The following is a 57,671-nucleotide window of genomic DNA, read 5'->3' as shown; positions in this document are numbered from 1 at the left end:
ATCAATATAATCCTCTTTTTAAATTTTAGACAAAAAAATACCTCAGACAAGGCTGAGGTATTGTATAACAATTTTAACAATCAGTTATTTATTTACTAAACAATTAACTGATTAAAGCTAAATTATTTTCCCGATGTATCACAATTGTGGCTTAACAACATAAGTTCACGAAGTGCAACCGAGAACTTAGCAAAGTCGTGACTTTGTGATGTTTTAAACTCAGCCAGCATTTGTTTCCAGCGTTGCAGTAATAAATCTTGGCTATCCATCCACTCGTCTATTTGACTATCAACATCGCTCTCATCACCTTCAAAGCTATTTAATACAACTTCAGATAACGTACGTTGCTGCCAATCAAGCTCTTCTCGATAAGACGAGCGAGCAAGTGCTTGCCAATGATTTGCTACTGGTTGCTTAGTTATTTGCTCTAAGAACCAATGCAGACCCATTCTTGCACCTAGTTTAAAGTAAGTATTGGACACCATCGAAATACTCTTACCTGAACTATTCGCAACTTCTGCTAAATCCATCACAGAGAATAAGCTTGATAAAGAAACAATACGATTAGCTATATCTGTTGGAACGCCCGCGTCGATTAACTTATTGGCCTCAATTACAATACGATCATTTTCTTTTTCAATCATATACGTATTTAAGTTATCGCTTAAATCTTTAAAGGTTGGCGCAAAGAATTCAATTCCTTGTTCAATCGTTTGTGACTTATTACGATGACGTAAGAACCAACGCGTTGCTCGGCGCACAGTACGACGAAGTTGGTAAAGCATTTCAGTTTGAACTGCTGCTGGTATTTTATTATCAAGTGCACTAATAGAAGACCATGTTTCACGCATTTCAAATATTTCGCTAGCAATTGAGTAACACATTGCTATCTCAGCTTCATTAGCACCGGTTTCTTCATGCATACGTACCATGAAGTTTAAACCCATATCGTTAACGATACTGTTAGCAAGTTTAGTTGCAATAATTTCTTTACGAAGTGGGTGGTTGTTCATCGCATCGTTAAACTTCTCACGCAATGGACGTGGGAATGACTTAACAAGCAATTGGCGATAGTAAGGGTTTTCAGTAATTTCATCACTTACTAAAGACTCTTTTAATACCATTTTTGCGTAAGACACTAGCACTGAAAGCTCAGGACGAGTTAAGTCTTTACCTGCAGCGGCGCGTTCTGCCAATTCTTCATCACTTGGAATAAATTCGATAGCACGGTTTAACTTGCCTTCTTTTTCAAGCGCATGAATAAAGCGAATCTTTTCTTTGAGCGTTGAAGTTCCTTTAGACTGCGTAATTGAAATAGTATGTGTTTGACGGTAACAGTCTTTTAATACTAATTCAGAAACTTCATCTGTCATTGAGTAAAGTAGCTCATCACGTTGTTTACGTGTTAGGTCACCTTCAGCGACTAAGCCATTAAGTAAAATCTTAATGTTAACTTCGTTATCTGAACAGGCAACACCCCCTACGTTATCAATGAAGTCAGTATTAACACGACCACCTTTAGCTGCAAATTCAACACGACCTAATTGCGTTGCACCTAAGTTACCGCCCTCACCTATTATTTTAGCGCCTAAATCTCTACCATTGATACGTAGTGCATCGTTTGCACGATCCCCTACATCGGCATCAGTTTCTTTAGAGTGTTTAATGTATGTACCAATACCGCCATTCCACAGTAAATCAAACTCCATCATTAATGAGGCTTTCATTAACTCATTTGGTGTCATACTAGCTTTTTTAGTGCCCAACATTTTTTTCATTTCTGGGCTAAGCGTAATTGATTTAGCTGCACGAGAGAACACACCGCCACCGGCAGAAATTAGCTCTTTATTGTAATCTTCCCAAGAAGAACGCGGCATATTAAATAAACGTTCGCGCTCAGGGTAAGATGTAGCAGCATCTGGATTAGGGTCAACAAAAATGTGCATATGGTTAAAGGCGACTTGTAGACGAATATGCTTAGATAACAGCATACCATTACCAAATACATCGCCTGCCATATCGCCAATTGCTACTACTGTAAAGTCGGTAGTTTGACAATCAATATCCATTTCACGGAAATGTCGTTTAACTGACTCCCATGCGCCTTTTGCTGTGATACCCATTTTCTTATGGTCATAACCAACCGAGCCACCAGATGCAAATGCATCACCTAGCCAGAAATTGTATTCGTTAGCAATGCCATTTGCGATATCAGAGAAAGTAGCAGTTCCTTTATCCGCTGCAACTACTAGGTAAGCATCATCTTCATCGTGACGAACAACATCGCGCGCTGGTACTATTTCACCACGCTCAATATTATCAGTAATATCTAAAAGACCACGGATAAAGATTTTATAACACTCTTGGCCTTCTTTAATAAACGCTTCACGCTCAGTCGGTAGTTGTTTACATACAAAGCCACCTTTAGAACCTACAGGTACGATTACAGTATTTTTAACTTGTTGTGCTTTAACTAAGCCAAGTACTTCAGTACGGAAGTCTTCACGACGATCTGACCAACGCAGACCACCACGTGCTACTTTGCCGTAACGTAAATGCACACCTTCTACGCGCGGAGAATAAACAAAAATTTCAAACGCAGGTAAAGGAAGTGGTACATCAGGAATTAAGCTAGGTTGTATTTTAAACGACACATAAGACTTAAACTGTCCGGCATCGTCTTTTTGGAAATAGTTAGTACGCAGCGTCGCAACAATCATATCAACGTATAAACGTATAATACGGTCATCATCAAGGTTTGCTACATTTTCAAGCTCTAAATAAATTTGCGTGCTTAGCTTTTCAAGTGTTTTAGCACTTGCAGGGCTTTTAACTGAGAACTTTTTAGCAAACAAGTTAACAATTTGCGCTGCGATATTTGGATAATTTGCAAATGTACTTTCTATGTAACTTTGTGAGAACGTTACACCAATTTGACGCATGTATTTAGCGTACGCACGTAAAATAGAGGCTTCGCGGCCTGTTAGACCACCCATTAACACTAAACGGTTAAAACCATCGTTTTCAAGGCGGTTGCCCCAAACATTTGTTAATGCAGCACGAAAACGTGCTGAAATTTTATCAAAATCCGCCATCCCTTTGCTGTCAATAAGCATCGAGAAGTCCATGATCCAGTTGATACGACCATCGCTAGTTTTAACTGAGTATGGTGTTTCACCAACAACGCGAAGGCCAAAGTTTTCAAGCATTGGCATAACATCAGATAAGTGAATCGGCTCATCTTTATGGAATAAGCTTAATCGTACAATATTGCTGTTTGCTTCTTCTTGAGGACGGTAAAACAACATTTCTAGTTTGTTTTCATCGCTAAGTAGTTCTAACTTTTCAATATCAACAACCGCAGCACTTGGAAGCACTTCATCTTTGTATGAGCGTGCAAACGCATTACAGTATTTACGATTTAAATCGTTACCACGAGCTTCACCCGCAGACTCTAAAAGTGCAGATTGAAGTTTATCTTCCCACGTACGTGCAGCTTCTACTAAATTGTTTTCGATGTCTTTCACGTTATATTCGATCTTGTTGTCGGTCACACGAACGGTGTAATGAGTACGCGCCAGTGTTGACTCAGAGAAATAAGTAGTAAATTCAACTTTATCGTCAGAATTAAATGCATTAGCTAATATATCTTGCGTTTCACGACGAAGAGCCGTGTTATAACGCTCGCGAGGTACATAAACCATACAAGATAAAAAACGACCATACGCATCTTTACGTACAAACAAGCGACACATATCGCGCTCTTGTACTTGTAACACACCCATAGCAACTTCAAGTAGCTCACCTTCGCGCGCTTGAACTAGCTCATCACGTGGGTAGGTTTCTAAAATATTTAAAACAGCTTTGTAAGCGTGAGTACCTTTAGCAAAATCACACATTTCCATAATGCGATTAATTTTACTTTTTAACACAGGTACATCAGTAGCACTGTTATTGTAAAAGCTTGATGAAAATAAACCGATAAAGCGGTCTTCACCAATTACATTGCCTTCATCGTCAAAACGCTTAATGCCTACATAATCGATGTAAGCTGGACGATGAACACGAGAAACAGAGTTAGTTTTTGTTAAAATCAGTAGGTTGCTGCTACGAGCTTCTTGACGTGCAACTTCAGGTAATTCTGATAATAAGCGAGTGTGTTCTTCAGTCGAGTTTTTCATCAAGCCTAGGCTTGTATCCATTTTACCTTTTAGTTGGTAATCACCTTGAACTGGGCTTAACTCATATTCACGGTAACCCATTAGAGTAAAATTATCTTTAGCTAACCAATCTAAAAACTCAGTTGTTTCTGAAACTTCATCTTTACTTTTATTATGATGACGTTTAGGTAACTCTTTAGTCACTGCAATCAATTTTTTACGGATTGGTTGCCAATCATCAACAGCAACTGATACATCAACAAGCACAGACTCTAATTCTTTTTTGAAAGACTCAATCACAGAAGAATCTGTTTGACGGTCAATTTCAATAAAAAATACTGTTTTAGTAGATGAAGATTCTTGCTCTGCTTTTAAATTTGATAATCCAGAAATTTTAGCGTTTTCATCACGCTTAATTTTTAATGGGCAGTGAAGTAATAAGTGAGAGGCGATATTTTCACGAGTCATGGCCATACGAACAGAATCAACTAAGAACGGCATATCTTTAGTGATAATTTCAACGATTGTATGTGATGACTGCCAGCCATCTTTTGCCACTTCTGGATTGAAAACGCGGATAACAGCGTCGTCAGTAGTATTTTTTTCTAGCGAGTTCCAAAGGCTTAATGCTGCGCCATATAGGTCACTATCGTTGCGGTTTGCCAAATCCTCTTTAGACATATTGCTGTACAAGGCTTTGGCGAATTTCTCAACGAGTAACACATTATCAGCGCGAACTTTTTTCTGGATCAGCTTACAGACATTATCTAGGATAACCGAGGCTTGGCCTTCATTTCGTGTCATTGTATGTTCCTTAATCTATTACTGCTAAAAGCAGAATATTTGTACAGCGTATTATTAGCGTGGAGTCAGTTAAATTCTAACCCTTTTACAGCTAATAAACAGCCTTTTCGATGAAAACATTTTAAGCATTTCAGCTATTTGGTCATCTATTCACAAAATATAGATATAAATGGCCATTACTGGCCATTTAGGAGCAAAAGTATTCACATTATTTTTTCTGGTCAGTCCAGAGAAGGCTACCAATTGCGGGTAATAACAACACTGCACCTAACATATTCACTAAAAACATGAAGGTTAATAGTATACCCATATCAACTTGGAATTTAAGATCTGAGAATATCCAAGTGCTCACACCAATAGCTAATGTAATACCAGTAAATAGAACCGCGCTGCCACGCTCAACAAGCGCATTTCGATAAGCAACACTAAGCGGTACGTTTTGCTTAAGCTGCCCCATCATCGACGACAGTATATAAATACCGTAATCAACACCAATACCTACACCTAATGCAATTACAGGTAAAGTAGAAACTGTTAAGCCTATTTCCAGCTGTACCATAAGTGCTTGGGCAAGGGTTGATACAATATAAAGCGGTAATACCACGGCTACTGTTGCTTTTACGCTTCTAAAGCTCATTAAACATAAAATAATAACGGCACCATAAACGTAAAGCATCATGGGTATTTGTGCTTCTGATACAGACTCATTAGTAGCTGCCATTACGCCCACAGGTCCTGACGCTAATTTAAATGCTAGTTTTTCAGTGCCCTCTTCTTGGGCAAATTGCTTAACACTCTTAATTACGGTATCGATAGTTTGTGCTTTATGATCATCTAAGAATATAATCACTGGCATAACTGAACAATCACCGTTAAGTAAGCCTGTACTAGTTTCAACTCGAGACGTTGACTGTACTAAGCTTGCTGAATTTCGTGGCAAACTCTGCCATTTTAAATTGCCTTCGTTGTAGCCCGCGTTAACCGATTGAGCTACAGAGCTCAAACTTACAGCAGACTGCACACCGGCCACATTCTCAACTTTGTATTGAAAACGGCTTATACGCTCCATCACATCATGCTCAGTACATGCTGCAGGATACGCCTCTACAATTACTTTTAAAATATCAGACGAGATAGTGTACTTATCCGAAATTAAAAACGTGTCTTGGTTATAACTGGCATCTTGATGCAGAGATGGCGCGCCTGCGTGTAAGTCACCTATACGCATTTTATCTGCTTGCCAGTAGCCTAGAGCAAATAAAACAAGGGTAAAACCGATAATCATTTTAGCGATTTTAGGATCGGTTGCTTTTACTAAAATGTCTCTGATCTTATCAAGTATATTAGGCTTCTCAGCATCACCAGATTGAATATGTACACTGTTTTCAAAGTTCATGTACGACGCCCAAACTGGCAGCAAAATTAAATTTGTAAATATAATTACTGCCACACCTAAACTCGCTGTAATAGCAAGTTCGCGGATAATACCAATATCAATAGTAAGTAATGTTAAAAAGCCTACGGTATCTGAAAGCAGTGCAATACCACCAGGTATTAATAAAGCCCTGAAACTTGACTGACAACAAATTCGCGTACTTTTTCCTTCACCTACTTTTTTGCCAATCGCATTGATCATCTGCACACCATGGCTTACACCAATAGCAAACACTAAAAACGGCACCAAAATAGACATAGGGTCTAGTCCAAACCCTAAACTTGAAAGCAGGCCTAATTGCCAAATAACAGCAATAATAGAACACGCGATTGGCAAAATAGTTAGCTTTAAACTGCCACAAAATAGCCAAACCATAATAAAGGTAAAGGCGATAGCAATGGCAAAAAATACGACTACCCCTTTTGCGCCTTCAGCTATATCACCAGCCATTTTTGCAAAGCCAATAATATGAATACTTACTTTGTCTGTACTTAAAGGCTCTCTTAAATCACTTTCTAGCTTTTGTGCAAAAGCTAATGTGTCTAATTTTTGTTGTGTTTGAGGATCTGTTTCTAAAAGTTGAGCCGTTACCATTGCACAAGAGTAATCGCTGGCAATCATACGCCCTACAACTTTTGCTTTTTCAATGTTTTCCTTTACTACACCTAATCCACGCGTATCTGCTTTAAAGTTTGCAGGAATAATTGGACCACCGGCAAAGCCATCCTCTACTACTTCTACAAAGCGAGCACTAGGTGAAAATATAGAATTCACTAAAGGACGATTTACACCAGGAATAAAATAAAGCTGATCGTGAACCGCTTTTAAATGAGTAAAAAATTCTGGATTAAATATATCTCCGCTGTCGTCACATACTGAAATTAAAATACTGTTTGCACCACCAAACTGTTTTTCATGTTTAGTGTATACCTTCATGTAATCGTGATTTAACGGGATATTTTTATTAAACGATGCATCAAGTTGAATTTGAGTCGCTTTAAATACAAGTAAACAGGTTATAAGTGCAAAACTTATAAGCATAATTAAGCGATGTCTAAAAATCGCCTTTTCAATAAAATCGAGTAACTTATGCATTAAGGGGTTAACTCCTTCACTTTAATGCCATCTTCTGTAGCCATGATCAATCTGTTATCTAAAATTACACCATCAAGAATCGCTTTACCGTCAGCAAGCTGCTCATGGGTGAGTAACCCATCTTGAAGATGAAAAATAACGCCACTATTAGCGAGCATGAGCCATTGTTTGTTATTATAATTAATGATGTTGTTAATCGTCGCTGTTTTAACATTTTCAAAATGCTGCCACTGCTTTTCGCCACTTTGCTTTGCAAAAACATTACCTCGTAGCCCCGCCACAATTTCTTGAGTGCTATCAGAGGCAACTGCAAAGAATGAACCGGGATAAACTTCTTCTATTCTTTGCCAAGTTTGACCATCGTCAACGCTTCTGGCCATTAAACCCATTTCACCAACGAGCATTAATCCATTGTCTGTTTTTTCTATACGATTAAAGTGCGGTAAGATAGAAGCAGTTTCCGCTTCGTATCCTTGTGGGTCATTTTCTTTTAAATCGTTTAAGTAATCACGATCATCACTAAAAAGTAGCGAATCTAAAAAGCGCTTTTGCCAATGTTGACCACCGTCTGTAGTTTGATAAAACATGCCATATGCGCCCACTGCAAAACCTTTTAAGTCATCTTCAAATAAAATATCTAAACATGGTTTGTCTAATTCAGGTAATGCTTGTTGTAGCTGCCAATTAATGCCACCGTCAGTAGTATTTATGATTGTTGCATCGTGGCCACACGCCCATCCATTATTTTCGTTACTAAAATCAACGGCAGTTAAGAGCACTTGAGTTGGAACTAGCTCAGCTTGTTGCCATGAAACACCCGATGTACTTTTAATAACAGTACCGTGTTTACCAACAGCAATTAAGCCATTACCCGTGTTAGTTATATCAGTGAGTAAGGTTTTAGCTGCATTTGTTGCACTGATTGCATAGTTAGGGGCTTCTTGTGCAACACTCGCACCGCTTATTATCAGGCTGGCATATACCAAATACTTCATAAATTTTAATCGCCTTGTACGAGAGAGTTGTTTGTCTTTTTACTAGGGAGTGCGTTGCGCGCTGTAAGACAAACGCGATGAGAAAGGAAAAGGCACTTAACATATTGTTAAGTGCCTAGTTTAATACTATCTACCTGCGCGACGTAAAGCGCTTGAAGTAAATTCGTTATCGTTAAACGACTTTGAAAAATCGTACATTTTTTCTTGGTTATCTAAACCAATTGCTAAATAACGACGAGAATTCAAATCATGATAAACCTCAAGAGTACTCCACTGTGTAGGAACTTCGTAATAGTTAAGGCCATAAGCCATGGCTACACGGTAAAGTTGGTCGCGGTTATCATAAATATCAGTAACCTGTACTTGCCAGCTATCTTCATCAATGTAAAACACACGTTTTTTATAGATATGGCGTGTATCATCTTTTAAGTTAGCTTCAACAACCCAAACACGATGTTTTTCGTAACGTGTATGTTCTGGGTTAATATGGCCAGGCATTAAAATATCATTGTACTCTAGCTTGTCGCTATGAAGTTTATAGCTGTTGTAAGGTATGTATAACTCTTGCTTACCCTTTAGCGTCCAGTTGTAACGATTTGGTGAGCCATTAAACATATCAAAATCATCGGTAGTGCGCAGGCTATCTGCAGCTGTGCCTGGTGCATCATATGCAACATTAGGTGCACGACGAACACGACGTTGCCCCGAGTTATAAGTCCATGCTTGGCGCGGCGTTAATATTTGGTCCATTGTTTCATGAACTAATAATGCAGTACCAGCTAAACGTGCAGGCTCTGTAACGCTTTGTTTAAACTTAAACAAAATGTTTGAGTCTTGTAGCTCTGCTGGTGTAGCGCTTGGGTCTGAGTATTTAACTAATAGCTGCTCATCAAAACCAACATAGTTGTAAGAGCCAGATGCAGTCGGTGCAGCTTGACCACCAAAGCGCTCAATAGACTGGCCACGGTAACGTAATAAGTGATTCCAAATTGCCTCTAAACCTGTTTTAGGAATAGGGAAAGGAATACCTATCGCGGTATTTTTAATACCGTTACCGCCTTCGATTAATTCAGCAGTCGGTGCAAACTTTTTAGTCGCGTCATAAACAAACTGAGGGTACGAAGCTGAGCGGCGTGTTTCATACACTGGCATTTTAAATGTGTCTGGGTATGCTTCAAATAAAGCAATTTGACCCGGACTTAAATTGGCTTTGTACTTTTCAATATTACTTTTATCGATAGTGAAAAGCACTTTATCAGCTGTAAATGGGTCAAGATGATGCATACCAGCTTTATAACCTGCAGGCGCTGTTGTAATTCCATTATTCCACGCTGGAATAGAACCATCAGCATTCGCAGCTTTTTCTGCACCCATTGGCGTTAAGTTTTGGCCTAATTGAGCAACTTCATCAGCGCTTAATTTAGCCAAGGCTGCGCTGCTTGCAAACAAACTACAAAATGCTGTAGCAATGAGGGTAGGTTTTTTAATCATAGTAATGTTACCCCTAAATAGAATATTTTAAGTTAAAAGAAACGTAATCGCGGTCTGAGAATGTATTAACACCGCCACCGCCCCAAAACGAGTTATAGCTCACATCAAGTGACCACGCATTTTGGTAGTTAAAGTTCATCGTAGCACCTAAAGATTTACGATCTTCGATAAATAAGAACATAGGATCTGGTGTATTACCGTTTACGTCATGAGAAAATACGAAACGTGGTGAAAAGTTAATACCTTTGTAAAAGTTGAAGTAATCGCCTTTCGCAATTAGGCGGTAACCCCAAGACGATGCTGTAGCGAATGATTTCTCTTCAGCGCCATTTGATAGACCAAGTTGCAATGTTGAATAATCAGTAGTACCTGGGCCTGTTATTGTGCCACTACGGCCAGTGCCTGATACATTTAAACGCATTTCGTCATAGCCAGGCATATCGTGAATTTTAACTACACCCACTTCACCAACTACAGCCCAGCTATCAGCACCTAATGAAGGACCAAATAAATGTGTTGCTGTAAATTGAATTTGTGATGTATCACGTTCAATGTAGCCTTTGGCAACTTCACCTGCACCAACTGAGCTTACCGCATCGCCTATACTCATTTGCGAAATACCCGCAAAATCAGGACGAATACCAGCAACCGCCAATTGCTCAGGCATAGCTGTGTAAAGTAACTCTACGTCATCAATTTGTAGCGGTTCATCTTGGCGAAAAGCAAATTCACCCGCGAAGGCTGTTTCGCCAATAGTCGTATTAAAACTTAAACCATATAACTTAATATCTTCAGGGTACTCGTTTTCAGCTTTAGAAAAAGCAGTTAAATCAGCAACATTATCTGACGTGATTTCTGTTGTCATGATCATCGCTAAATCTTGGGCAATTGCAGCTTGTGAAAAGTTTGATACGCGACCAGATATAAGCGGACGACGGCTATGATAATTCACGTGATAGAGTGCAATTTCAGTATCATTAAATTCAGGTAAAAATACACCTAAACGTAAACCATACTGACCGCCATCTTCAGGCTCTGTTTTACCATTATCTCCTTTACCTTTTAAAGCAACTTTAGTTGGGTATGCAAGATACATTTGAGCTAATAAAGCACTTCCTTCTGCACTTGAAGGATCAATACCTTGTGCTGCTGCGGCCAATGCAAAATCAGATGTTAAGTTATTCAAGCTATCTGTTAAAAAAGCGACATCAATATCAGGATTAGACGTAAAACCTAATTGAACATTCTGCTGATAACCATTTTCTGCTGCAAAGTCATTAGTCGAAAAATACGTACCAGCTGCTGGTAAACGCGTTTCTTGCCATTGGTATTGGTAGAAACCTTCAAGGGTAATGTTGTCAGTAATGCCAAGCGATGCCCAAAGCATGCCTACAGGTATGAATGCTTCTTTAAGCTCAGCACCTGGCGCTTTCAATCGGTCAATATCAACTGGGTTTACGTTAATACCATGAGATATAAGTGTACTCTCACCCCAGTTAACTACTTGTTGACCTAAACGGACAGATAAAGGGTTATTACCATCATTTAAATCAAAATCAGCCCACACAAACGCATCTAATAAACGAATATCTGCACAGCTTTGCGCTTTAGTGTCTTTATCATCACACGGATCAACCCCCTGCCCTGATGTAGGATTTGAATATGCATGATAGCCATCCATCAACGCAAAGTCATAAAAATACATGAAGCGAGTGAACAAACCGTAGTTATCTTTATTTATTGAAAGGTCGTGTGTTCCCTTCAAAAGTTTTGAAAATGAGTCACCACTGTCAAAATTTAAATTACCAGCATCACCATTATTTGAATAAGAGCCAGGTTGAGCCCATACATCTTGAGATGAGTAAATAGTGTTGTTTAGCGCAGGGTTGTAACCTGTCCAATCAAATGCCGGATTGTTACTTTTACCAATTAGGCTAAAGTCTCTGTCTTCTACGCGAACACTTTGCCCATATGAAAAGGTTGAATCGAAGGTAATGTCAAAACCTCCAGCTTCAAATGTTACAGCTTGTGTACTTGCTGCAGATAAACCTAAGCTAGCGGCTGCTATACCTATAGCGATTCTATTTTTAACAAAAAGCGATCTTCTTATCATTTTGGTTCCCCCCTGTCGCGGGTCATTTTGTGTGATCAAGTTATTGTTTTTAGTGTAATCATAACGATAGAAGCGAATCAGTGAAATTACAAATACTCGCTCTAATCTTCCGTATACTTTATATTTTGGTTGACGCTTACGTATTGGTAAGACGTCGTACCAGATAATTTATACACGTAATTTAACAATAGGACAAATTGAAATTAACAAAAATACAATATTTTTATGTATATATAACATAAAAACCGAGTGTCAGGCCACTCGCTCTAGGCGGATAAACTTGTTTTCGGGGGTTAATAAGAGTCTAAAGCGGCCACGTACACCTAAACTTGAAATGAAGGGCCTCAAATGTGTAGCAGCAAAACGAATCGTTTTACCGCCATCTTCTACAACTTGTAAAGAGCTAAAACGGCCATGGTAGTAATCCATGCACTCGTTATAGCTCAATCTTAAGGTAAAATAATACTCAATCATTTATGCGAGCGCTTTTTCAACCTTTTCATACAAATCAGCACTTAGTCCATCTAGATTAGCTAAGCGTTGTAATTGCAGTTTCATTGCTTGAGAGCGAACATCATCGTAACGCTTCCATGACATGAACGGTGTTAGCATACGAGACGCATTTTGTGGATTAATTGCATTAAGTTTTATTAACAAGTCACCTAATAACGTATAGCCTTGGGCATCTGAGCGATGAAATTGTGCTGTATTAAAGTGACTAAAGCTTCCTACAAGTGCACGGACACGGTTCGGGTTTGAAAAATCAAAACACGGATGTTCGTAAAGTGCCTTAATATTATCTATAGCTTTATTGCCTGACTGCATAGCTTGCAGTGCAAACCACTTATCCATCACTAAAACATCATGGCGCCATTGACTATCAAAATGACTCAAAAGCTCATCTTGTATAGGGTGGGATGCTTTTACCACTGCGCTTAGTGCACCAAGTACATTGGTCATATTAGTCGAACTTGCGGCTTCTTTAATAAAGCTTACAGCCTCTGGCTTTTGAGTTTTAGCCAAATAATGCAAGCATGTTTGTTTTAAAGCGCGCTTAGCAACGGAGCTTGCACTTATACTGCCATCATCTTCAAGAGATTCGTAACAAGCAAGCAGTTCATCAGCAAGTTCGTCAGCAATTTGTTGCTCAAACTTTTCTGTTATTTCAATAATCTCATCTACAGGTATTACTTCAAATTCAGCGGCTAATGTATCAAAACTTGGCAGTTTAAACAGCTCTGCAATTAAGGCTAAATCGCCCTCTTTGGTGTTTATAAGTACACGTAGCGCATTTATAGTTTCACTGCTTAACACGCTATTAGTTGTGTCGGTAATCTGAGATTTAATCGCTTTAATAAATAGCTGCTGTTGTGCATCCCAACGTGAAAAATCACTGCGTGCAAAACGCATAATATGTAATAGTTCGGGCTCTGTTGTTTGCTGATTTAAAATACAAGGTGCAGAAAAATCTTCGAGTAAAACCGCAACAGGCTTTTCTAAGATATTATCAAAGCTAAATGTTTGAGTCGTACTTGTTACATCAAGCACATGATCTAGTTTTTTACCATTATATTGCGGAGCAATACTTTTCCCATTCGCATCAAGTAGTTCAATAGCAAAAGGTATATGAAGTGGTTTATTGCCTGGCTGATTGTCCGGTGCTGCTTGTTCTATTGTCAATGTATACGTATTTGAACTGCTATCAAAATGTTGTATTGCATTTAAGCGCGGTGTACCCGATTGGCTATACCACAGCTTAAATTGCTCTAAATTAACACCTGATGCATCGCTCATTGCACTGACAAAGTCATCACATGTTACTGCTTGCCCATCGTGGCGCTCAAAGTAAAGTGTCATCCCTTTTTGAAAATTAGTTTCACCCAGTAACGTGTGCATCATACGGATAACTTCAGCACCTTTATCGTATACTGTTACAGTATAAAAGTTATTCATTTCAATAACTTTTTCAGGACGAATTGGATGCGCCATAGGGCCTGCATCTTCGCTAAACTGATGCGTACGCATTACTTTAACTGCATCAATTCGGTTAAGTGCACGAGAGCCTAAATCACTACTAAACTCTTGGTCTCTAAATACGGTTAACCCTTCTTTTAGCGATAACTGAAACCAATCTCTACAAGTAACTCGGTTACCTGTCCAGTTATGAAAGTACTCATGCCCTACAATGGATTCAATCGTATGGTAGTCTTTATCTGTCGCTGTTTCTTGATTAGCTAATACACATTTACTATTAAAAACGTTTAGCCCTTTATTTTCCATCGCGCCCATGTTGAAAAAATCGACGGCTACAATCATATAAATATCAAGGTCATACTCTAAATTAAAGCGTTCTTCATCCCATTGCATTGCTTTTTTAAGTGAAGCAATAGCATGAGGTGTTTTAGATAAATTACCCTTATCAACAAATAATGCTAACTCTACGTCTTTGCCGCTTTTAGTCGTGTAAGTATCTTTTAAAACATCAAAATCGCCCGCTACAAGTGCAAATAAATAGCTCGGCTTTTTAAATGGGTCTTGCCATTTCACAAAATGACGACCATCTGATGTTTCACCGCTATCTACTTGATTACCATTAGAAAGAAGTTGTAGATACTTTTTATCCGCAATAATAGTTACATCAAACGTGGCAAGTACGTCAGGGCGATCCATGTAATAGGTGATTTTTCTAAACCCCTGCGCTTCGCACTGTGTGCAATACGCACCGCCCGATAAATATAAACCTTCTAAAGAAGTATTCGTCTCAGGTGATATCTCGGTCACAATACTTAATTGGCAACTATCCGGTAGGTTATTAATTATTAGCTGCTCACCGACAATTTCATAATCCGTTATATCAACTGTATCAACAGATAAAGACAGTAAACTCAAATCAATACCATCAAGCACTAAAGGTGCTTTTTTATCACCAACTCGGGTAAGTGTTAGTAAAGAGCTTACTTTGGTTGATAAAGGCTGTAAGTCAAATGTTAGCTCTGTGTGGTCAATTAGAAAGTCAGGAGCTTTATAGTCTTTAAGATATTGTGCTTGAGGTTTACTTGATTCAGTCATAGATACTCCAAAGCAGCTCCTTTTAAGTTAAAAGGAGCTGCTTAAAATTAGGCAGATTGTTTTGGCTTAATACGTAAAATTTTAATGCCTAAGTAGGCATAAACAACCGCTAAAACAGGGTTAATTAAGTTAAAGAAAGCGTAGAGTGCATAATCAAAAGGGTTTATAAGTAAAACGCTTTGCATGTATGCGCCACACGTATTCCATGGAATTAGTGGGCTAGTAATTGTACCGCCATCTTCTAATGTACGAGATAAGTTAACAGGCTTCAAACCACGTTTTTCGTATTCATCTTTAAACATACGTCCCGGTACAACAATCGCTATATATTGGTCGGCCGCTATTACGTTAGTTCCTATACACGTAGCTATTGTCGCCGCAATTAACGAACCTGTGCTTTTAGCTATTTTAAGTATGCTTTTTACGAAAATATCCAAAAGACCTGTTTTTTCCATAATGGCACCAAACATCAGTGCAGTCATAATCAGCCATGTAGTTGTAAGCATACCGGCCATACCGCCACCGCTGAGTAACGAATCCATCTTATCATCGCCGGTACTTATGCTAAAACCATCAAAGAAAGTAGTCCAAACAAGTTTAAAGTAGCCAACTAGCTGTCCTTGAGAAACATCAATTTGGCTAGCAATTAGATCAGACTGAAACAACATAGCCCAAACAGCGCCCACAACAGCACCAATTGAGATAGCAGGAAATGCTGGCATTTTTTTAATAGCTAAAACTAAAAGTACGATTAACGGGATCAGCATTTCAAAACCAATATTAAAGTTTTGCTGTAAAATAGCCGTTATTTCATCAATGCGCCCTGCTTCGCTTGAAGCTGTTGCATTAAACCCCATGAATATAAATATAATCAGTGCAATTACAAAACTCGGTACTGTCGTCCACAGCATATGTTGAATATGCTCAAACAAATCAGCGCCAACAACTGCTGGTGCCAGATTGGTTGTTTCTGACAGCGGGCTTAGCTTATCACCAAAGTATGCACCAGATATAACTGCACCTGCGGTTACTGTTTGCTCAAGTCCAAGACCCGTAGCAACACCTAATAAAGCAACACCTATCGTAGCAGCCGTGGTCCAAGAACTACCAATACTCATTGCTACAATGCCACAAATTAAACAACTCGCTGCATAAAACCAACTTGGATTTATAACTTGTAAGCCATAATAAATTAAAGTTGGTACAGTCCCAGAAAGTAGCCAAGTACCAATTAATGCACCTACCATAAGTAAAATTAAAATAGCACCAAGTGAAAGCGTTATGCCTTCGATCATAGCTTGTTCTAATTTTTTCCATGTGTAACCGTTTTTAAGACCAATTAAAGCCGCTGCAAAAGTGGCAAATAAAAGTGCTATTTGGTTAGGACCGGATGAAGAGTTATCACCGAATAAGTATACAGCCGCGCCAAGTAAACAGATTAATACAGAGATAGGAATTAATGCATCAAAAAACGAGGCAGGTTTGATTGGTTTATCTTCCAATGGCTTCAAAATAGAGACTCCTACACACACTTGCTGTGTGTTTAATTATTATTTTTAGCACGTAAAGCGCATTAATTGAGCGTCATTAATCCAGCTCAACTTTATGTAATCGAAGATTATAACAATTTAGTAAATTTTAGGTAGTAAAAAAGGCGCCAATGCGCCTTTTTTACAGAGGTAAAACCAGTTATTACTTTTTAGCTATACGACCATAATTTATATAATCTTGAGTAATTAATGCAGCCTCTTCCAAAAATGGGTCAAGCTCTTCAATTACTTCTGGTATATCGTCTAAGTTTTCTACCGGATCTTTACCTAAACGCTTAAGACGTTCGTTAGTACGTACAAGTGCACGTGCTTCACCTTCATCTTTTTCTTTAATACGGTCTGCTTCAACTAAAGAGATAGTTTTACGGTCTTTCTCTTCGTTGTATAAGGTAATGTCATTAAATACATAACCAAATTCTGGCTCTGATTTAATTCGTACTTCGTGTTGTTTTTCAAGGTACGTAATAATAGGGGTTAAATTACCTAGTTTTTTATATTTCGCTTTAACAATGCTGTCCCAAGGAAGTGCATTATCTTGCTTACTTTCGCCCCACTGTGCAGGATCAATTGCTGATGGAAACGAAATATCAGGGATAACACCTTTATGTTGCGTACTACCACCGTTAATACGATAAAACTTAGCAATAGTATACTGTACACTACCTAACGCATTATCGTATAGGTCATAAGCACGGCCTAAGCCTTTGTGCTGCTGTACAGTACCCTTACCAAATGTTTGCTCACCAATAATTACAGCGCGACCGTAATCTTGCATTGCTGCTGCGAATATTTCAGAAGCAGATGCACTGTAACGATCAACTAACACAGTTAAAGGGCCGTCATAGTAAGTTATACCATCACGATCTTTTTGCTCTTCTATACGGTTATTTAAAGTATGAATTTGAACAACTGGGCCCTGGTCAAAAAATAAACCTGACAATTGTGTTGCTTCATATAATGAACCACCACCATTTTGGCGCAAGTCGATAATAATACCATCAACCTTTTCTTCTTTAAGCTTAGCAAGTTCTACTTTTACATCTTTCGAAAGATTATTGTAAAAGCCAGGAATTTCAATCACCCCAATTTTACTTGTTAAATCAGAATATTTTGCTTCAAATACTTCTGATTTAGCCGCTCTATCTTCAAGTCTGATTTTATCGCGAGTAATTTCTACAACTTTCGGAGCGCCGTGAGCATCAACACCTTTTAAATACTGTAGACGTACTTTAGTCCCTTTAGGACCTTTAATTAAATCAACTACGTCATCTAAACGCCAGCCAATTACATCTACAAACTCTTCGCCATCTTGAGCAACACCAATAATGCGATCATCAGCTTTAATTTGATCTGTTTTATCTGCAGGGCCTCCCGGCACTAAGCTGCGAATAACAGTGTAATCTTCATCAGGGCTTAATACGGCACCAATGCCCTCAAGCTCTAAGTCCATATCCATTTTGAATTGCTCTGCACGACGTGGCGATAAATAAGACGTATGAGCCTCAATACTGCGTGCTAGCGAATTCATAACAATTTGAAAAGCATCTTCTGAATTTGATTGTACTAAACGTTTTTCTGCATTTTTGTAGCGTTTGGTCAGCACTTCTTTAATGCCTTCCCAATCTTTACCCGTCATTTTTAAACGCAGTGCGTCGTACTTTACACGCTCACGCCAAATTTCATCAAGCTCAGCTTGTGACGCAGGCCATGCTGAATCTTCACGGTCAAAAAAGTATTCATCTTCTTTATCAAACGTCATCTCTTTTTCAAGCAGAGTAAGTGAATACTCGTAACGTTCAAAACGGCGTTTAAGACTTAAGTTAAAAATATCAAACGTAAAGTCTAATTTACCGGTAGTAATAGCGTTATCAAAGTCATCACGATATTGCTCAAATGAGGCGATATCGCTGGCTAAGAAAACGCTTTTATTAAAATCAAGGGATTCGATATAACGATCGTACACTTTACTAGAAAGCTCATCGTTAAATCGAACCGGTGTATAGTGTGAACGAGCAAATAAGCTAGCCACTCGTTTGCTAGCAGTACCATGTTGACTCTCTTGCTTGAGCTGGGGTAAATCGTCAATAGTGACGGCTTCTACAGCAGCAAATAATGAACCTGAAAACAGGGCAGCAACTAACGGAATGAGCGTAAACTTTTTACTCATACACAACTCCTTAATTTATTTACAACTTAAACAATGTATAAGCTGTCAGCTTTGGTTTTAACTTGCATACCTGTTACTAACTCAACATGAACATCATCTTTGTTCACTTCAGTTATTACTGCATTTACAAGTGCTTGGCCAAGTTTAACCTTAACCTTATTATTAACCTTGACCTCAGTTGCTGGCAAAGGTTCAATTTTTCCTGAACGCTTAGCCGGCGCTGCTTTAGCAGGTTTGTTAGCTGCAGGAGCGTTTTTATCGCCTGGTTTGCTAGCATGAGCTGGTTTTTTCTTGAAAGATTTAGAATCAGAATCTTGGCGAGGACGCTGTTGTTTTTTGCGTTTAGCCATTTTAGCGCGGCTTTCTTCCAATGCTTTTTGTGCATGGTCGATATGCTCTTGCTCAACTTTTTCACCTTGATTACCATCAAGATCAATACGAAACTCTGACTTAGTCACAGCTTCTAAATAACGCCAGTTAGACGTGTATTTTCTAAGCGCTTGACGAACTTGAGTCTTACTTACTTTTTCAGACCCTTCAATACGCTCAGCAATATCTTTAAAAATACCTACTTTAAGCGGCTTGATGCCATCTTTTTGTTTAAAACATTGTGGGAATTCTTGATATAAAAATTCCAACACTTCATTAATATCTTTTAGCTTGTTTGTGGTTTCCATTTTAGAACCTATTTTTCACATCTTTTCATCAAGGGACGAATCGACGTAGTGTGTTACCCAGTCGACCAACTCTTCGAAATCGGCTTCTATAACAGCCATATCACCTCGAAGGTGTTCCCAAATACCATTAATTGTTTCATCAATAAATTCACATTCTGAATCATCTGGAAGACGATCCCATGCAATATGAATCAAATCATTGAGCGTTTCCGCTACATGTTCTTCTTCGCCTTCCCAATCGCCGACATCTTGTACAGCAAATAGGTAGTCTTGAACATTTAGCAAATCTTTCATTACAAGCTCGCCTCTAAGCATTTTACTAATGCTTCTAGACCGGCTTTATCGTCAGCATCAAATCGACCAATACTCGGACTATCAATGTCTAGTACAGCAAATACTTTACCATGTTTCATGATAGGTACAACTACTTCAGAATTAGACGCTGCATCACAGGCTATGTGGCCTTCAAAAGCGTGAACATCTTCAATTAATTGTGTTTCTACGGTTGCCGCAGCAGTTCCGCATACACCCTTTCCTACTGGAATACGAATGCATGCAGGGTTACCTTGAAACGGACCAAGTACTAATTCAGTAGGAGAATCCATAAAGTAAAAGCCCGCCCAATTTACATCCTCTAAAGAGGTAAATAACAGCGCGCTTATGTTTGCCATATTGGCAATTACATTGGATTCACCAGCTATCAGCGATTCAGTTTGCTTAACTAATGACTGGTAAAAATCGTGCTTTTGCATACCAAACTACTTCTTATTAAACATACAGTAGCTAAAGGTACTCTTTGTCGTGAAAAATTGGAACCTTTTGGAGGTAAAAAAAAGGAAATCACACCGTTTATCAGTGCGCTTGGTTAATAATGCTGCGATTATTTTTTTGCCGTTTTACGAAGACCAAACAAAAACAGCCCTGCAGCGAATGCTGACATTACACTATTGATCAAAAATATCTCGCCAGTTGTGGCACTTAATAAGTAACTAAATATCGCTCCGCCTAGTAATCCAAGAGTTAATACCCCTGAATAATTAACTTTAGAATACTTAAACATGAGTAAATACCCAGGCACAACAAAAGCAGCCATTGTTAAGCCTACTATGTGTGCATTTGATATAGCAGTCATTAATAAGGTAAGAAATATTGATACAAACTCGCCTTCAAGCGTAAGTGAGTAATAAACACCAAGTAAACTGCCTACAATAACAGGCGATAATAACGAAAGCCCTACGCTTTTTGCTAGCTGATGTTTCATTTAAAATCCTTAATACACAAATCTAAATTCTATGTATAAAGCATGCACCAAGATCTAAAGGTTAGAAACAGAGACTATGGTCGTAATTTATGATTAAAAATAAACCTTATTGCAGTTTGAGCCTATTACTTTATTAATAGGCTCATAAGTTTGGGTTACACTTATCAAAATGCTTATAACTTAGCTATTTTATTTGATAACTCAAAGTGGCGAGATGTTACTATTTCCTCAAGCACTGCTACCCTTTTGCTCAACATCGCTGTTTGTTCCTCTAATTTTGTTATCTTGTTATTATTTAGTCCTTTAAATTTTGCGTGCGCTGCCATTATTGTAGTTTTATAGGAGAAATAACGTTTAGTAATAATAAGAATCAAAAAGGGTGAGCTAAATATAATTATTACAATAAATAATTCTAGCATGGTCGTTTCCCACTCAGTTTAAGTTAGCTTGTTGCGTGTAAAGGCCATTTTTAGTGCATTGAAATAATTTTGATAATGTAACTTCGCGCTGCTTTCCTCGTCGAATTAGCATCTCAACATACACAATACTTAACACAATGGCTGTTGCTTTAAATAAGTTACCTTGTAGATCACCTACTGCGCCACCCGACATACCAAATATTCCGTAAGCTGCATTCATAAAAATATGCATCCACATAGGAAACCAAATACGATAACCACATTCACAATATAGCCACGCAAACCATGTACCTGCTACAGTAGTGATTGCAACCGCCATCAAAGCAGAAATCGCATCATTGCCTTGATAAATATGGCCCAGACCAAATATTACTGAACTAATTAATGCCGCAGGCACAAAGCCCCATCTACAATATTTAAATAAAACACCAAACAATGCAGCCCTAAAAATTAGCTCTTCAAAAAAACCCGCATAAACTGAGCCGGTTATTATTGCTGGTATTGATAGGTTAAGTTCATCACTCAAAAATCCATAACCTATTGCCATAGGAGTACAACAAATAATTGCTGCAAGTGCATAGTTAATAAAACCAGAGGAATTGAGCCCTATAGTTTCAAAAGGCTCACTTTGTTTAAACAAAATAATAGCCGCAATAACTAACGGTCCATATAAAAAAGTATATTTAGCGGGGGTAAATAAAATGCCAGTTAGATTATCAAGTTCAGACAACCAGCTAGACCAACCTTCTCCCCAAAACTGCCTCATTACATAGTGGCAAAATACAAATATAGAAATTATTACAAATGCCTTGATAGCGTATTTCATATCTACTTTTCTCGTTAAGTTGTAAATTTCAACTTAATCTTGGCAATAGTAAAAATACAAAGCGACCTATTAGGTCTCAAATACAAGACGAGGTATAAAGCCCATGTTTTAGGGGGGATTAACATGTTTTTGGGATTAATGACAAAGCATCTTTTATTACTTTTACATAAGAACGAGACACAGGAATTTTAATATCAATTGTATGTAGCGATAATTGCAACCCTCCAGCATTACCACTGTAGTGTTGAATGTTTTGCAGGTTGACCGCATAAGAACGGTGGCATCGTAATATAATTGTATTTTCTGGAAGCTGCTTTAATAAACCGCTAAGAGATACACGTAATAGTTTACGTGAAGTTGAAGCTCCTTCTTGTATTGTTATTTCACAATAGTTGTCTGAAGATTTAATAAATAAAATATGGTGAGGAGCCGTATTAATTTCGTCGTTTTTGTTATCGCCTTTGAGAGTAATTGTCTTTAACTCAACTTCTCTCAACTGCTCTTGAGCAACGCTAACTGTACTTGGCTTAGTTAAATCTATTACATGCCTATTTACCACAAGTAAAAAAATAAGAGGAAATACACCAATACAAAAAATATACCCTACAAAAAGTAATTGATTATGCCAATGCCAAGATCCAAGTACAGCAACCACAAAATACCCATGATTGAATATCGCAGTAATTAAAATATATGTGATAGGAATAATAATTAAACGGTTTAATTTACTTAGCTTAAACTTAAGTAACACTATTTCTATGAAACCTGACAATAGCAAAGCACAAAAGGTTACTAACCCATAGCCAAAAAGCCGCAGAAACTTGTAAGACTCGGTATCGCTTGAAGTGCCAAAAGGTTGAAATACAAAAAGTACAAAAAGCGTTATAAACGAAAACATGACGGCACGATATACAACTAACTTTCTCGAATCTAGATCATCTTTGAGCCACAACATCCTATTTTGCATACCTTTAATCCACCAATATTTAAAAATAACACACATTAATATGTGCATTCCAACTCATTTAAAGTTTTTTGTGATGGTCGTTTTATTAAAAACAAAAATAGGAAGAGAACATCAACGTTTTTTAACATCAGAAGATGATGTGTGAGCAATTCTATCTGCTTTTAAGGTTTTACTAATAAGAGATAAGAGATGTAATACCAATTCGCTTAATTAAGTGATCTATTTAGAGGGCGGAAAAACGTGTTTACAGCTAGGCAATAAATTCACTATTTAGTTGTTCAAAATGAGAATTTTTTAACGCAGGGAGCGACACGTTTAGCCCCGCAAAATGATTAAGTATTATTGCGGATTGGCATAAGTGTACTGATTTTGTTCCAAACACAAAAAAGCCCGCTAAATTAGCGGGCTATTCTGTTATATGGTGGAGAGATAGGGATTTGAACCCTAGATGGGCTATAAACCCATGCCGGTTTTCAAGACCGGTGCATTCGACCACTCTGCCATCTCTCCGATACTGCTAAGTTAAAAGTAAGAGTGTACTAATAACTATTTAAATGAATGATATTTTAATTACCACACACTTATTAAATAAGTGGTGGAGAGATAGGGATTTGAACCCTAGATGGGCTATAAACCCATGCCGGTTTTCAAGACCGGTGCATTCGACCACTCTGCCATCTCTCCGCACGGCCTGCATAATAGGGAAACCCATCCCTTTTGTGAAGCTTTTTTTTAAATTAATTGTTTAAGTGCCTAAAAAACAATTGATTTGTTTAAAGTTAAAACAAAATGTTTTTAATTTAGCCATCAATATACTTTTATTTAAATATTTAACTCTATTGATCTACAAAGGTTTGCCCAAACATATAAGAGTTGGTAATCTAATTTTAGTTAAATTATCGAAACACACACGTTTCACTTAAAGGAGCTCTACAATGGCGTTTAATCAATCGTACAATACCGCGAAACCGGTAATGTCTACCATTGAAACAAACAAGGTACTTAAAAACACCTACTTTTTACTAGCTATGACACTTGCATTTAGTGCAGTTACAGCCGGTATTTCAATGGCACTACAATTACCTTACTTTATGGGAATTGTGTTTACACTCGTTTCGTTCGGTTTATTATTTGTTGTAAATAAAAAAGCAGATACAGCATCTGGTGTATTTTGGGTGTTTGCTTTCACAGGTTTAATGGGGGCAGGCTTAGGTCCATTGCTTAACCATTATGCTGCATTACCTAATGGCCCAATGCTTATTATGCAAGCCTTAGGTTCTACAGCGCTTATCTTTTTTGGTTTATCTGCTTATGCACTAAATACTAAAAAAGACTTCTCATTCATGGGTGGCTTTTTAACTGTTGGCTTAATCGTTGTGATTGTAGCAAGCATCGTTAATATTTTTATTGGCAGTTCATTGATGTTTATGGTGCTTAATGCAGCAGTTGTACTGATTATGTCTGGTTTGATTTTATTTGATACAAGCCGAATCATAAACGGTGGTGAAACTAACTACATTCGCGCAACAGTGTCTTTATACCTAAGCGTATATAACTTATTTACTTCTTTGCTTGCTCTACTTGGCGCAAGTGATGACTAATTAAATAGTTCTGTTAAAATAGCCCCTTTATTGGGGCTTTTTTATTGGAATTGTTTTGGCACGCTTTGTTCTTTCATTACATACACCACCATCCGATCACGATACCACGCAACGCATAGTTAAATTTGCGAATGCATGTTTAGCCCAAGGGCACACCATTGATGCTATTTTTTTATACCAGCAAGGTATTTATCATGCATCTACCCACTTTGATTTATCCTCAGACGAACTTCAAATTTCAGCACTTTGGCAGCAACTCGCTGATCAAAAACTAAATTTAATGCTGTGTGTTACCGCCGCGCAAAAGCGCGGGTTAGATATTAAAAACACAGGTGTATTTAAAGTCGCAGGGTTAGCTGAATTTGCAATGCTTGCAAGCGACGCAGATAAATGGGTGCAATTTAAATGATAAACGTATTAGTAATGAGTCAGTGCAGCCCATTTGACGATTTAAATATTCGTGATGCACTAGATATGACATTGATTTTTGCTGCTGTTGACCAAAATGTAAGTTGGTTGTTTAGCGGCCCCGCCGTTTTAGCTTTAAAAAAGCATCAGCAACCAAACAATATTGGCTTAAAAGACCTTTTTAAAAATATTAAAACACTCGAAATTTATGATGTTGAAAACATTTTCGTGTGTGAAAAATCATTGCTTGATTATGGTTTAAATAAACATGATTTACTCATAGAGGCAAAAGCTCTTAACTTTAGTCAACAACAAACACTAATTAAAGCGCAGCAACATGTGGTGAACCTATGAGTACGTTACATATTTTTTCAAAGCCGCTTAACTATTACTCGGCAAATCAGCTTGAGAATTTAATTTTATCAGGCGATAAGGTACTACTTGTTGGTGATGCCTGCTTTGCAAAAAAACAATTTAGGCAATTTGCAGATACACTGTTAATACTTGAACAAGACGCGCAAGTACGTGCAATAAAATTAGCAGATAACGATAAAGCAATTAGCTATGAAGACTTTGTGGCACTCACTTTATCAACTAATCAATCAATTACGTGGTAACTCATGCTTGAATTTAACAACCAACAGATTGAAACCGACAAACAAGGCTACTTGCTCGACCATACTTTATGGTCAAAGGAGCTGGCGCCTGTAATTGCTACTCAAGAAAACATCACACTTAGTGAGCAACACTGGGAAGTCATTAATTTTGTTCGTGATTTTTACATTGAATATAACACCAGCCCAGCAATTAGAATGCTTGTAAAAGCAATGGCTAAAGCACTCGGTGAAGATAAAGGAAATAGCCTTTATTTATATAAATTATTTCCTAAAGGCCCAGCCAAGCAAGCAACAAAAATTGCCGGATTACCAAAACCAGCTAGGTGCATATAATGAGAGCTAAATCAGGCAATAATCAAGCAACACAAACCAAGCCAAAAAGAAGTACTGGGCGTACTTATTCACGCAGTGCACTTAACAAAACGCCATCTGGTAAAAGAGAAATAAAGCCGCAGATAGCATCTAAAGACAGAAAAATTGTGTTATTCAACAAGCCGTTTGATGTGCTATGTCAATTTACGGATGACGCAGACAGAAAAACGCTTGCAGAGTTTATACCTATTAAAGAAGTTTACGCAGCAGGAAGGTTAGACAGAGACAGTGAGGGTTTATTGCTTTTAACAAACTGTGGGAAACTACAAAACACCTTAACTGCTCCTGATAAAAAAACGAATAAAACCTACTGGGCACAAGTTGAGGGTGAACCAACGAGTGAATCAATTAATGATTTATGTAATGGCGTAGAACTTAAAGACGGGCTTACACTCCCCGCTAACGTTAAAATAATTGATGAGCCAACAATTTGGGCGCGTAATCCCCCTGTACGCGAGCGAAAAGCAATCCCTACCACTTGGCTAAGTATTACCATTAATGAAGGTAGAAACAGACAAGTTCGTCGAATGACCGCGCATATTGGACACCCTACACTTCGCCTCATCCGCTATAGCATTGGCAACTATACGTTGGATGATATTAATTGTGGTGAATACAAAGTAATTAAGGGCGTAGTTGATGCATAAACCGCATGTCACGGTTGCAGCAATAGTAAAAAAGCAAAATGAGTTTTTACTTGTAAAAGAGCGCGATAAATTTACAAAGCAAATTTGTTACAATCAACCTGCGGGTCATTTAGAGCAAAATGAGACACTTGCACAAGCTGCAAGCAGAGAGCTACTAGAAGAAACAGGCTTAGCGCTTGCGCCTATTGGTTTTTTAGGTGTTTATAATTTGCATGCCGATAACGCAGTGCACTATTTGCGATTCTGCTTTTTATTTGAAGCACCTAATAATATAAAAGCACCAACACCAATAGATTCTGACATTATCAGCGCTAACTGGCATACATTAGAGCAAATAAAATCATTACCGCTTAGGAGCCCTTTAGTGCTCAAGTGTATTAACGACAGCCTGAATCGACCAGCGTTAAGCTTAGAGACTATTTATAATTGATTTACTCAGAGCTTAGCGCTATACAATTACGCCCTTGTTTTTTAGCATAATACAGGGCGTTATCAGCGGCTTTAACAAAGCTGACTTCATTACTATTTGTATAGTTGCTGATGGTATTAATACCCATACTTATAGATAAAAATCCGGTAAAGCTATCCTGGTGAGCAATAGCTAAGCTTTCTACAGCTTTTTGTATTTGCTCAGCTATAAACAACGCTCCTTGCCTATCCGTTTGTGGAAGTAAAACAACAAATTCTTCTCCACCATAGCGAGCCACAAAATCTTCTGGGCGACTAACCGTTGAAGCAATTTTTTGAGCCACGTCATATAAGCACGTATCGCCCGCTACATGCCCATACCGGTCATTAAATTGCTTAAAATGGTCAATATCAATAATAATCATCGATAGCATGCCTTCGCATTCTTTTGCTCGTTCAAACTCATGCGTTAGCTTTTCATCAAACCGACGCCTATTCGCAATTTTGGTTAATGCATCCAAAAAGGCCATATCCCTGAGTATATCTTCTGCTTCTAAGCGCTCTGTTGCATCATTAAAAACAGCTAAAAACTCTTCACCTATATCAATCCCTGAAATTTCCATCATCACTTGTGAGCCATCACGACAAGAAACTCGATAGTTATTTGCGGGTATGTCGTTATTGTTACTTAGTGCCTTTTCAAGTGAGTCTTGCCACAGCTCTTTTGCAAGTGCTCTGTATTGGGGATCTGGATACGCTTTTTCCCACCATGATTTAAGATTTGGCACATCTTCTACTGTATAACCAAAAACATCTACAAAACGTTGATTAACTTTCAAAATATCACCCGTCTTGGCACATACATTACATACTGGCATTGGCAAAACGGTAAATAACCTAGCGTAGTGACTTATCTCATGTTTGCGCATAGGGTTGAGTGTACTTTGAGGTAAGTAACTCATTGGCATATCATTTTTTTCTATACTAAGCTTTTCGTCCATTTCTAAAGCGAAATACCATTCAAGCCACCAGTGCTCTACATGATCAAGCACCTTTAACTCAACGTTTTTTTTAACTGTTGAACCTTTTATTAAGCTAAATAACTCATGTACATGGTTTGGCTCTTGGTAAATATGAGGGTTTTTGAGTTTTATTAACTCATAAAAAAGATGATAGGCTGATTTTTTAAACTCTGTCGTTTTGCTAGAAAGTAATTCGCTATCCACAAAATCAGGTTTTCGTGTGTAATGCTCAACTAAAGAATTTATCTTGTTTATTTGATAGGCATAATTCATATATTCATTCCATTGACTATATTTCAAGCGGCTTTAAAGTGGTTTACATTCATATACTCACCACTATTTTATTTTTATTAAGTGTATATTTACTCTAGTAGTTTTAAAAGAAAATACTATTAATAAAACTCAATAACTACATGAATTATTCTATAGTCTTAATTTATTAGTAAAGATCACTTTAATATTACTAAAGTTACAGCCTGATAATGCGTTTAAGTCTAGTTTGCTATTTGTTATACAAATAAAATAGTGACAAATTATGTCCTTTGCCGCCCTACGCTCTTTAAGCACAAACAAAATACATGCTATAATCGCGGCCTTTCCAAGTTAACAGCAATCTGTATAAGCGAAATTATTCATGAGCGAAAATAGTCACATTAAAGTCATTGTTGGCATGTCCGGCGGTGTTGATTCTTCTGTATCTGCATATTTATTACAACAACAGGGCTACCAAGTAGAAGGCCTGTTTATGAAGAACTGGGAAGAAGACGACAATGATGAATACTGTGCCGCCGCTGATGACTTAAAAGATGCACAAGCCGTGTGCGACAAATTAGGCATTGAGCTTCACACAGTAAACTTTGCTGCTGAATACTGGGATAATGTATTTGAGTACTTTTTAGCAGAGTACAAAGCGGGTCGTACGCCAAACCCAGATATAATGTGTAATAAAGAAATTAAATTTAAAGCCTTTTTAGAATTTGCGGCTCAAGCACTCGGTGCTGACTTTATTGCAACCGGACACTACGTTCGCCGTGAACTTCGCGATGACAAATACGTAATGTGTCGCGGACTTGATAACAATAAAGATCAAAGCTACTTCTTATATACCCTAAGCCATGAACATATTGGCCAAACGTTATTCCCTGTAGGCGATATCGAAAAACCAGAAGTGCGCCGCATAGCAGAAGAACAAGACCTAATCACTCACGATAAAAAAGACAGCACCGGAATTTGCTTTATCGGTGAGCGTAAATTTAAAGACTTTTTACAAAAGTTCTTACCAGCGCAACCTGGCGTTATCGAAGACACTGACGGTAATAACGTAGGCGAGCACGAAGGCTTAATGTACCACACACTTGGACAACGCAAAGGCTTGTTAATTGGTGGTATGAAGGAAGGTTCTGGCGAACCATGGTACGTAGTTGATAAAGATTTAGAACGTAACGTACTTGTTGTTGGCCAAGGCAAAGATCACCCTCGCCTATACAGTAATGGTCTTAATGCAAACCAATTACATTGGGTAGACCGCGTTGGCCCTAAAGGTACCACTCGCTGCACAGTTAAAACACGTTACCGCCAAGAAGACTTAAGCTGTACCCTACTTGTAGGTGAAGACGGCATGGCTCGTGTATTATTTGATGAACCACAAAAAGCAGTTACGCCAGGTCAATCTGCTGTATTTTATGCAGAAGATGTGTGTTTAGGTGGTGGTATTATTGACTCGGTGATTAAGTAATGAATGAACACCAAGTCATGGCGCTTGCCGCCATGTGCCAGGTTGCTAAGCAAGTTCAAAAAATTGCCCAGTACGGCAGTAATAATGAGCACGACTTAGAAGTATTACTTTCAAGCATTATTCAAACATCACCGGCATCGCCAGAAGATGTTTACCAAGGTACTGACAACTTACGTGATGGCTATAAAACATTAATGGCGCAGCTAACTGCTGGCGCTCAAAAAGATGTTGAAATAGTAAAATACGTAGGTGGTTTGATGCAGCTTGAGCGAGCACTAAGTGCAAACGACAAAAACTTAAACGAATTAGGCAAACGAATTGATGATATTCATCGTCGTTTAGATCATTTTGCTATTACCGACGAGAGCGTTGTTGCCGGTTTAGCAGATATATACTCGTCGGTGCTGAGCCCCCTTGGGCACCGAATACAGGTTTATGGTAAACCCGAGTTATTAAAACAGCAGCCCACTCAAAATAAAATCCGTGCGTTATTATTAGCCGGCATTAGAAGTGCAGTATTATGGCGACAAATGGGCGGTAAACGCCGTCACTTTTTCTTTGCAAAAAGAAAAATACTCGCCATTGCTAAAACAAAAATTTAACTATCGTTCAAACTAAAATTTAGGAGTTATTATGGAGCTTTCAGCGTTAACGGCTATCTCTCCAGTGGATGGTCGCTACGGCAGCAAAACCACTGAACTACGCAGTATTTTCAGCGAATTTGGCTTAATTAAATACCGCGTAATTGTTGAAGTGCGTTGGTTGCAAGCGTTAGCTGCAGCAAGCGATATAAAAGAAGTACCTGCATTTAGCGAAGAAGCTAATGCACTTCTAAACGCCATTGTAGATAACTTCAGCGAAGCTGATGCACAGCGCGTTAAAGATATTGAACGCACTACAAACCACGATGTTAAAGCGGTTGAATACTTATTAAAAGAAAAAGTAGCCGATAACAGTGAGCTTCATGCAATCAATGAATTTATTCACTTCGCTTGTACTTCAGAAGATATTAACAATCTATCTCATGGTTTAATGCTTAGCGAAGCACGTAACAAGGTTTTGCTTCCTTATTGCGATGAGCTTTTAAGCGCAATTAAAGAAAAAGCGATTGAGTACAAAGCAATCCCAATGATGACTCGTACTCACGGGCAACCAGCTACACCATCAACGATGGGTAAAGAGTTTGCTAACGTATACATGCGTTTAAAGCGTCAACGAGACCAAATTGCTCAAGTAGAAATGCTAGGTAAAGTTAACGGTGCTGTTGGTAACTACAACGCTCACCTTAGTGCATACCCAGATTACGACTGGCATACTCACGCAGATAAATTTGTATCAAGCTTAGGTTTAACACTTAACCCATTTACTACACAAATTGAACCGCATGACTATATTGCAGAGTTGTTTGACGCAATTGCACGTTTTAATACTATTTTGCTCGATTTTGACCGTGACATGTGGGGTTACATCGCACTTAATCACTTTAAGCAAAAAACAATTGCGGGCGAAATTGGCTCATCTACAATGCCGCATAAAGTTAACCCAATTGATTTTGAAAACTCAGAAGGTAACTTAGGTTTAGCAAACGCTATTTTTGCTCATCTTGCACAAAAATTACCAGTTTCTCGCTGGCAGCGTGACCTTACCGATTCAACGGTATTACGTAACTTAGGTGTAGGTATGGGTTATGCGATCATTGCATACCAATCAACACTTAAAGGTGTAAGCAAGCTTGAAGTAAACGAGCAACGTTTAGCTGACGAGCTTGATCAAAACTGGGAATTGCTAGCCGAGCCGATTCAAACAGTTATGCGTAAATATGGTATTGAAAAGCCATACGAAAAACTTAAAGATTTAACACGCGGCAAACGTGTAAATCAAGAAATAATGGCTGACTTTATCGATGGTCTTGACCTTCCAGAGCACGCTAAAGTAGAAATGAAAAAACTAACACCTGCTAATTACATTGGTCGTGCTGTTGAGTTTATTGATGATTTAGTTTAAAAACTAAATTGCTCTTTTAAAAAGCGAAAGGATCATCCTTTCGCTTTTTTTGTTTTAACCCCATTGCACTAACTAGTAGGCATAATGTATGTATCATTTAAAAATAAATAATTTGTCTGAGCAAGAGTTTTTAAGCCATTTTTGGCAAAAAAAGCCGCTTTTAATCAAACAAGGTTTTGCTGATTTTCAAGACCCACTTGATGCTAATGAACTTGCCGGTCTCGCAATGGAAGAAAGCATAGAGTCACGTATTATCACCAATCATAAAAATGATTGGCAAACGCACCAAGGTCCATTTGAAGACTTTGAAAAGTTAACAGACGAAAATGCCACCTTATTAGTGCAAGCTGTTGATCATTGGCATCCTGAAGCTGCACAACTACTAGAACCATTTAGGTTTATTCCAAACTGGCGCATAGATGATTTAATGATTAGCTATTCAACGCCTAATGGTGGTGTTGGCCCACATTTAGACCAATATGACGTATTTATTATTCAAGGCGAAGGTAAACGTCATTGGCGCGTAGGCCTGCCCGATCCAACACTTAAGCAGTTTGCTCAAAACAAAAAATTACTGCAAGTAGAAGCATTTGAAGCCGTAATCGATTGCATATTAGAGCCTGGCGATATTTTATATATTCCACCAGGGTGCCCTCACGAAGGTTACGCTGTAGAAAATGCACTAAATTATTCAGTTGGTTTTAGAGCGCCAAACCAACAAGATTTATTGTCGAGCTTTGCCGATCATATTATTGATACCGAGAGCGGCCAAAAACGTTATACCGATCACAACATCACATTAAGAAAATCAAAGGGTGAACTTACAAACCTTGAAGTTGATAAAGTTAAAACATTGATGGCGGCACTTTTAGAAAATGACGATTTATTTAAACAATGGCTAGGCTCAACGCTTAGTCAGCCCAAACATGAAATGGATTTAGCGCCAGTAGAGCCTCCATTTACGTCAGAGCAAATAAGCGATGATTTAAGTAATGAAGAAGCTGTGTTTGAACGCTTAGGTGGCACACGCGCTATTTATCAGCAACTCGATACAGAAGTTTTACTAAGTGTAAATGGCGAAAATTACGCTATGCCGTTAACCGACTTAGCGGCGGTTAAACTACTTACCGATAATACTGAGTTTGAAAGTTCAGCATTAAATTTAACAAAGCCAAGTTTAGTTTTTACTCAAACTTTTACTACACTTGTTAATGAGGGGATCTGGTTTAATATAAACCACGAGTAATAATACCAATTATATTAATAATGATGAGCATTTTACAGCGTAAGATATTATGTATACAGGTCAGTTAAAATTTTTAATTTTCATCTAATATTGGCTTAAATAATTTTGCTGTGATTGCTTACTCATTCTAATTTGGTATCAATAGGAGTTTGCAATGGGCTATCTGGTTGATAAGGTTGAATGGGATATAAAAAAAGATATGCTACAAAAAATTCGAGAGCGGGTTTTTGTTTACGAGTTACATATCCCCAAGCATATCGAATTTGATAGCCTAGATAAAATTGCATTACATGTACTTGTTACAGACGATGCAAACTGCCCAATAGCAACAGGTAGATTATGTAAAGATGGCTTAATCGGCAGAATAGCTGTATTACCTGAGCACCGTAATCGCAAAGTATATAAATCGCTTCTCAACTTTATTGTAGAATTAGCGTCAAACCAAGGTATTGAAGAAGTAAGCATTAATTGTATTTTAAATGAAGTAGAGCGTTTTAAGCGCAATGGCTTTATTCAGCAAGGGAATGTATTTATGGAGGCGGGAATTCCTAGGCAACGTATGCAATGCCCTGTTTCGGCGTTTAATACTACTCCCTTCACACTTGTCCATTAGATAAAGAAAAGGGCGATAAATAAGCTATCACCCTCTCTTTTTTACTTAACCCAAACCGTCGTTACTTTGCCTCATTTGCCCACAGCGGCTCATTATCATACATTTCGTACAAGCCATGTGCTCTATTGATAAGTAAGTTAGCAAAGTCTACCTGTGTTTTATCACGCGCGCCTGTACTCATAATCTGATCCGCTTTTAATTGCCACTGCAAAGAAAAGTAACGCATTGCATCACGAGCATCTGTAGCTGCACTTACTTCAGCATGATCTGTAGGTAACCGCCCTGTTACTACCCAATATGTTTTACCGTTCTGTGCTTTAAATTTCCACATTGCACAAAGTGGTGCTAAAAATCGACTGTCTTTATCAACTACTGATTTTGGCATAATGCCCTTTTCGGCTAAATGCTTTTGCGCTGTTTGAAAACATTCGCGTTGCCACTGCATTCTTTGCTCATCAGTTATAACTTGTTCTTTTGCTGTTAACGGCTTTTTTTCTTGTTGCTGCATTTTTATTAACCTTTTACTTCTTTTTTAACACTCTAAGGGCTTAGTAAATAAGGTGCAAGTATAAAACGGTCATTTGCACCTTAAAGCGCTCTGTTTGCTGTGTTTTTAGCCAAACTATTATTTTATATTGTGATCAAACGAACCCACATCACCCGGAAATACTACTGGCGACTCAACACCGTCTTTACTGACAGAGGCTACACCAAAGTAATAATTATCAATCACTACGTTTTTAAGTGTGTACTGTGAAACCTTACCAACGTATTTACTAAACTGCCATTGCGGCTCGCTCGTGTAACGCCAATAAATTTTATAGCCAGCAATATTTTCATCACTGCTTTGTTGCCATGAAAACGACGTATCAGCTGTAACAGCTCCCTTTATTTTAACTTCTTTTGGTGGTGCGGGCGCCCACGCCATAGATGCCATCGTTACCGCATTAAGTGAAGTTAACTTAGCTGTATAATCAAAATCAACGCCTTCAATAGTATCGCCATACTCAACGCCATTTTCAGTGCGTAAATCTTGATGCTGACGATCGTAGTGCTCGTTAGTTTCCATAATACGCACTGCTGCAAAACCTGCATCATTAAATGGACGATGATGCCCACCACGGCCAAATCTATCTAATCGATATACAAGCATCGTATCTAAATTAGGAATGTATCTGTCGGCAACGGTATCAATATAACGTGCTAAATTGCGGCTCGCCGAGTCAACTTCACCACCTGTAAAGCGGCGAGTATTAGCTTGCGCCTTGGTTTCTACAACACGGGTGCCTTCAGAGAATATACGTGCAGTGGTGTTATCGGTTACACCATTAATTCCGGTAATGTTACCAATCATATCGTTATTTAAAACACCATGAACTTGCCAGTTAAGCTTTTGCGCATAAGCCGTTAATATTTTTCCGCCAAACAAACCCTGCTCTTCGCCCGAAAGCGCCGCGTAAACTACCGAACCATTAAATTTGTATTTACTTAAAACACGAGCAGCTTCAATTACTCCCGCCACACCTGATGCGTTATCATTTGCCCCAGGTGAATCACTCGTAAAGTCCATAACATCACTTACACGAGAATCTATATCACCCGACATAATCACCATGCGATTAGGCTCACTTGACCCTCGTTGAATAGCCACAATGTTAACCACTTCAACAGGATTAGGAATGCGTTTTTCGCCCGATATAGTGTCCTTTACTTCAATGATTTCCAAACAACCGCCACACTGCGCGGATATTTTTTCAAATTCATTTTTTATCCAGCGCCTAGCCGCACCAATGCCTCGAGTATCCGATTTAGTTTCTGAAAGCGTATGGCGGGTACCGAAATCCACCAGCGTTTGAATGTCACTACCAATACGTTCGGCTGATACTTGAGCTGCTATGTCATGTAATTTTTGCTGTTCTGTGTATTGAAGTTGTGTTTTCCCATGTGCTGATAGTGCAAGTGTGCAGGCACCTGCAATTGCAGTAAATTTAAGTAACGTTGTTGTGATTTTCAAAGGTGTTTTAAGCATCTATTAGCTCCTAATTATTATAGTGTAACCATTACTTAACTAAGGTTTTATGGCAATACATTTGAGGTAGATGCAGAAAGGAGCACGCTAAAGCGCATTTACAAGAGGTTATTAGGATAGTAAGAAGCCCACTACCTTTTATAGGTACTGGGCCAAAATTTATTATGCATACTTTTAATAAGTGGTTTTAATATCAAATTCTTTCAAAAAGGCCTCATGTACTCCTAAGCTTGCAAGCACACCAGCAGAAAACATAAATATTAATACAAATGCTAAACAGATCAAAAACTCCGAACTATTTTCAGGATTAATATAGTAGTTAAGTAAAAAACCACTCAACACACCTATAAAAGCTATTTTGCTAAATAAAAAGTAACTCGGGATCTCAAATGCCCAAACTGAGGTATTGTTTACAAACTGCCTATATCCATACGTCATAAAAGCCAACATACCAACAATACTAATTGCAAAAGTAGACACTGTGGTTAATACGCTCATATTTTTATAAATAAGCACATACCCTAATCGTAAAGAATAGATAAATACCGCAAACCACGCTAAAACAGCAGGCCCTAGAATCAATCCCATTTCCAATCCTTGAATAACGTCTAAGTAATTAATTGCTAATACAATATTATATTTAGAGGTTAAATTACAAACCTTGTTACACAATAATCTATAAAAAAATGCGATTTTCGTGGCACACTGTAATTGTGTATACATTAATAGTTTAAGTTATGCGTCAACTAAAAGAAGATACAATTAAAAGTAACCTTATTGAGTCGCAGCAAAGCGCGTACGGCCCCGTATGCGTGTATCAAAATAAAGAATATCGGTGGTTAACGCTTGCACAAAAAACCAATGAAGACATAACAATTCAAGGCGTTATGAACCTTACGCACCCAGAGCAAGTAATAGTACCTGTAAACCAATGTATGATGTTATTTTTACTTAAACCGGTAGATACACCAAATATATTAAATTTAGGTTTAGGCACTGCAGGGTTTGAGCGAATTATGTATCACTTGCAAAGTAGTACGCCTTACATAAACACCATCAATACATTTAACACGGTAGAAATAAACCCAAACATTGCCTTAATTGCTGCACAGCACTTTAAGTTACCAATTAAGCACAGCAGCTATTTACAATGCGCCGAACAATATATTACCCAATGCCCTGATCACTTTAACGTAATCACTATCGATATTTTTAGTGGTGAATATCATCAGCCTTTTTTAACCAGCGATAGCTTTTGGCAAAATATAAATCGCTGCAGTGAGCAAAATACGCAAGTAATCATTAATTTAAACCCACAAACTGGCCAAGAGCTGCAAATGCTTTTAGTACTTTTAAGGCAACATTTTAAGTGCTTAGCGATAATAGAGTTTAACGAATACAAAAATATAGTGATCATACTAAGCCAGCAAACATTAATGCATATAAACGTTGATGAAATACAAAACTCACCGGTGTTTATAAACTTTGCGCCAGACCTTTATAAAAGTATTAACAGCATTTACCACATTGAATGAAACGCTTTACCGCCCAGGTTCATGTTTTTCATAGCACGGTAAGCTTGTTTCTAACTTCTCCCAGTTAGCTTTAGACGTAACAAAATTATGCGATAAAACCTGCTCAGTAATATCGCTATCAAATATTCCTAAACGAATTCGTATTCTGCTTTTGTCATCACTGTTGCTACTGTAAACAGGCGAGCCACAACATCTACAAAAATAACGTGTGCGCCCTGCTTTAAAACTATATTCACTGAGTCGTTCTTGACCTTTTGTTATTGTAAAGTCACTTGTATTTACAAAGCCATTGGTTGCAAATGCAGTCCCGCTGTTTTTTCTACACAGTGAACAATGACAATGAATAATGCTGGTTATACTGCCCGACACTTCAACGTTTACTTCACCACACAAACACGAACCCGTATACATATAACATCCTAACTATTAAATTATTTTTATACTCAGTTAAAATTTGCTGAGTTGATTTTATAAATACAATAACAACATTATATTTCTCAAGCTCTATTAAACCATAACTTTTGTTTTAGTGATTGACATAAAAACATTAAATTGGTTACATAACCTTTACTTTAAAGTTATAGCCAAAACAATAATTGGTTAACCAAAAACATCTAAACTTACTGAGACCCAATTATGCATTTTAAACACATGTCACTTTTATGTTTGTTAAGCGCGTTAGCGTCGTGTTCAACCATTCAAAAAAATACATCGAGCGATTGGCTACTTATTGATAATTTTGAAAACTCTCTTAGCGACTGGCAAAGTGTCGATACCCAAAATGAAACTAAGCCACAGGTCAAAAACCCTCAAATCACGGTTATACAACCAGAACAAACAAACTCATCAATAAATCATTATTTACTAAAAAAGCCTGCACGCGATGGCATTGTTGGAAATCGTAAAGCGCTTTCTTATACAAAACTTCCACAAGCGGTTGAAGTTGGCGCCACCTACACATTTTATATGCGTATAAACGTGGCTGCGTTTCCTAATAACCATGCTTTTGGATTGAGTAACCTTTCTCCAGCGCTAATAAATAAACATGCGTACGATGCGTTTGAGCCAACACTTCGCGTAACCGATAAAACAGAATCAAACGGGTTTGTAAACGATGGCGCTTTAATGGTTAAAACCGACAGCGGATATAGCAACATTCAAAACTACACTACAAAACAGTCAGCTAAACCTCTGCAAACAAATACTTGGTACGACGTATGGTACGTTGTTAATAACGCAGCAGCCTCAGAGCAAGGTCAGCAATATGATGTTTACGTAAAAGGTGGTGAGTTTAACAGTCAAACGCTGGTATATAAAAATGCACAATTTAGAATGAAGCGCGAACAACCTCTTATATACTTTTTAGCAAACTGTAATACAGGCCCAATTAAAAAGCCTTACGGAAATGGTGGTCTCAGATATGACGATTTATACATGAGCGAAGGAATAAACCTAAGTAACCCAACGCAATAAATAAGAATAATACTCATAATTAGTGCCCTACAAACCTGCATTTAAAAATACTTAAATGGTATGATACTCGTCATTATTTGCCATTTAAGTTTTTAAAATGTATCGATTATTTGAAAAAATGACAAAAGCATTTCCTGAGGACCAACCCACTCAGCCGCCTTCTACTTTATTTGCTTTTTGTCGCCACTACACCAAAGGAATGGAACTGTCGTTGCTGCTTATGTCAATCAGTGCCGCCATGCTCGCTATTTTAGAGGTTTCTTTATTTAGCTACATGGGCCAACTTGTTGATTGGTTAACCGCCTACACGCCCGAAACTTTATTTATAGAGCAAAAGTCTGAACTTATTAAAATGGCTGTCATGCTGTTATTAGTATTGCCCATTGTTGTCTTTTTCCATTCTGCTATTTTGCACCAAGCATTGCTTGGCAATTATCCTATGTCAATTCGTTGGTTAGCACATCGTTATTTACTGCGCCAAAGTGTTAGCTTTTATCAAAATGAATTTGCAGGAAGAATAGCCACTAAAGTACTGCAAACTTCTTTAGCCGTTCGCGAAACAGTGACCAAACTACTCGATGTATTAATGTATATCGTGGTTTATTTTGGCTCAATGGTATTTTTAGTTGCCGAAGCTGATTGGCGCTTAATGATCCCTTTATTAGTTTGGTTGGTTTTATACATTTGCGTGCAACTTTACTTTGTACCGCGCCTTAAAAAAATTGCCAGCTCACAAGCCGATGCGCGCTCAGAAATGACTGGTCGTATTGTTGATAGTTACACTAACATTTCAACTATTAAATTGTTTTCGTATACCCAGCGTGAAGAGCAATACGCAAAACAAAGCATGGATGTATTTTTACAGCCTGTGTACAAGCAAATGCGCTTAGTAACCAGCTTAAACTTTGTTATTCAAAGCTTAAATTACATATTAGTATTTTCGGTTGCCGCTGTATCACTTTATTTATGGTCGCTTAGCGTAATTAGCGCCGGAGCTATTGCTGTTGCTGTTAGCTTAGCGCTTAGATTAAACGGTATGGCGCAGTGGATCATGTGGGAAATAAGCAGCTTGTTCGAAAACATTGGCACCGTAGCCGATGGTATGAAAACACTGTCGAACCCTATCGAAGTTGCCGATAAACCAAATGCTGATACGCTTAACGTAAGCCAAGGTGCTATTGAGTTTAACAACGTACACTTTAACTACGGCAAAGCTGCAAAAGAGACTAATCGCAGCCCTGTAATGAACGGTTTAAACTTAAATATTAAACCTGGCGAAAAAATTGGTTTAGTCGGTCGCTCTGGCGCGGGTAAATCAACACTTGTTAACTTATTACTGCGCTTTTACGATACCGACTCTGGAACAATAAAAATTGATGGGCAAAACATCACAGACGTTAGCCAAGAAAGCCTACGCCGCTACATAGCAATGGTAACGCAAGATACCTCCTTGCTTCATCGCTCAGTAAAAGACAATATTTTGTACGGTCGCCCCGATGCAACCCACGATGAGATGATCAACGCGACCAAACAAGCTAAGGCGCTTGAGTTTATAAACGACTTGGTCGACAGCAAAGGCAATAAAGGCTTTGATGCACAAGTGGGCGAACGCGGTGTTACGCTTTCAGGCGGTCAACGCCAACGTATTGCTATTGCACGTGTACTACTTAAAAATGCACCCATACTTATACTCGACGAAGCCACCAGCGCACTCGACTCAGAAGTAGAAGCCGCAATTCAGGCAAGTCTTGATGATTTAATGACAGGTAAAACAGTTATTGCCATAGCGCACAGGCTATCAACCATTGCACAAATGGATAGATTAATTGTACTTGATGACGGCGGCGTAGTTGAGCAAGGCACTCATGAACAATTAATCGCTAAGGGTGGAATATACGCAGCCCTATGGACACACCAAACAGGCGGGTTTATAGGCGTCGATTAGCCATTAATATTACATTACGGTAGAGGTAGTTTTATTCTGCTTCTACTTTAAACAAAAAAGCGAAGATGCCTTAAAGGCTCTTCGCTTTTTTTATCGTTATAAATAAATTTTATAACTTTTTTATAAATTAAGAGATTAGCCTTAACCCTATCATTATCAGCATAACCACATTAGCAAGTACGCCGATTAAAAAAAAGTAACTACGTGGGCTTGGGTTTTTCTCCGTTGCTATAGCGTAGTACAGCGCCATGTGAATTAAACGCGCAATTAAATACACCCAAATACACATTGCAAAAATCGGGCTTTGATAATTAATTACAAACGCAAATAACACCGTACCTATAAATAATGCACTGTTTTCAAGCGTATTATGAAACGTACGATGTGCTCTAAATATAAAGCTGTCGTGCGATAAATCCTCGTCAATTTTACCTGGTACAGCATTTGGTTCTTTAGCTTTGCTAAAAGTAGCCACAGCCCACTGTACAAGCAACATAATTAAATAGAGGTAAAATGCCAAATAGGCCGAAAGTGCAACTTCAGTCATTATTAAATCCCTTGTTTTGTTTTTAACTTAGTATTGATTGCAATTTTGAAGCCTAAGCTAACATACTGATATTAAAAGGGTTAATCTAATAGACCTAATTACATATGTAAGTAACACACAGCATTGTATAAAATTTACTTGTTATAATTTTAAAAAATAACATCAAAACTAAACTGTATACTGCTGGATTTACTCCGATCTATAAAGTTTAAACTCTTCAAGCGAAGCATCCCATAACGCTACCTGATTACGCCCCAAGGACTTAGCCTCATAAAGAGCTAAATCAGCCTGTTCAATCAACTCAGAAGGTGTTCTGGCTTTAAATTTAATAGACGTAACCCCAAAGCTACACGTAACAGGAATATCTTCAAATGTCGCTTTTTCAACTTTAATACGAATAGCCTCAGCTATACGTATTGCTTGCTCTTGAGTTGTGTTGGGCAAAATAATACAAAATTCTTCGCCACCAAAACGGGCCACGCTATCACTTTTACGTATATTAGCTTGTAAAAGTTCGGCTACGCCACAAAGTACTGTGTCACCAATGCTATGCCCATAGGTGTCGTTAACGCTTTTAAAATGATCAATATCGACCATTAAAATACAGTACTCTTCAATCTGAGGTAAATCCATAAAGTCGCGATTCATAACCTCAAATAAAATACGACGGTTATAACAATTGGTCAAAGGGTCTCTTGCTGCCAAATAGTCTAACTCTTCATTACGTTTTTTAGAGGCAATAAAACTTCTATAAACCAGTAATACAATAGCTAAACAAGCGGCTAATAAAAATGCTAGCGCAATACTGGCGTATTTATTCTTTGAAAGCTCTAGCTCTGATATAACTCTAGCTTGGGCGGCGATTTCAATTTGATTATTTTTCTTTTCAAGCTCAAGCTTATGGCGTTTTTCTTTTTCTCTTAACGTCTCAAGCTCTATTTCCATTTTGTGCGAATGTAAATGTGCTTTTTCAAGCGCCAATTTATCTTCATTTCTTTCATTTTGAATGATATCGGTTAGGGCTATTTCTTCTTCTGCATAACGAAGTGACTCTTCTATACGACCACGCAATTTTTCTGCTATTCGAATTTCACGATAGGCATATAGCATATGTAATTTATCATCTATTTCGGTTGATAAAGCGAGTGACCTTTTCAGTAAAGAAATCGCCTCATTTGTATCAATACCAATTAAAATGCCCGCAAGCGCAGTAAGCGACTTTATCTCATAAAGTTTACCACCTGTTTCTCTGGCAAACGACAATGACTCTTTGTAATACTCTATAGCCTTGTTGTTATTTCCTTGGGCACGATAAATATTACCAATAATACGTGCTGTTGTAGAAATGTACGATGTAAGGTTTTTGTTTTTATAAGTGATATAAGCTTTTTTAGCATATTGCATTGCTGATGCTAAGTCGCCAGATTCGAGGTTAATAACAGCCATTTCTCTTAAAGCTGAAGCGAGCGTTTTTTCCTCGACCATACCTTTTGGCAAATCGATAGTTATTTGATAGAAAAATTCGGCCTGATCAAACTGCCTTAATCGTGTATATACCAGTCCCATTTGATTTGATGTTTTAGCAATCCCAAGCATGTTATTTACTTTTTTATAATATAAATATGCCTCATTTATATGTTCAAGTGATTTTTCATAAAGGTTAATATGACGATAAATAATACCCGCCCCTAGTAATGCCTTAGCAAAGCCAACAGGGTCGTCAATGTCTTTATGTATTTCTAATGCGCGAGTGGAGTAATCAAGGGCTAAAACTAAGTTATCTAAATAACGGTGTGCTTCTGCTAGTGTATTTAAAGTACGCGCCATTAGCTTTAAATCACCTAAATTAGAATATACCTCTAAAGCTTTTGTATAAAAGTGAGCCGTTTGCTCTCTATTTTTGAGGCGTTTATACGACTGAGCTAATTTTTTATACGTTTCACCTAACTGTCTTTGTATTAATTCGTCTTCGTCAACAAGGTATTTTAAAGCAGATGTATATTGCGCGTTCGCGTTATTGTACTTTTTTTGTTCATAAAACGAATCCCCCTTAGTAAGGAGCACTTGCGCTATAAAAAAGTCATCGCCATATACAAGGGTTGTTGGTAATAAAGTTTCAATGCGGATAGTAAGTTCGTCATAACGTTTTTCTTCTAATAATATATTTATATAATTAATAGATGCCTTTATTTGGTTTCGTGAATCATTTAATTTGCTGTAGTAAACAGAGGATTGTAAAAAGTGCTCGAGTGATTCATTAATATTGTTATTTTTTTTATTCGCCCTACCTAGCAAGTTATGTAGCTTTGCGCTGAGTAACGTGTCATCAGCACTTTGCGCTTGTGACAACAACGACTTACTTAGTTCAATACTTGTTATAACGTCAGTATCTATAAGTAATTCAGCTCTTTTTAGCAGCCCTGCATTAGATTCATTAGTTAAATTGTATGAGGTGGTTTCTTGTGCGTAAGCGCTGTTTAAGCTAACAAACAAAGCAAAAAGCAAAGCTTTCACTAAAAATGTAAAATTATAAATTCGCTTTACAATGAAACTATGTATTTGCGAAGGTAAATCCATATTTCGCTTATGATTCAAGTAGGTATAAAATTCCATATTTACCATTTTAGTAATTTATTATTAATACAATTCAAAAGGCTGATGATAAAATATACAAACCGGCGCAATACATCAAGTATTGCTGCTATATGAATACTTTTAATTTATAATTTTAGCATAATTATGCATAGAGCAAGCCTAGCTTCTTAGTTTTAGTGTAACTAACACAATACCATGATCGGTACTTAAATCATCACGCTCAAATTCGGGGTTAATTAAGTGACGATCATAAGTATTATACTCAATCACCTCAAAAAAACTGCCAAGGTAGCTGGCATCAAACTCACAAGATAATAAAATATAATCAAGCACGGAGCTGCTCGCGCCATAATAATGTGTTGGTGCTCTTAAGGGCATAAGCTTAGTTGCATTAACATTTTTTGCTTCGTTTTCATCAGCTAAATCAAAAATGCTATTGCTTTCACTATCGCTTATTTCATCGCTAGTCATTGCCTCACCATTAGACAGTTCATCTTCGCTTAGCTGCGACTTAACAAACAAATCCCATGAATCATTTAAACAATATTTAGCGAGGTAGGTTTTAGCATCAAATGTAGGCGCAAAGCGTAGCGTACTTGTCAGTAAATGGCTTAATACGCCATCCGCTAGTTCATTATTAAAGTCCCCCATTAATAGCATGGGTTGTTGCGTAGCTTCGCGACGGGCAATCATTTGTATCATTAGTAATGTAGCTTCACTGCCACGCTGAATAGTTGAGCCCCACCCACCCGCTACATTCGCTTTTAAAATTTCAATTATGTTTTGCTCGGGTGTAAGCTCTTTATTATGCTCATCGACATTAATCATTGGGCGCTTAGATTTAAAATGCACCACGTAACAATCAGTATTGCCTATATGCGGCAGCGTTATAGTTGCTCTTAGTACTTTACGACTAAAAGTAAACTCACTATTAAGGCCAAGCGCATTTGCAAGCTCACTATCGTGCTCAACCGCTGCTACTTCAACTATGGGGTATTTAGAGGCGATTGCCACTACAGGGCGTTTATAAATAAAGTCATCAATCACCTCTGGCGTATCAACTACAGCAAAGTAATTATAACCTTGCTCGCCTACTAGCTCTTTTAATGAGTCAATGCTAAACACTTCCTGAAAACCAATCACATCAGGGGCATGCTGCGTTAAGTAATCAACAATCCAACGCTGCTTTTTAGCCCACTGCTGCACAGTATAAATTTTCTCAAACTCATAGTATGCATTGGGCGGCTCAAGATAGTTAAACAGGTTAAATGTGGCTATTTTTAGTTGGGTGTTAATAATTCCAGATTCATCACTTTTTAAATCTGTATCTAACTGTTTAAGATCTTGATTGCTGATGGGGTTCGCCTAAGTAAAGTTGAAAGTGTTGCTGGCTTATAAACTATCATTTTATTACATGTTTACGTAATAAATCAGCCAGCTTAATTGTAATTTTATACACTCTTTTACTTTATACCAATCCGAAATAATACTTAATCATTTTGCGGGGCTAAACGTGTCGCTACCTGTGTTAAAAAATTCTCATTTACGACTGCATGGATGCAGAAGGTAGAGCAATGCAGGAGCAATTGCCGAGAACAACTAAATAGCGAATTTTTTGCCTAGCAATCAACACGTTTTTCCAGCCTCAAAATAGATCACTTAATTAAGCGAATTGGTATTAGTCTTTATTATATCCCTCAATAAATAGCATTAACGTGCTTAACCATATAAAATTCGCGGCAATTAAATATGAGCGAAGCGACATTGTAATGAGTAGAAAGATTGAACTATTAGCCCCAGGCGGTGATGTTAACGCGGTAAAAGCCGCCATTGTAGCCGGTGCTAATGCGGTTTATTGTGGGTTAGATACCTTTAATGCACGTAACCGAGCGTCTAATCTTTCGTTTGATGAGCTTAACGGCGCACTTCGCCTAGCCCATGAATACGGCTGTGAAATATTTTTAACGCTAAATGTAGTTATATTAGAGCACGAAATGGGCGCGCTATTTAAGCTACTTAACCAACTCGTAAATACCACGCTCGATGGCATTATTGTGCAAGATTTAGGGTTATTCAATATAGTTAAAAAGCACTTTCCTACTTTGCATATTCACGCATCAACTCAGTTAACCACCCATAACGAATCACAGGTTGAGTTTTTAGCGCGCATTGGCGCTACACGTGTAAATTTATCGCGCGAGCTTAACCTAACTGAAATTAAAATATTGACCGACGTAGCGCACAAATGTGATGTATTAACCGAGGTGTTTGTACATGGTGCATTGTGTATTGCGTTTTCGGGGCAATGTTATTCAAGCTCAGTAAGTGTGGGTAACTCAGGTAACCGTGGTCGTTGCTCACAAGCATGTCGTGATGAATACGAGCCAACGGCTATGGGTAACAAACATCCGTTAAATTTAAAAGACAATTCAGCCTATTTTGATTTACCAGAGCTGGTAGCCGCAGGTGTTGACTCGTTAAAAGTAGAAGGTCGCATTAAAGGTGCTAACTACGTTCATACCGTTATTGATAGCTGGCGCAAACAAATAGATACCTTTGTACAAACAGGTAACTTAATTGAAGACGATTCAAGCTTATACAAAGTATTTAACCGTAATTTTACTAATAAGTTTTTGCAAGGTGACATGACAAAAAACATGTTTACCGACAACCCGCGCGACCATAGCTTTGATCACGCTAACGAAAAGAGTAACGCGATTTCGGTTGTGCAAATTTACGATGCACAACAAGAGCTCGCCGCAGAAAAAAATGACATTGATACGTTAGTTAAAAAGAAAATTGAGTTTTTAGATATTTCAAAGCGAGAACTACGCTTTGAGTTTAGCGGCCAATTAAACCAGCCATTTACAGTAACACTGACAATAAACGATAAACACAACAACACCCTAGCAGAGCAAAGCGCTCTGCAACCTCTACGCTTTGAAGTTCAATCGCAAATGCCTATGCAAACCGCCGATAAATCGATTGTGGACATTGCAGCTATTGATAAACGCTTTAAAACCTTTAGTAATGCCAATTTTGAAATTAAAAATATGGATTACTCAAACTTAGGCAACAACTTGAGCATTCCGTTTAAAGAGCTTGCCCGTATTAAAAAGCAAGTCGCGTTTTTATTAAACGAAGGCAAAGACGTACTTGCCCCTGTTGAACTGCCAAAACTAGTAAACCACCCTAAAGCCGATAACAAAACAACACTCTCTATTTTAATATCGGACATAAAAGACGTTCATCTATGTGATTTAACAGATGGCGATGTTTACTTTAAATTACCAGAGAGCTTTAGAACCGATAACGATAAATACATTAATGTATTTTTAGAGCACCCACATTTAATTCCGTGGTTTCCGGCGGTGTTAATTGGTAAAGATTTTGAAGAAGCGGTACGTTTGCTAGAGGTTGTAAAACCTAAGCTTATTATTAGTAACAACACAGGCGTTGCATTTAAAGCAGTACAAATGGGTATTGACTGGATTGCAGGCCCGTTGTTAAACACCACAAACTCTTATGCGTTACTTACACTACAAGAAGATTTAAACGCAAAAGGCGCGTTTATTTCAAACGAAATAAACAAACCACAAATGCGTAATATTAAACGCCCTAACAACTTTAAAATGATGTACAGCATTTATCATCCAATACTAATGATGACTAGCCGACAATGTTTTTTCCAACAAACCGTTGGCTGTAAAAAACCACGTATTGACGCAAGCTGTATGCTGAGCTGTAAAAAAGAAACCACCGTTACCAATGTTAAAGGTATTAGCTTTGCTATTGATAAACAAAAAGGCGGCTACCCAAGTATTTACAACCATGAGCAATTTTTAAACATGGATATTGTGAGTGACTTTGCCGACAAATTTGACGAATTTATGATTGATTTAACCGACATTGGTTCAGGCGATAAAGAAAAACTGGATAAAGCCGTGTTACTTGCGCATTTTCAAGATTTAATTAACGGGCAAACACAAGCGGTTGAACACTTAAATAGCTTGGTTAAAGTACAAACCCGCCAGCAGTATGTTGAAGGCCTTAACAGCTAAGGTAACTAACATGACATTGCCATTATTATATTCATTACAACACTGCCCATACGCAATGCGTGCACGAATGGGTATTTTAATGGCAGAGCAACAAGTACTCCTACGCGCTATAAAAACTAAAAATAAGCCACCGCATCTTTTGGAAATATCACCAAAAGGCACGGTGCCTGTTTTATTACTGCCGGATAATCAAGTTATAGATGAAAGCCTAGATATTATGCTGTGGGCTTTAAAGCAAAACGATCCGTATAATTTACTGCATACTCAAAACCCATTAGCACTTGAGCGCATGCTTGAATTAATTAAGTTAAACGACACACAATTTAAACCAGTGCTCGAAAAGTACAAATTTTATGCGCGCACAAAAGACATGGCACAAATTTATTACCAAAAAGCCTGCGAAGAGTTTATTAAGCAATTCGAAGCAAAACTAATCACGCATAAATACTTAATGGGCAATGAAAAAAGCCTAGCCGATTATGCCCTGCTACCGTTTATTAGACAGTTTGCCCGCGTAGATAAACACTGGTACTTGCAAAGTGAATACACGCATGTGCGCGCTTGGTTAAACGAGTTTTTACACGCCCCCATGTTTACCAAAGTTATGACCAAATTTGATTTGTATATGGACTGTGGCGAAGAATTTTTATACGGCGTTAAAAAGCCTTAACTTAGCCCTGATCTTATAATAAATTACCTTGCCATTATTAGCTGTAAAACCAAGCATTGAATTATTCTCATCATCGAATTTAAGCCCTTTATTTACGCTATACTGCCCTCCCCATTACTAACAAACGCTATGCATTATGAACTACTCAAACTTTGGCACTAAATTCACACAACCCAACGGCATTACTCAGTTAATGGAAGATTTAGGTGGTGCTAAAAACAGCAACAATCCTAATATTGTTATGCTGGGTGGCGGTAATCCCGCACTAGTACCACAAGTAAATGAGGTTTTTTTAAGTGAATTACAAAAACTCGTTGCCAGTAACAAGGTATTGCAGGTATTTGGCCTTTACGACGGCCCAACCGGTAACGACGAGTTTAGAGCGGCATTAGCAGGCCAGCTAAGTAAAGAGTATGCATGGGATATTAGCGCCGATAACATAGCACTTGGTAATGGCAGCCAAGCTAACTTTTTTGTGCTGTTTAATATGTTGGCAGGCGAAATGCCGGACGGCAGCCATAAAAAGATTTTATTCCCCCTTGCGCCAGAGTACATAGGTTATGCCGATCAAGGTTTATCGGCTGATATGTTTGTTGCCATAAAGCCTGATATCGAAATTTTAAATACAGGTAGTGCATCAAAACAGTTTAAATACGTCATTGATTTTAAAGCAGTTGAAAAAGTACTAGCAAATGACAGCAGCATAAGCGCACTGTGCGTATCACGCCCTACCAATCCAACGGGTAATGTAATTACTGACGATGAAGTAAAACACCTTGATTTGCTCGCTAAGCAATATGGCATTCCACTCATTATTGATAACGCGTACGGCGATCCGTTCCCAGGTTGTATTTACACCGATGCAAACCTAACGTGGAACTCAAACATTATTTTATGTATGTCACTTTCAAAACTTGGCCTACCGGGTTTACGCAGCGGTATTGTGGTTGCCAATAATGAGATTATTAAAGCAATTGGCCGCGTAAATGGCAGCATGGTGTTATCGCCAAATAGTATTGGTCCAAGCTTAGTGACACGCTTAATTAACGACGACGAACTACTGCCACTGTGCCGTAATGTTGTACTGCCTTTTTATCGTAATAAAGCACACATAGCGATTGAGTTGTTTGACGAAGTATTTGCCGAACTGCCTGTTTATTTGCACAAAGTTGAAGGCGCATTTTTTATGTGGCTGTGGTTTAAAGATGCAAGAATAACAAGCGAGGTGTTGTATCAACAACTTAAAGAGCAAGACGTGTATGTGATCCCAGGTCACAACTTTTTTATCGGCATTGACGACAGCTGGGCGCACAAGCACGAGTGTATCCGTATTAACTATGCTACCGATGCAGATACCCTAAAAAAAGGCTTAGAAGCGATTAAAAGCCTAATAAAGTAAATATAAAGATGCCGATATAAATATCGGCATCAGTCATTTAACTCGCTTATATATTCGTTTAAAATTCATGCAAACGCACTGTATCCCCTTTAAATTTATATACAAGTTGGTATCCTACGTGCCCTTTTTTAACATATGCTTATAAAAAGAAATCGTCAAGGAGCGAATACTGCAGCAAGGCACTTACTGTAAGTGACAGCTTTAACACAACAGGCATCGCGTATAATTATTGATTTTAAACGTAAGATGTAACTTTAAATAGCAACATGCATTAGCACTATTAAGGTCAATTATGCGATTAGGACCAGGACTACTCGTCACTGCAGCCTTCATTGGGCCAGGAACAATTACTACCGCCAGCGTGGCAGGTGCAAACTTTGGTTTTGCACTTATATGGACATTACTGTTTTCAGTAGTTGCCACTATATTATTACAATCTATGGCGGCGCGCCTTGGCGTTGCTACTGGGCAAGATTTAGCTCAAGCGCTCAGAGCACATATTCAAACGCCTTTATTTAAATCTTTAGCTATATTTTTAGTCATTAGCGCCATTGGCGTGGGCAGTGCAGCTTATGAAGCGGGCAACTTAAGTGGCGCTAGCATGGGATTAATTGAAATATTCCCTCAAGTTAGTCCTCAACTATGGACACCACTTATTGCTTTTTTTAGTGCAGCTTTACTGTATAGCGGCAAACATAAAGTGGTTGAAAACGCGCTAATTTTACTCGTTATTTTAATGAGCTTAGTGTTTATCTCAACACTTGTAATGGCAGCGCCTTCACTGGGTGATGTATTTGCTGGTTTTATTCCTAGTATGCCTGAAGGCTCTATTACAACCATACTAGCTTTAGTTGGTACTACCATTGTGCCGTATAACTTATTTTTGCACTCCGGCGTACTCGCTGCTAGACACGACAGTAACAGCGACATGCAAAAAGTGATTAAACAAACAAATGTTGATACAGGCCTATCAATCACTTTAGGTGGTGTTATCACTTTAGCTATTTTATCTACAGCTTCAGTTGCATTTTATGGCACCGATGCGGGGCAAATTAGTGCGGCTAACATGGCCGTGCAACTAGAGCCATTGCTTGGCGACGCCGCTCATTACTTTTTTGCTATTGGCTTATTTGCTGCAGGTTTAACAAGTGCTATTACAGCGCCGCTTGCCGGTGCTTATGCTGTGTGTGGCATGTTAGGCTGGTCTAACGATATGAGCAACACGCGCTTTAAAGGCGTCGCTATTGTTATTTTATTGTTTGGTGCTGCGGTGGCCTCATTAGGTTTAGACCCAGTAGCGGTGATTATATTCGCACAAGCGGCTAACGGGTTATTACTCCCTATTGTTAGCACCTACCTTGTATGGCTGGTTAATCAAAAAGGGGTTATGGGAAACTACACTAACTCTTTGGCTTTAAACCTAGTCACCCTACCCGTTTTAATCCTAATTTTTGGGCTAAGTGGCTACAAACTAATTAGTTTAATTTTTTAATTAAACTCTAAAAACCATATTTAAAGGCCGCTGTTTACAATAAACAGCGGCCTTTATTTATTAATGACCAAATAACATATAAGCCGTACTTATATTCACACATCAACACGCTTTTTGGATTTTAGCTGCTTTAACTAATTGCGAAAACGCAAAACCACCTACCGCGCCAGCAAGCAGTTGAGCATAAAAACCCCAGCCTCTTGCGCCCGCTATAATATGAATATTCATAATTGATTCAATGGCAATTAACACAATAGAAAATGCCACAATGCCAGCAATAACAAATAGCTGAGTACTGTATTTTTGAACCTTTTTATTAAGCTTTGTTGTAGTAAAAAAAGCGATGGCAAGTGCCACAGCAATAATAGCCCCGTAGGTAGGTAGCAAGCCTAGCCAATCATCAAGCGTTAAACTAGCCCGATCACTAAAGCCCACCACTACACCTACATTAACTAATTGATTGACAACGTATTGGCTATGAAACAAGCTAGCAAGTGTGAATGTAAGTAACCAAGAAACTAAAAATGAAGGCAATATACGTGTTAAAAACGACATGGTTATCTCAACTTAAAATAAAGCTTTTTTCTTATACTAGTCATGCTAGCAAAGGCTTGCCCCGTAAACAATGTATCTCTTTTTTTACTTTGCTTTCGCTTTTTTCGTTTTCTGTTAATGCAAGCGCTGCGCTCCCAAAGGAGCAATACAGTACACAAACACTCGCTACGCAATTACAGTCTCCGTGGAGCATGGTTGAACTACCAAACGGCACATGGTTAATTACAGAGCGTGATGGCCACATAGTTATAGTTAAAAACAACGTGCAATCAAGAGTAAAATTAAACCTAACAGGTTTATACGTTGCAGGCCAAGGTGGTTTACTCGACATTGTATTATCACCAGATTATAACGACTCAAAAGGAGTTATTTTTACTTATGCCCAAGGTGATGCAAGCGCAAACAGGCTTGTTGTTGCCAAAGCCACGTTTAATGGCACTGACTTTTCAAAGCCTAACGTTATTTATAAAGTAGCGACTGATAAAAACACACCGCAACATTACGCAGGACGCGCCCTTGTCATACCCGACAATACATTATTAGTTTCAACAGGCGATGGGTTTGATTTTAGAGAGCAAGCACAGGTTATCAGCAGCCAACTTGGTAAAATATTACGTATAAACCTAGATGGCACCATTCCAACAGATAACCCATTTATTAATCACAAAAACCTAAATGCACATGCTGTTTACTCACTTGGTCATCGTAACCCTCAAGGCTTAGTTTATGATTACGATACGCAGCAAATTGTTAGCAACGAACACGGCCCTGCAGGCGGTGACGAGCTAAACTACTTAACCGCTGGCACTAATTATGGCTGGCCGGTAATCACCTATGGCAAAGATTACTCGCAAGCGCGTATTTCACCATTTACCGAATATAAAGGCATGCAAAAACCAAGTGTTAATTGGACGCCATCAATAGCGCCATCAGGCATGGCGTATTATGGCTCTAAACATGCAGCTTTTACTTCATTACAACAACATGTGCTAATCACAACGCTAGTCGATAAAAAGCTCTACAGCGTTAATCTGGCCAATGGTGAATTTACGCAGTCTCACGTATTTCCCAAGGCCGCAGGCAGGTTAAGAGATGTGTTTATAACTGATAAAGGTAACGTCGCAGTATTAACAGACGGTAAAGAGGCAAAGCTAATGTTGTTTAAAGCAAATTAATTCACAGAGGGATAAGAGCCGCTGCACTTTTAAAGTAAGTAGCGGCTTTAGTGCATCTAAGTTCTTATGTATGAAGTCTATATTAACCTTTAAGCTATAAAAAATAATTCTCATAAATTTTAACGATTTTTAATAACTTTAATTTATCTACTAAGATTAACACTTTAAATTAGGTACATGCCTGTTGTCTGTATAGTAGTGCGAATGCGCACTTCTTAAGTCCATCATTATCTGTTCCTTTTATTATAAAGAAGCAGTTCGTAATTAAGCTCAAGTAATCGTTCCCAAAATAATCACAATTTTAACGCGCCATTTATTTACAAATAAATCAATTGGTTTACAATTCGTACAAATTTAATTAAGAAGGAACTGAAGATGAAACAATCATTTACACTCATCGTAGTGGCTTTAGCTGTTGCCGGATGTGCTAGTACCAAAGTAGAAGATACAACTCCACTAAATCCAACTTCTGTACTGAAGGCTGAGTATGCAATTAATGGTTTATATGTACCTGACTACACAGGAAAGCAAACTGTACTAACTCGTGAATCGAAGCGAGTTATCCATGAAATAAATACATTTGATAGCTGGCTAATGCGCTGGGCAAATTCTGATAAGTCTCGTGTTTTTGATTCCCCTAAAAATAAAAGCTATTACATTGACTATGATGACGAGACATATAGCGAATGCCCTATGGCAGGTTGTGATGAAGTAAGCTTTACTGATAGCATTTTTGAGAAAGATGAAGATGCTGAAGAATATCAAACATACGAAGAAGTTGGTTGTAGTGTTGACTTGAAAGAGAATTCATTTACTGTAGAAAAAACGGGAAAAAGCCGAATAATTAATGGGTTCGATACAGAGCAGTACGTTGTTAACTGGACTACCCGCTACCACGATACCACTGGCGCAGAAGATAAAAACATAGTGACTTTTGATTTTTGGACCACAGCACAAAATGCAAAAACTAAACGTGCATTACAAGTTCATGAGAAGTTTCAAGACAGCTACCTTAAAGCTATTGGCGATGACAATGCATTAATGAACTTATTAGGTGCGCAAGCCTATAAAGCTATTGCAGGATTTACAGGTGATATAAGTAACGAAGATAATCAGTTCGTTGGTGAGATTGGCCAAAAATTAGCAACTATTAAAGGCTACCCAATTTCAGTTAAACTTGAATGGAAACAACAATTGAAAGCCTGTAAAACCGCACGTAAACCTGTTGATTACAGCGCCGGATTAGATGAAGTTGGTTCACAACTGCTTGGTGGGCTAATGGATAAAGGTAAAGAAATGGTAATGGATCACTGGCGTAAAGATCCTGTAGTGCGCTATGTTTACGAAATAAAGTCTGTTGAAATGAAAGACGTTCGCGATAGTAAATTTGTGGTACCTAAAGATTTTAAATTAATAAATCGCTCGTAACCTCTTAGCCATTAAAAGTACCGGCACTTAAGTGTCGATAAAAATTAGTACCGATATAAATTTTTACTCAATAAAAAAGCCGCTGTTTTTTAAACAGCGGCTTTTCTTTTAAAGCTTAACTAAACTGATTTTTATTGTTTACCAATCACTTCAAGTCCACCCATGTATGGGCGTAATACTTCTGGTACTACTACTGAACCATCAGCTTGTTGGTAGTTTTCTAGTATAGCTACTAGTGTACGGCCAACGGCTAAGCCTGAACCATTTAGTGTATGGAGTAACTCTGGTTTTTTAGCACCTTCACGGCGAAAGATTATTAGATTAGACAGCGATTATTAGATTAGACAGCCACTCCAATTGTAAACTAATCTAGCGCCACTAAATTTACTTTTTTGGGCTAAGAGTTCACCTCTTTTTATATCTTTACCCGCGCGTTACACATTAAATAAGCAATTATCACTGTTAAACCTAAATTACACGCATGAAAATGACTGCATAATGCAGTTGTGATTTATTACTGAATAGCTTTACCGAGTAGTTTAAGTTTTATGCCAGTAGCTTTTCGCAGTTACTGATATTCGCTCGCCGCTTTCGCTTTAAGTTTTCACAATAACCTTCTTGTGAGGCTGACCTGCCGACTGCACCATTAAATACACGCGTAAATTGTGTGGTGAGTTTTAACCAGTTTTCTGGGGAGATATTAACTCTTTCGAGTAAGAGTAAGTGTGTACTTTCAATATATCCACGTTTGTCTTCTCCTATACAGCGCCCTGTTAGCTCAACAAGCTCAAGGTACGATTTAAGCTCAAACGGCAGCCCTTTTGGCATAATTTGACGTGGCATGCCTGCAAAGCGCAGTAGTTGTTTTGGTTGTTTGCCATCCTTTGCATACGTTAAACGCTGTTTGATGCTGGTATGGTCTGACTCTTCTGGAGTGTTAGCCATTTTGGCTCTAATGGGGTTTAAATCGACATACGCCATGCAGGCCGCAAGGGCTGCTTCATCTAATAATGCTTGAGACGTAAATCGTCCCTCCCAAAAACGGCCAGTGCAGTTATCTTCTTTATTTGCTCTGCGAGCAATGTTTTCATTTAACAACCGCATAAACCAGCTAATACTTGATAGGCGCTCGCGGTATTGTTTTACTGTTTGATTAAAAAAGATAAGTTCAGCTTTACTTAGCTTTTCACCCTGTATGTATTTTTGCGTAAGTACAGTGCCTTGACACAGCTTGTGCCAGCGAATAACAATCGCTTTATCATTCAGCCGATTCACTTTTTTGTCATCAACATACAACACTAAGTGCGTATGATTGCTCATGACAGCATAAGCACAGACGTCAATACAAAATACCTTGGCTAACTCAAGCAGTTTGTCTTCAACCCAGCCTCTACGATGCTCGTAGGATTGACCTGTAAAGTGGTCTTCCCCACATAAAAATGCACGGCGTACGCAACGTGATATGCAATGGTAGTACTTTGTATCAACCAAACTTACTTGGCGCTTTCTTGCAATTGCCATAAGACACCCTGCTCATTTTTCACACTGATAAAAGCCTAGTACTTAGTTCACTAAACTGCAAAAAATAGGATGGGTGTCACTATTATTATTTTATTTAAAGGAAAGCCGGTTCGATACAGCCGAGCCGTTTGCCATTCTTTAATAAACAGCTGTCGTCGACCTATGGGGCTGTCTATTTTTACTTTCATTTTGTCTACATAGCTCAGCTTTTTGGGTGAATCATTATTTATAATAATTCACTCTTCATGCTGTTTTTGTTGGCTTTTTTTGTAATAATTAGGATGGGTGTCATCCTAATTTGTAATTCGGTAATACTTCTTGCCTGCTAAAATGGTATCTCAAAAAACCAGTATCTAATGTTGTAATATTGGTTAACCCTTCGCCTGCGATTAAATAATCCGATCTTATCAACTCACCAGCATCGGGTGATTTAGAAAGCTTTTGATTATTTATATTCTCACCAATATTCATATTCAGATATCTCTGATAGTCCTTATGACCGACAGTGCAACCCGAAAGGAAAAATAAAAGGAAAATACTAGCAATTATTTTCTTAAATTGTTCAAACACTGGAATATTGCACCATATAGATTTATACACATTACGCCCGCCTAAGCGGCAATTTAATAATGGGCCAAAATATTGAGCGCAGCGACAATAGCCCATTGTTAATTGTCCGAGCGAACTTAAGAGCGAATTGAGGCGCTGGTTATGTGTATTTTAAACTGAACCAAATATTTCTAGTTTATTGGTATCAAGAACAAAAATTGATAAAACCTCAGATTTAACTGAATAAATAAGTTTGCCTCCCTCTTTGAGCACGACTTTACCCAGTAACTGATTGAACAACCACTCCCTAGGCATAGATTCAGCAATAATTGAGGAATGAACCAATGCGTCACATTTATAAAGTTTTTGAACTAGTTGGAAAGTATTCAATTTATGATGACACTCAATTATGCAAGTGACTCCTTTTCGCTTCCAAGTTTTTTCAATATGAACCCATTCGTTTTTGAAGCCAGTGGATTTAAACTGTTCTATGGCATCAAACACTTCTGATTTCGGCAACTCAGCATATTTTTCAGCAACCTCAAAACCATGTTTTAGAATTTTCTCGAAAGCTAAATACTTTTCATCATCTGAGTGAATGAAACACCCTAAATCTTGTGAGATATTAACATGGGCAATTGCAGGATCTTTTCCCAGGCTAAACTCAGTTTCTACTGGTAACTTAGAGCAACTTATAACTAGTCTTGAAAATTTGCTACGAAAGTTAAGTGGGTATAAATGCCTTTCAATGAAATGAACCATAGATCTAGAATTCACAATCACAGTTTTTCGTTCTTCTTCGGTGTACGTGCTATCTAATACTAATTGAATATCCCAAAATCGAGTCATACTCACAACTTTCCCAATACACATAGACATAATGACTCCCACACGGTGTTAGCCTCCGCTTTTCGTGGGTTAGCTTAATTCAAAGCCAGAGCCATAATTAGTTTGTCAATTAACTAAACAGCAGAGGCTAACATGAATAAACATAG

General features: G+C 38.1%; 50 protein-coding genes, 2 tRNA genes and 1 pseudogene (1 of these 53 running past the window's edge). 21 read left to right on the top strand and 32 right to left on the bottom strand.

Going from position 1 to position 57,671, the window contains the following annotated elements; genetic code table 11:
• The 19 genes from pyrD to H5157_RS06905 all read right to left on the bottom strand — a co-directional run.
• Positions 1–2, bottom strand: a 2-nt sliver of a protein-coding gene (pyrD, locus tag H5157_RS06995; protein WP_024595575.1) for a quinone-dependent dihydroorotate dehydrogenase. Its footprint begins 1,009 nt before the window's first position; a 2-nt sliver of its 1,011-nt coding sequence is all that appears in the window; only part of the start codon is in view: it crosses the left edge, with 2 bases visible at positions 1–2; its stop codon lies beyond the left edge, outside the window.
• 120 nt (positions 3–122) lie between these two features.
• Positions 123–4,964: an NAD-glutamate dehydrogenase gene (locus H5157_RS06990; protein WP_002961899.1), complete on the bottom strand. Its 4,842-nt coding sequence runs from the start codon at positions 4,962–4,964 to the stop codon at positions 123–125.
• Positions 4,965–5,172: 208 nt separating this feature from the next.
• Positions 5,173–7,494 (bottom strand): RND family transporter, encoded by a 2,322-nt coding sequence (locus H5157_RS06985; RefSeq protein ID WP_182724422.1) that lies wholly within the window; start codon positions 7,492–7,494, stop codon positions 5,173–5,175.
• Positions 7,494–8,489, bottom strand: a complete 996-nt coding sequence (locus H5157_RS06980; protein WP_182724421.1) for a YCF48-related protein — start codon at positions 8,487–8,489, stop codon at positions 7,494–7,496. The genes H5157_RS06985 and H5157_RS06980 overlap by 1 nt, the downstream gene beginning before the upstream one ends.
• 126 nt (positions 8,490–8,615) lie before the next feature.
• A complete protein-coding gene (locus H5157_RS06975) occupies positions 8,616–9,980 on the bottom strand; it encodes a DUF1329 domain-containing protein (RefSeq protein ID WP_182695648.1) in 1,365 nt (454 codons plus the stop codon).
• Between the two features lie 13 nt (positions 9,981–9,993).
• Positions 9,994–12,093: a DUF1302 domain-containing protein gene (locus tag H5157_RS06970; RefSeq protein ID WP_154903039.1), complete on the bottom strand. Its 2,100-nt coding sequence runs from the start codon at positions 12,091–12,093 to the stop codon at positions 9,994–9,996.
• 252 nt (positions 12,094–12,345) lie between these two features.
• Complete coding sequence (locus tag H5157_RS06965; protein ID WP_010552655.1) at positions 12,346–12,567, bottom strand: DUF2835 family protein; 222 nt, start codon at positions 12,565–12,567, stop codon at positions 12,346–12,348.
• Complete coding sequence (gene pepN / locus H5157_RS06960; protein WP_182724420.1) at positions 12,568–15,162, bottom strand: aminopeptidase N; 2,595 nt, start codon at positions 15,160–15,162, stop codon at positions 12,568–12,570. It abuts the gene before it with no gap.
• 47 nt (positions 15,163–15,209) lie between these two features.
• Complete coding sequence (gene nhaC / locus H5157_RS06955) at positions 15,210–16,673, bottom strand: Na+/H+ antiporter NhaC (protein ID WP_002961908.1); 1,464 nt, start codon at positions 16,671–16,673, stop codon at positions 15,210–15,212.
• Positions 16,674–16,854: 181 nt separating this feature from the next.
• Positions 16,855–18,879, bottom strand: coding sequence for a carboxy terminal-processing peptidase (gene prc / locus H5157_RS06950; protein ID WP_154903037.1), 2,025 nt, complete (start codon positions 18,877–18,879; stop codon positions 16,855–16,857).
• Between the two features lie 26 nt (positions 18,880–18,905).
• Entirely contained in the window at positions 18,906–19,556 is a 651-nt protein-coding gene (gene proQ / locus H5157_RS06945) for an RNA chaperone ProQ (RefSeq protein WP_002961909.1), read from the bottom strand.
• A gap of 15 nt (positions 19,557–19,571) precedes the next feature.
• Positions 19,572–19,850: a hypothetical protein gene (locus tag H5157_RS06940; protein WP_002961910.1), complete on the bottom strand. Its 279-nt coding sequence runs from the start codon at positions 19,848–19,850 to the stop codon at positions 19,572–19,574.
• Positions 19,850–20,308: a GAF domain-containing protein gene (locus H5157_RS06935; protein WP_165723492.1), complete on the bottom strand. Its 459-nt coding sequence runs from the start codon at positions 20,306–20,308 to the stop codon at positions 19,850–19,852. The genes H5157_RS06940 and H5157_RS06935 overlap by 1 nt, the downstream gene beginning before the upstream one ends.
• A gap of 128 nt (positions 20,309–20,436) precedes the next feature.
• Positions 20,437–20,817: a hypothetical protein gene (locus H5157_RS06930; protein ID WP_002961912.1), complete on the bottom strand. Its 381-nt coding sequence runs from the start codon at positions 20,815–20,817 to the stop codon at positions 20,437–20,439.
• A 173-nt stretch (positions 20,818–20,990) separates the two neighbouring features.
• Positions 20,991–21,236 carry a hypothetical protein gene (locus H5157_RS06925; protein ID WP_165723493.1) on the bottom strand — a complete coding sequence of 82 codons (246 nt, stop codon included), beginning with the start codon at positions 21,234–21,236 and terminating at the stop codon, positions 20,991–20,993.
• Positions 21,237–21,249: 13 nt separating this feature from the next.
• Positions 21,250–22,062, bottom strand: coding sequence for a CPBP family intramembrane glutamic endopeptidase (locus H5157_RS06920; RefSeq protein ID WP_154903035.1), 813 nt, complete (start codon positions 22,060–22,062; stop codon positions 21,250–21,252).
• 118 nt (positions 22,063–22,180) lie between these two features.
• Positions 22,181–23,077 carry a LytTR family DNA-binding domain-containing protein gene (locus H5157_RS06915; RefSeq protein ID WP_259399353.1) on the bottom strand — a complete coding sequence of 299 codons (897 nt, stop codon included), beginning with the start codon at positions 23,075–23,077 and terminating at the stop codon, positions 22,181–22,183.
• Positions 23,078–23,448: 371 nt separating this feature from the next.
• Positions 23,449–23,539, bottom strand: a tRNA-Ser gene (locus H5157_RS06910).
• Positions 23,540–23,622: 83 nt separating this feature from the next.
• Positions 23,623–23,713: transfer RNA gene (locus tag H5157_RS06905), tRNA-Ser, on the bottom strand.
• A gap of 251 nt (positions 23,714–23,964) precedes the next feature.
• On the opposite strand from H5157_RS06905, the gene H5157_RS06900 reads away from it, so the two are divergent.
• From H5157_RS06900 to H5157_RS06870, 7 genes are read left to right on the top strand one after another with little or no spacing between them, the layout of a single operon-like run.
• Positions 23,965–24,630, top strand: a complete 666-nt coding sequence (locus H5157_RS06900; RefSeq protein ID WP_008133668.1) for a Bax inhibitor-1/YccA family protein — start codon at positions 23,965–23,967, stop codon at positions 24,628–24,630.
• 55 nt (positions 24,631–24,685) lie between these two features.
• Complete coding sequence (gene tusD, locus H5157_RS06895; RefSeq protein ID WP_024596911.1) at positions 24,686–25,039, top strand: sulfurtransferase complex subunit TusD; 354 nt, start codon at positions 24,686–24,688, stop codon at positions 25,037–25,039.
• A complete protein-coding gene (gene tusC, locus H5157_RS06890; RefSeq protein WP_182696472.1) occupies positions 25,036–25,392 on the top strand; it encodes a sulfurtransferase complex subunit TusC in 357 nt (118 codons plus the stop codon). The genes tusD and tusC overlap by 4 nt, the downstream gene beginning before the upstream one ends.
• Positions 25,389–25,655: a DsrH/TusB family sulfur metabolism protein gene (locus tag H5157_RS06885; RefSeq protein ID WP_008133664.1), complete on the top strand. Its 267-nt coding sequence runs from the start codon at positions 25,389–25,391 to the stop codon at positions 25,653–25,655. The genes tusC and H5157_RS06885 overlap by 4 nt, the downstream gene beginning before the upstream one ends.
• A 3-nt stretch (positions 25,656–25,658) precedes the next feature.
• On the top strand, positions 25,659–25,988 hold the full coding sequence (locus tag H5157_RS06880; protein WP_007375712.1) for a TusE/DsrC/DsvC family sulfur relay protein: 330 nt from the start codon (positions 25,659–25,661) through the stop codon (positions 25,986–25,988).
• Positions 25,988–26,674 (top strand): pseudouridine synthase, encoded by a 687-nt coding sequence (locus H5157_RS06875; protein WP_165723496.1) that lies wholly within the window; start codon positions 25,988–25,990, stop codon positions 26,672–26,674. Before H5157_RS06880 ends, H5157_RS06875 begins: the two co-directional genes overlap by 1 nt.
• Entirely contained in the window at positions 26,667–27,104 is a 438-nt protein-coding gene (locus H5157_RS06870; RefSeq protein WP_033028398.1) for an NUDIX hydrolase, read from the top strand. Before H5157_RS06875 ends, H5157_RS06870 begins: the two co-directional genes overlap by 8 nt.
• A gap of 1 nt (position 27,105) precedes the next feature.
• Here H5157_RS06870 and H5157_RS06865 read toward each other — a convergent pair whose 3' ends face one another.
• Positions 27,106–28,377: a sensor domain-containing diguanylate cyclase gene (locus tag H5157_RS06865; RefSeq protein WP_182692963.1), complete on the bottom strand. Its 1,272-nt coding sequence runs from the start codon at positions 28,375–28,377 to the stop codon at positions 27,106–27,108.
• 361 nt (positions 28,378–28,738) lie between these two features.
• Between H5157_RS06865 and mnmA the strand changes: the two genes are divergently transcribed.
• From mnmA to H5157_RS06840, 5 genes are all read left to right on the top strand, one after another.
• Positions 28,739–29,839 carry a tRNA 2-thiouridine(34) synthase MnmA gene (mnmA, locus tag H5157_RS06860; protein ID WP_002962705.1) on the top strand — a complete coding sequence of 367 codons (1,101 nt, stop codon included), beginning with the start codon at positions 28,739–28,741 and terminating at the stop codon, positions 29,837–29,839.
• Positions 29,839–30,441: a high frequency lysogenization protein HflD gene (gene hflD, locus H5157_RS06855; RefSeq protein ID WP_182724419.1), complete on the top strand. Its 603-nt coding sequence runs from the start codon at positions 29,839–29,841 to the stop codon at positions 30,439–30,441. Before mnmA ends, hflD begins: the two co-directional genes overlap by 1 nt.
• A gap of 31 nt (positions 30,442–30,472) precedes the next feature.
• Positions 30,473–31,843 (top strand): adenylosuccinate lyase, encoded by a 1,371-nt coding sequence (purB, locus tag H5157_RS06850; RefSeq protein ID WP_149602566.1) that lies wholly within the window; start codon positions 30,473–30,475, stop codon positions 31,841–31,843.
• 88 nt (positions 31,844–31,931) lie between these two features.
• A complete protein-coding gene (locus H5157_RS06845; protein WP_182724418.1) occupies positions 31,932–33,089 on the top strand; it encodes a cupin domain-containing protein in 1,158 nt (385 codons plus the stop codon).
• A gap of 154 nt (positions 33,090–33,243) precedes the next feature.
• Positions 33,244–33,702 (top strand): GNAT family N-acetyltransferase, encoded by a 459-nt coding sequence (locus H5157_RS06840; RefSeq protein WP_024594684.1) that lies wholly within the window; start codon positions 33,244–33,246, stop codon positions 33,700–33,702.
• Positions 33,703–33,763: 61 nt separating this feature from the next.
• On the opposite strand, the gene H5157_RS06835 is transcribed toward H5157_RS06840, so the two are convergent.
• From H5157_RS06835 to H5157_RS06825, 3 genes are all read right to left on the bottom strand, one after another.
• Positions 33,764–34,210: a DUF4826 family protein gene (locus H5157_RS06835; protein ID WP_024594685.1), complete on the bottom strand. Its 447-nt coding sequence runs from the start codon at positions 34,208–34,210 to the stop codon at positions 33,764–33,766.
• Positions 34,211–34,327: 117 nt separating this feature from the next.
• Positions 34,328–35,731: a M28 family peptidase gene (locus H5157_RS06830; RefSeq protein ID WP_182724417.1), complete on the bottom strand. Its 1,404-nt coding sequence runs from the start codon at positions 35,729–35,731 to the stop codon at positions 34,328–34,330.
• Positions 35,732–35,905: 174 nt separating this feature from the next.
• Positions 35,906–36,319, bottom strand: coding sequence for a hypothetical protein (locus H5157_RS06825; RefSeq protein ID WP_182724416.1), 414 nt, complete (start codon positions 36,317–36,319; stop codon positions 35,906–35,908).
• Between the two features lie 149 nt (positions 36,320–36,468).
• On the opposite strand from H5157_RS06825, the gene H5157_RS06820 reads away from it, so the two are divergent.
• A complete protein-coding gene (locus H5157_RS06820) occupies positions 36,469–37,266 on the top strand; it encodes a hypothetical protein (RefSeq protein WP_182724415.1) in 798 nt (265 codons plus the stop codon).
• 6 nt (positions 37,267–37,272) lie between these two features.
• Here H5157_RS06820 and H5157_RS06815 read toward each other — a convergent pair whose 3' ends face one another.
• Positions 37,273–37,677, bottom strand: coding sequence for a GFA family protein (locus H5157_RS06815; RefSeq protein ID WP_182696479.1), 405 nt, complete (start codon positions 37,675–37,677; stop codon positions 37,273–37,275).
• Between the two features lie 225 nt (positions 37,678–37,902).
• Here H5157_RS06815 and H5157_RS06810 point away from each other — a divergent pair, with 225 nt between their 5' ends.
• Both H5157_RS06810 and H5157_RS06805 read left to right on the top strand, forming a co-directional pair.
• The gene (locus H5157_RS06810) at positions 37,903–38,739 is read left to right on the top strand and encodes a hypothetical protein (RefSeq protein ID WP_024594956.1); all 837 of its coding nucleotides are present in this window, start codon (positions 37,903–37,905) and stop codon (positions 38,737–38,739) included.
• Between the two features lie 97 nt (positions 38,740–38,836).
• Complete coding sequence (locus H5157_RS06805) at positions 38,837–40,684, top strand: ABC transporter ATP-binding protein (protein WP_182724414.1); 1,848 nt, start codon at positions 38,837–38,839, stop codon at positions 40,682–40,684.
• Positions 40,685–40,811: 127 nt separating this feature from the next.
• Here H5157_RS06805 and H5157_RS06800 read toward each other — a convergent pair whose 3' ends face one another.
• The 3 genes from H5157_RS06800 to H5157_RS06790 form a co-directional block, all read right to left on the bottom strand.
• Entirely contained in the window at positions 40,812–41,231 is a 420-nt protein-coding gene (locus H5157_RS06800) for an MAPEG family protein (protein WP_002963227.1), read from the bottom strand.
• Between the two features lie 189 nt (positions 41,232–41,420).
• Positions 41,421–43,808 carry a GGDEF domain-containing protein gene (locus H5157_RS06795; protein ID WP_182724413.1) on the bottom strand — a complete coding sequence of 796 codons (2,388 nt, stop codon included), beginning with the start codon at positions 43,806–43,808 and terminating at the stop codon, positions 41,421–41,423.
• A 177-nt stretch (positions 43,809–43,985) separates the two neighbouring features.
• On the bottom strand, positions 43,986–45,089 hold the full coding sequence (locus H5157_RS06790) for an endonuclease/exonuclease/phosphatase family protein (protein WP_182724499.1): 1,104 nt from the start codon (positions 45,087–45,089) through the stop codon (positions 43,986–43,988).
• A 506-nt stretch (positions 45,090–45,595) separates the two neighbouring features.
• On the opposite strand from H5157_RS06790, the gene H5157_RS06785 reads away from it, so the two are divergent.
• The 4 genes from H5157_RS06785 (at position 45,596) to H5157_RS06770 (ending at position 51,448) form a co-directional block, all read left to right on the top strand.
• The gene (locus tag H5157_RS06785; protein WP_182724412.1) at positions 45,596–47,887 is read left to right on the top strand and encodes a peptidase U32 family protein; all 2,292 of its coding nucleotides are present in this window, start codon (positions 45,596–45,598) and stop codon (positions 47,885–47,887) included.
• A 10-nt stretch (positions 47,888–47,897) separates the two neighbouring features.
• Positions 47,898–48,557: a glutathione S-transferase gene (locus H5157_RS06780; RefSeq protein WP_182724411.1), complete on the top strand. Its 660-nt coding sequence runs from the start codon at positions 47,898–47,900 to the stop codon at positions 48,555–48,557.
• 136 nt (positions 48,558–48,693) lie between these two features.
• Complete coding sequence (locus tag H5157_RS06775; protein ID WP_182724410.1) at positions 48,694–49,956, top strand: valine--pyruvate transaminase; 1,263 nt, start codon at positions 48,694–48,696, stop codon at positions 49,954–49,956.
• Positions 49,957–50,248: 292 nt separating this feature from the next.
• The gene (locus tag H5157_RS06770; RefSeq protein ID WP_182724409.1) at positions 50,249–51,448 is read left to right on the top strand and encodes an Nramp family divalent metal transporter; all 1,200 of its coding nucleotides are present in this window, start codon (positions 50,249–50,251) and stop codon (positions 51,446–51,448) included.
• Between the two features lie 102 nt (positions 51,449–51,550).
• Here H5157_RS06770 and H5157_RS06765 read toward each other — a convergent pair whose 3' ends face one another.
• Positions 51,551–52,003 (bottom strand): hypothetical protein, encoded by a 453-nt coding sequence (locus H5157_RS06765; RefSeq protein WP_182724408.1) that lies wholly within the window; start codon positions 52,001–52,003, stop codon positions 51,551–51,553.
• Between H5157_RS06765 and H5157_RS06760 the strand changes: the two genes are divergently transcribed.
• Both H5157_RS06760 and H5157_RS06755 read left to right on the top strand, forming a co-directional pair.
• Positions 51,988–53,178 (top strand): PQQ-dependent sugar dehydrogenase, encoded by a 1,191-nt coding sequence (locus H5157_RS06760; RefSeq protein WP_182724407.1) that lies wholly within the window; start codon positions 51,988–51,990, stop codon positions 53,176–53,178. The genes H5157_RS06765 and H5157_RS06760 overlap by 16 nt on opposite strands.
• A gap of 375 nt (positions 53,179–53,553) precedes the next feature.
• The gene (locus H5157_RS06755) at positions 53,554–54,606 is read left to right on the top strand and encodes a hypothetical protein (protein WP_182719792.1); all 1,053 of its coding nucleotides are present in this window, start codon (positions 53,554–53,556) and stop codon (positions 54,604–54,606) included.
• 131 nt (positions 54,607–54,737) lie between these two features.
• Here the strand turns inward: H5157_RS06755 and H5157_RS06750 are convergent.
• The 4 genes and pseudogenes from H5157_RS06750 to H5157_RS06735 form a co-directional block, all read right to left on the bottom strand.
• A pseudogene (locus H5157_RS06750) lies at positions 54,738–54,917 on the bottom strand (serine--tRNA ligase); the annotation flags it as partial.
• A gap of 235 nt (positions 54,918–55,152) precedes the next feature.
• Positions 55,153–56,127, bottom strand: a complete 975-nt coding sequence (locus tag H5157_RS06745) for a transposase (RefSeq protein WP_182724406.1) — start codon at positions 56,125–56,127, stop codon at positions 55,153–55,155.
• 288 nt (positions 56,128–56,415) lie between these two features.
• Positions 56,416–56,697, bottom strand: a complete 282-nt coding sequence (locus H5157_RS06740) for a hypothetical protein (protein WP_182724405.1) — start codon at positions 56,695–56,697, stop codon at positions 56,416–56,418.
• A gap of 150 nt (positions 56,698–56,847) precedes the next feature.
• Entirely contained in the window at positions 56,848–57,555 is a 708-nt protein-coding gene (locus H5157_RS06735) for a hypothetical protein (RefSeq protein WP_182724404.1), read from the bottom strand.
• Between the last annotated feature and the right edge of the window lie 116 nt (positions 57,556–57,671).

The sequence above is a fragment of the Pseudoalteromonas sp. SG43-3 genome (genome assembly GCF_014164385.1).
GTDB lineage: Bacteria > Pseudomonadota > Gammaproteobacteria > Enterobacterales > Alteromonadaceae > Pseudoalteromonas > Pseudoalteromonas distincta.
The sequence above is the reverse complement of the archived record's forward strand: the minus strand, read 5'-3'. Positions and strand labels throughout refer to the sequence as shown.

What these genes read in the sequence shown, in the direction of transcription:
- H5157_RS06920 (WP_154903035.1), bottom strand. Translation starts at nt 22,062, where the DNA reads ATGAAATACGCTATCAAGGCATTTGTAATAATTTCTATATTTGTATTT.
- H5157_RS06775 (WP_182724410.1), top strand. Translation starts at nt 48,694, where the DNA reads ATGAACTACTCAAACTTTGGCACTAAATTCACACAACCCAACGGCATT.
- H5157_RS06925 (WP_165723493.1), bottom strand. Translation starts at nt 21,236, where the DNA reads ATGCTAGAATTATTTATTGTAATAATTATATTTAGCTCACCCTTTTTG.
- H5157_RS06800 (WP_002963227.1), bottom strand. Translation starts at nt 41,231, where the DNA reads ATGACTGAAGTTGCACTTTCGGCCTATTTGGCATTTTACCTCTATTTA.
- H5157_RS06880 (WP_007375712.1), top strand. Translation starts at nt 25,659, where the DNA reads ATGCTTGAATTTAACAACCAACAGATTGAAACCGACAAACAAGGCTAC.
- H5157_RS06780 (WP_182724411.1), top strand. Translation starts at nt 47,898, where the DNA reads ATGACATTGCCATTATTATATTCATTACAACACTGCCCATACGCAATG.
- H5157_RS06810 (WP_024594956.1), top strand. Translation starts at nt 37,903, where the DNA reads ATGCATTTTAAACACATGTCACTTTTATGTTTGTTAAGCGCGTTAGCG.
- H5157_RS06930 (WP_002961912.1), bottom strand. Translation starts at nt 20,817, where the DNA reads ATGAAACATCAGCTAGCAAAAAGCGTAGGGCTTTCGTTATTATCGCCT.
- H5157_RS06825 (WP_182724416.1), bottom strand. Translation starts at nt 36,319, where the DNA reads ATGGGATTGATTCTAGGGCCTGCTGTTTTAGCGTGGTTTGCGGTATTT.
- hflD (WP_182724419.1), top strand. Translation starts at nt 29,839, where the DNA reads ATGAATGAACACCAAGTCATGGCGCTTGCCGCCATGTGCCAGGTTGCT.
- H5157_RS06845 (WP_182724418.1), top strand. Translation starts at nt 31,932, where the DNA reads ATGTATCATTTAAAAATAAATAATTTGTCTGAGCAAGAGTTTTTAAGC.
- proQ (WP_002961909.1), bottom strand. Translation starts at nt 19,556, where the DNA reads ATGGAAACCACAAACAAGCTAAAAGATATTAATGAAGTGTTGGAATTT.
- H5157_RS06765 (WP_182724408.1), bottom strand. Translation starts at nt 52,003, where the DNA reads ATGTCGTTTTTAACACGTATATTGCCTTCATTTTTAGTTTCTTGGTTA.
- H5157_RS06840 (WP_024594684.1), top strand. Translation starts at nt 33,244, where the DNA reads ATGGGCTATCTGGTTGATAAGGTTGAATGGGATATAAAAAAAGATATG.
- H5157_RS06900 (WP_008133668.1), top strand. Translation starts at nt 23,965, where the DNA reads ATGGCGTTTAATCAATCGTACAATACCGCGAAACCGGTAATGTCTACC.
- H5157_RS06940 (WP_002961910.1), bottom strand. Translation starts at nt 19,850, where the DNA reads ATGAAAGATTTGCTAAATGTTCAAGACTACCTATTTGCTGTACAAGAT.
- H5157_RS06735 (WP_182724404.1), bottom strand. Translation starts at nt 57,555, where the DNA reads ATGTCTATGTGTATTGGGAAAGTTGTGAGTATGACTCGATTTTGGGAT.
- H5157_RS06755 (WP_182719792.1), top strand. Translation starts at nt 53,554, where the DNA reads ATGAAACAATCATTTACACTCATCGTAGTGGCTTTAGCTGTTGCCGGA.
- H5157_RS06870 (WP_033028398.1), top strand. Translation starts at nt 26,667, where the DNA reads ATGCATAAACCGCATGTCACGGTTGCAGCAATAGTAAAAAAGCAAAAT.
- H5157_RS06865 (WP_182692963.1), bottom strand. Translation starts at nt 28,377, where the DNA reads ATGAATTATGCCTATCAAATAAACAAGATAAATTCTTTAGTTGAGCAT.
- H5157_RS06795 (WP_182724413.1), bottom strand. Translation starts at nt 43,808, where the DNA reads ATGGATTTACCTTCGCAAATACATAGTTTCATTGTAAAGCGAATTTAT.
- tusC (WP_182696472.1), top strand. Translation starts at nt 25,036, where the DNA reads ATGATAAACGTATTAGTAATGAGTCAGTGCAGCCCATTTGACGATTTA.
- H5157_RS06820 (WP_182724415.1), top strand. Translation starts at nt 36,469, where the DNA reads ATGCGTCAACTAAAAGAAGATACAATTAAAAGTAACCTTATTGAGTCG.
- prc (WP_154903037.1), bottom strand. Translation starts at nt 18,879, where the DNA reads ATGAGTAAAAAGTTTACGCTCATTCCGTTAGTTGCTGCCCTGTTTTCA.
- H5157_RS06770 (WP_182724409.1), top strand. Translation starts at nt 50,249, where the DNA reads ATGCGATTAGGACCAGGACTACTCGTCACTGCAGCCTTCATTGGGCCA.
- mnmA (WP_002962705.1), top strand. Translation starts at nt 28,739, where the DNA reads ATGAGCGAAAATAGTCACATTAAAGTCATTGTTGGCATGTCCGGCGGT.
- H5157_RS06805 (WP_182724414.1), top strand. Translation starts at nt 38,837, where the DNA reads ATGTATCGATTATTTGAAAAAATGACAAAAGCATTTCCTGAGGACCAA.
- H5157_RS06875 (WP_165723496.1), top strand. Translation starts at nt 25,988, where the DNA reads ATGAGAGCTAAATCAGGCAATAATCAAGCAACACAAACCAAGCCAAAA.
- H5157_RS06785 (WP_182724412.1), top strand. Translation starts at nt 45,596, where the DNA reads ATGAGTAGAAAGATTGAACTATTAGCCCCAGGCGGTGATGTTAACGCG.
- H5157_RS06745 (WP_182724406.1), bottom strand. Translation starts at nt 56,127, where the DNA reads ATGGCAATTGCAAGAAAGCGCCAAGTAAGTTTGGTTGATACAAAGTAC.
- H5157_RS06985 (WP_182724422.1), bottom strand. Translation starts at nt 7,494, where the DNA reads ATGCATAAGTTACTCGATTTTATTGAAAAGGCGATTTTTAGACATCGC.
- H5157_RS06990 (WP_002961899.1), bottom strand. Translation starts at nt 4,964, where the DNA reads ATGACACGAAATGAAGGCCAAGCCTCGGTTATCCTAGATAATGTCTGT.
- H5157_RS06975 (WP_182695648.1), bottom strand. Translation starts at nt 9,980, where the DNA reads ATGATTAAAAAACCTACCCTCATTGCTACAGCATTTTGTAGTTTGTTT.
- H5157_RS06970 (WP_154903039.1), bottom strand. Translation starts at nt 12,093, where the DNA reads ATGATAAGAAGATCGCTTTTTGTTAAAAATAGAATCGCTATAGGTATA.
- H5157_RS06830 (WP_182724417.1), bottom strand. Translation starts at nt 35,731, where the DNA reads ATGCTTAAAACACCTTTGAAAATCACAACAACGTTACTTAAATTTACT.
- H5157_RS06835 (WP_024594685.1), bottom strand. Translation starts at nt 34,210, where the DNA reads ATGCAGCAACAAGAAAAAAAGCCGTTAACAGCAAAAGAACAAGTTATA.
- H5157_RS06885 (WP_008133664.1), top strand. Translation starts at nt 25,389, where the DNA reads ATGAGTACGTTACATATTTTTTCAAAGCCGCTTAACTATTACTCGGCA.
- purB (WP_149602566.1), top strand. Translation starts at nt 30,473, where the DNA reads ATGGAGCTTTCAGCGTTAACGGCTATCTCTCCAGTGGATGGTCGCTAC.
- H5157_RS06915 (WP_259399353.1), bottom strand. Translation starts at nt 23,077, where the DNA reads ATGCACATATTAATGTGTGTTATTTTTAAATATTGGTGGATTAAAGGT.
- H5157_RS06965 (WP_010552655.1), bottom strand. Translation starts at nt 12,567, where the DNA reads ATGATTGAGTATTATTTTACCTTAAGATTGAGCTATAACGAGTGCATG.
- H5157_RS06935 (WP_165723492.1), bottom strand. Translation starts at nt 20,308, where the DNA reads ATGCAAAAGCACGATTTTTACCAGTCATTAGTTAAGCAAACTGAATCG.
- H5157_RS06815 (WP_182696479.1), bottom strand. Translation starts at nt 37,677, where the DNA reads ATGTATACGGGTTCGTGTTTGTGTGGTGAAGTAAACGTTGAAGTGTCG.
- H5157_RS06980 (WP_182724421.1), bottom strand. Translation starts at nt 8,489, where the DNA reads ATGAAGTATTTGGTATATGCCAGCCTGATAATAAGCGGTGCGAGTGTT.
- pepN (WP_182724420.1), bottom strand. Translation starts at nt 15,162, where the DNA reads ATGACTGAATCAAGTAAACCTCAAGCACAATATCTTAAAGACTATAAA.